Origin of the sequence: Clostridium sp. chh4-2 (assembly GCF_002899675.1) — a bacterium.
GTDB lineage: Bacteria > Bacillota > Clostridia > Lachnospirales > Lachnospiraceae > CHH4-2.
Genome location: NZ_PKUU01000002.1, coordinates 288358 through 346028, shown reverse-complemented (window position 1 = coordinate 346028; position 57671 = coordinate 288358). Strand labels below are relative to the sequence as shown.

The 57671-nt window shown below is 46.3% G+C and carries 46 protein-coding genes (2 of these 46 only partly in view); 10 read left to right on the top strand and 36 right to left on the bottom strand.

The window, feature by feature from the left end:
* The 8 genes from C0033_RS03425 to C0033_RS03390 all read right to left on the bottom strand — a co-directional run.
* Positions 1–712: the 5' portion of a pyridoxal phosphate-dependent aminotransferase gene (locus C0033_RS03425; protein ID WP_103226449.1), read on the bottom strand. 476 nt of this gene lie to the left of the window's left edge; 712 of the gene's 1188 nt are visible here — the first part of the coding sequence; the start codon lies at positions 710–712; its stop codon lies off the left edge, out of view.
* A 92-nt stretch (positions 713–804) separates the two neighbouring features.
* A complete protein-coding gene (locus C0033_RS03420) occupies positions 805–2088 on the bottom strand; it encodes an O-antigen polymerase (RefSeq protein WP_103226448.1) in 1284 nt (427 codons plus the stop codon).
* A gap of 20 nt (positions 2089–2108) precedes the next feature.
* Complete coding sequence (ptsP, locus tag C0033_RS03415) at positions 2109–3821, bottom strand: phosphoenolpyruvate--protein phosphotransferase (protein ID WP_103226447.1); 1713 nt, start codon at positions 3819–3821, stop codon at positions 2109–2111.
* A gap of 35 nt (positions 3822–3856) precedes the next feature.
* Positions 3857–4120 (bottom strand): HPr family phosphocarrier protein, encoded by a 264-nt coding sequence (locus tag C0033_RS03410; RefSeq protein WP_103226446.1) that lies wholly within the window; start codon positions 4118–4120, stop codon positions 3857–3859.
* A gap of 80 nt (positions 4121–4200) precedes the next feature.
* Positions 4201–5520 (bottom strand): CdaR family protein, encoded by a 1320-nt coding sequence (locus tag C0033_RS03405; protein ID WP_103226445.1) that lies wholly within the window; start codon positions 5518–5520, stop codon positions 4201–4203.
* Positions 5498–6370, bottom strand: coding sequence for a diadenylate cyclase CdaA (gene cdaA, locus C0033_RS03400; protein ID WP_103226444.1), 873 nt, complete (start codon positions 6368–6370; stop codon positions 5498–5500). The genes C0033_RS03405 and cdaA overlap by 23 nt, the downstream gene beginning before the upstream one ends.
* A 43-nt stretch (positions 6371–6413) precedes the next feature.
* Positions 6414–7361: an ABC transporter permease gene (locus C0033_RS03395; RefSeq protein ID WP_103226443.1), complete on the bottom strand. Its 948-nt coding sequence runs from the start codon at positions 7359–7361 to the stop codon at positions 6414–6416.
* Positions 7358–7786: a hypothetical protein gene (locus C0033_RS03390; RefSeq protein WP_103226442.1), complete on the bottom strand. Its 429-nt coding sequence runs from the start codon at positions 7784–7786 to the stop codon at positions 7358–7360. The genes C0033_RS03395 and C0033_RS03390 overlap by 4 nt, the downstream gene beginning before the upstream one ends.
* A gap of 551 nt (positions 7787–8337) precedes the next feature.
* On the opposite strand from C0033_RS03390, the gene C0033_RS03385 reads away from it, so the two are divergent.
* Positions 8338–8565 (top strand): hypothetical protein, encoded by a 228-nt coding sequence (locus tag C0033_RS03385; RefSeq protein ID WP_146043725.1) that lies wholly within the window; start codon positions 8338–8340, stop codon positions 8563–8565.
* Between the two features lie 257 nt (positions 8566–8822).
* Here C0033_RS03385 and C0033_RS03380 read toward each other — a convergent pair whose 3' ends face one another.
* Genes C0033_RS03380 through C0033_RS03355 form a run of 6 tightly spaced genes read right to left on the bottom strand, consistent with a single transcriptional unit; the run spans position 8823 to position 14650 of the window.
* Entirely contained in the window at positions 8823–10349 is a 1527-nt protein-coding gene (locus C0033_RS03380; RefSeq protein ID WP_103226440.1) for a sulfatase-like hydrolase/transferase, read from the bottom strand.
* Positions 10350–10384: 35 nt separating this feature from the next.
* Positions 10385–11128: an ABC transporter ATP-binding protein gene (locus tag C0033_RS03375; RefSeq protein ID WP_103226439.1), complete on the bottom strand. Its 744-nt coding sequence runs from the start codon at positions 11126–11128 to the stop codon at positions 10385–10387.
* 19 nt (positions 11129–11147) lie between these two features.
* Positions 11148–11921: an ABC transporter ATP-binding protein gene (locus C0033_RS03370; protein ID WP_103226438.1), complete on the bottom strand. Its 774-nt coding sequence runs from the start codon at positions 11919–11921 to the stop codon at positions 11148–11150.
* Positions 11900–12685 (bottom strand): ABC transporter permease, encoded by a 786-nt coding sequence (locus C0033_RS03365; protein ID WP_103226437.1) that lies wholly within the window; start codon positions 12683–12685, stop codon positions 11900–11902. Before C0033_RS03365 ends, C0033_RS03370 begins: the two co-directional genes overlap by 22 nt.
* On the bottom strand, positions 12685–13476 hold the full coding sequence (locus tag C0033_RS03360) for an ABC transporter permease (RefSeq protein ID WP_347501023.1): 792 nt from the start codon (positions 13474–13476) through the stop codon (positions 12685–12687). Before C0033_RS03360 ends, C0033_RS03365 begins: the two co-directional genes overlap by 1 nt.
* 25 nt (positions 13477–13501) lie before the next feature.
* Positions 13502–14650, bottom strand: a complete 1149-nt coding sequence (locus tag C0033_RS03355; RefSeq protein WP_103226436.1) for an ABC transporter substrate-binding protein — start codon at positions 14648–14650, stop codon at positions 13502–13504.
* A gap of 409 nt (positions 14651–15059) precedes the next feature.
* On the opposite strand from C0033_RS03355, the gene C0033_RS03350 reads away from it, so the two are divergent.
* Together C0033_RS03350 and C0033_RS03345 are read left to right on the top strand one after the other, a co-directional pair.
* Positions 15060–16835: a sensor histidine kinase gene (locus C0033_RS03350; RefSeq protein WP_103226435.1), complete on the top strand. Its 1776-nt coding sequence runs from the start codon at positions 15060–15062 to the stop codon at positions 16833–16835.
* A complete protein-coding gene (locus C0033_RS03345; protein WP_180994540.1) occupies positions 16813–18309 on the top strand; it encodes a helix-turn-helix domain-containing protein in 1497 nt (498 codons plus the stop codon). The genes C0033_RS03350 and C0033_RS03345 overlap by 23 nt, the downstream gene beginning before the upstream one ends.
* A gap of 899 nt (positions 18310–19208) precedes the next feature.
* Here C0033_RS03345 and C0033_RS03340 read toward each other — a convergent pair.
* The 7 genes from C0033_RS03340 to C0033_RS03310 form a co-directional block, all read right to left on the bottom strand.
* The gene (locus C0033_RS03340; RefSeq protein WP_103226433.1) at positions 19209–20381 is read right to left on the bottom strand and encodes an enolase C-terminal domain-like protein; all 1173 of its coding nucleotides are present in this window, start codon (positions 20379–20381) and stop codon (positions 19209–19211) included.
* Positions 20382–20485: 104 nt separating this feature from the next.
* Positions 20486–21853, bottom strand: coding sequence for an MATE family efflux transporter (locus C0033_RS03335; RefSeq protein ID WP_103226432.1), 1368 nt, complete (start codon positions 21851–21853; stop codon positions 20486–20488).
* Positions 21854–21871: 18 nt separating this feature from the next.
* The gene (locus C0033_RS03330; RefSeq protein WP_103226431.1) at positions 21872–22828 is read right to left on the bottom strand and encodes an oligopeptide/dipeptide ABC transporter ATP-binding protein; all 957 of its coding nucleotides are present in this window, start codon (positions 22826–22828) and stop codon (positions 21872–21874) included.
* Positions 22821–23819, bottom strand: a complete 999-nt coding sequence (locus C0033_RS03325) for an ABC transporter ATP-binding protein (RefSeq protein WP_103226430.1) — start codon at positions 23817–23819, stop codon at positions 22821–22823. The genes C0033_RS03330 and C0033_RS03325 overlap by 8 nt, the downstream gene beginning before the upstream one ends.
* A 13-nt stretch (positions 23820–23832) precedes the next feature.
* Positions 23833–24720 carry an ABC transporter permease gene (locus C0033_RS03320; RefSeq protein ID WP_103226429.1) on the bottom strand — a complete coding sequence of 296 codons (888 nt, stop codon included), beginning with the start codon at positions 24718–24720 and terminating at the stop codon, positions 23833–23835.
* On the bottom strand, positions 24720–25640 hold the full coding sequence (locus C0033_RS03315; RefSeq protein ID WP_347501022.1) for an ABC transporter permease: 921 nt from the start codon (positions 25638–25640) through the stop codon (positions 24720–24722). Before C0033_RS03315 ends, C0033_RS03320 begins: the two co-directional genes overlap by 1 nt.
* Before the next feature lie 63 nt (positions 25641–25703).
* Positions 25704–27395 (bottom strand): ABC transporter substrate-binding protein, encoded by a 1692-nt coding sequence (locus C0033_RS03310; protein WP_103226427.1) that lies wholly within the window; start codon positions 27393–27395, stop codon positions 25704–25706.
* 268 nt (positions 27396–27663) lie between these two features.
* Here C0033_RS03310 and C0033_RS03305 point away from each other — a divergent pair, with 268 nt between their 5' ends.
* Positions 27664–28575 carry a LysR family transcriptional regulator gene (locus C0033_RS03305; protein ID WP_103226426.1) on the top strand — a complete coding sequence of 304 codons (912 nt, stop codon included), beginning with the start codon at positions 27664–27666 and terminating at the stop codon, positions 28573–28575.
* Positions 28576–28742: 167 nt separating this feature from the next.
* Positions 28743–29588, top strand: a complete 846-nt coding sequence (locus tag C0033_RS03300) for an MBL fold metallo-hydrolase (protein WP_103226425.1) — start codon at positions 28743–28745, stop codon at positions 29586–29588.
* A 54-nt stretch (positions 29589–29642) separates the two neighbouring features.
* Here C0033_RS03300 and C0033_RS03295 read toward each other — a convergent pair whose 3' ends face one another.
* Complete coding sequence (locus tag C0033_RS03295) at positions 29643–30806, bottom strand: YgeY family selenium metabolism-linked hydrolase (RefSeq protein WP_103226424.1); 1164 nt, start codon at positions 30804–30806, stop codon at positions 29643–29645.
* A gap of 152 nt (positions 30807–30958) precedes the next feature.
* On the opposite strand from C0033_RS03295, the gene C0033_RS03290 reads away from it, so the two are divergent.
* Positions 30959–31852 carry an AraC family transcriptional regulator gene (locus tag C0033_RS03290; protein ID WP_103226423.1) on the top strand — a complete coding sequence of 298 codons (894 nt, stop codon included), beginning with the start codon at positions 30959–30961 and terminating at the stop codon, positions 31850–31852.
* A 10-nt stretch (positions 31853–31862) separates the two neighbouring features.
* Here the strand turns inward: C0033_RS03290 and C0033_RS03285 are convergent, their stop codons facing one another.
* Complete coding sequence (locus C0033_RS03285; RefSeq protein ID WP_103226422.1) at positions 31863–32885, bottom strand: Gfo/Idh/MocA family oxidoreductase; 1023 nt, start codon at positions 32883–32885, stop codon at positions 31863–31865.
* A gap of 328 nt (positions 32886–33213) precedes the next feature.
* On the opposite strand from C0033_RS03285, the gene C0033_RS03280 reads away from it, so the two are divergent.
* Positions 33214–33405: a hypothetical protein gene (locus tag C0033_RS03280; RefSeq protein ID WP_103226421.1), complete on the top strand. Its 192-nt coding sequence runs from the start codon at positions 33214–33216 to the stop codon at positions 33403–33405.
* A gap of 235 nt (positions 33406–33640) precedes the next feature.
* On the opposite strand, the gene C0033_RS03275 is transcribed toward C0033_RS03280, so the two are convergent.
* From C0033_RS03275 to C0033_RS03260, 4 genes are all read right to left on the bottom strand, one after another.
* Complete coding sequence (locus C0033_RS03275; protein ID WP_103226420.1) at positions 33641–38557, bottom strand: InlB B-repeat-containing protein; 4917 nt, start codon at positions 38555–38557, stop codon at positions 33641–33643.
* A gap of 232 nt (positions 38558–38789) precedes the next feature.
* Positions 38790–40067, bottom strand: a complete 1278-nt coding sequence (locus C0033_RS03270; RefSeq protein WP_103226419.1) for a hypothetical protein — start codon at positions 40065–40067, stop codon at positions 38790–38792.
* Position 40068: 1 nt separating this feature from the next.
* The gene (locus tag C0033_RS03265; protein WP_180994539.1) at positions 40069–43041 is read right to left on the bottom strand and encodes a hypothetical protein; all 2973 of its coding nucleotides are present in this window, start codon (positions 43039–43041) and stop codon (positions 40069–40071) included.
* 74 nt (positions 43042–43115) lie between these two features.
* Positions 43116–44384: a hypothetical protein gene (locus tag C0033_RS03260; RefSeq protein WP_103226417.1), complete on the bottom strand. Its 1269-nt coding sequence runs from the start codon at positions 44382–44384 to the stop codon at positions 43116–43118.
* A 326-nt stretch (positions 44385–44710) separates the two neighbouring features.
* Between C0033_RS03260 and C0033_RS03255 the strand changes: the two genes are divergently transcribed.
* Positions 44711–46615 (top strand): glucosyltransferase domain-containing protein, encoded by a 1905-nt coding sequence (locus C0033_RS03255; RefSeq protein ID WP_103226416.1) that lies wholly within the window; start codon positions 44711–44713, stop codon positions 46613–46615.
* Positions 46616–46740: 125 nt separating this feature from the next.
* Here the strand turns inward: C0033_RS03255 and C0033_RS03250 are convergent, their stop codons facing one another.
* From C0033_RS03250 to C0033_RS03235, 4 genes are read right to left on the bottom strand one after another with little or no spacing between them, the layout of a single operon-like run.
* Positions 46741–48237: a tripartite tricarboxylate transporter permease gene (locus C0033_RS03250; RefSeq protein WP_242984401.1), complete on the bottom strand. Its 1497-nt coding sequence runs from the start codon at positions 48235–48237 to the stop codon at positions 46741–46743.
* A gap of 12 nt (positions 48238–48249) precedes the next feature.
* On the bottom strand, positions 48250–48696 hold the full coding sequence (locus C0033_RS03245) for a tripartite tricarboxylate transporter TctB family protein (RefSeq protein WP_103226415.1): 447 nt from the start codon (positions 48694–48696) through the stop codon (positions 48250–48252).
* A gap of 11 nt (positions 48697–48707) precedes the next feature.
* Positions 48708–49841, bottom strand: a complete 1134-nt coding sequence (locus C0033_RS03240; RefSeq protein ID WP_103226414.1) for a tripartite tricarboxylate transporter substrate binding protein — start codon at positions 49839–49841, stop codon at positions 48708–48710.
* 39 nt (positions 49842–49880) lie between these two features.
* Complete coding sequence (locus C0033_RS03235) at positions 49881–51035, bottom strand: enolase C-terminal domain-like protein (RefSeq protein ID WP_103226413.1); 1155 nt, start codon at positions 51033–51035, stop codon at positions 49881–49883.
* A 137-nt stretch (positions 51036–51172) separates the two neighbouring features.
* On the opposite strand from C0033_RS03235, the gene C0033_RS03230 reads away from it, so the two are divergent.
* Complete coding sequence (locus C0033_RS03230) at positions 51173–52087, top strand: LysR family transcriptional regulator (RefSeq protein ID WP_103226412.1); 915 nt, start codon at positions 51173–51175, stop codon at positions 52085–52087.
* A 23-nt stretch (positions 52088–52110) separates the two neighbouring features.
* The gene (locus C0033_RS27590; RefSeq protein ID WP_278320737.1) at positions 52111–52233 is read left to right on the top strand and encodes a hypothetical protein; all 123 of its coding nucleotides are present in this window, start codon (positions 52111–52113) and stop codon (positions 52231–52233) included.
* 786 nt (positions 52234–53019) lie between these two features.
* Here the strand turns inward: C0033_RS27590 and C0033_RS03225 are convergent.
* The 5 genes in view from C0033_RS03225 to C0033_RS03205 are tightly spaced (at most 60 nt apart) and all read right to left on the bottom strand, a layout consistent with a single transcriptional unit that may run on beyond the window.
* Positions 53020–53970 carry a cupin domain-containing protein gene (locus C0033_RS03225; RefSeq protein WP_103226411.1) on the bottom strand — a complete coding sequence of 317 codons (951 nt, stop codon included), beginning with the start codon at positions 53968–53970 and terminating at the stop codon, positions 53020–53022.
* A gap of 60 nt (positions 53971–54030) precedes the next feature.
* Entirely contained in the window at positions 54031–55575 is a 1545-nt protein-coding gene (locus tag C0033_RS03220; RefSeq protein ID WP_103226410.1) for an ABC transporter substrate-binding protein, read from the bottom strand.
* A 23-nt stretch (positions 55576–55598) separates the two neighbouring features.
* Positions 55599–56546: an ABC transporter ATP-binding protein gene (locus tag C0033_RS03215; protein ID WP_103226409.1), complete on the bottom strand. Its 948-nt coding sequence runs from the start codon at positions 56544–56546 to the stop codon at positions 55599–55601.
* Positions 56534–57541, bottom strand: coding sequence for an ABC transporter ATP-binding protein (locus C0033_RS03210; RefSeq protein WP_103226408.1), 1008 nt, complete (start codon positions 57539–57541; stop codon positions 56534–56536). The genes C0033_RS03215 and C0033_RS03210 overlap by 13 nt, the downstream gene beginning before the upstream one ends.
* A gap of 10 nt (positions 57542–57551) precedes the next feature.
* Positions 57552–57671 carry the final stretch of an ABC transporter permease gene (locus tag C0033_RS03205; RefSeq protein ID WP_103226486.1) on the bottom strand. It continues 774 nt past the right edge of the window, so the window shows 120 of its 894 coding nt (coding positions 775–894); the start codon falls outside the window, past its right edge; it ends in the stop codon at positions 57552–57554.

Here is a 57671-nt window from a genome sequence, read left to right as displayed (position 1 = left end):
CCGTATTATGGTAGTATTTTGTAACGTAAGGCACTTCTACCCCGTCATATGCCAGCTCTCTGTACGGTTCGTCTGAGATCAGGAAAATGGGATGTCCCACCTCTTTTTCCTTACGGTCCAGAATCTCGCCGATCTTCGTTAACGTGGCGTCAGAGTATACAACTCCGGTCGGATTATTCGGCGTATTTATGATCACCGCTTTTGTCTTTTCATTGATCTTTTCTTCAAATTCCGTTAAATTAGGCTGAAATGTCTCGGTGTTCGGGGAGATTACAACCAATTCGCCGTCATAGTTTCTCGCATAACTGCCATATTCCACAAAATAAGGCGCAAATGCGATGACCTGATCGCCCGGATTTAAGACAGTCTTTAAGATAATATTGAGACCGCTTGCCGCTCCTACCGTCATGAGAATATTGTTCACATGAAAGCTGGTGCCAAACCTGCGGTTCAATGAGTCTGCAATCGTGGTACGCACGTCCTCAAATCCTGCATTGCTCATATATCCGTGGACAAATGTGGATTCTTCCTCATTTAAAATATCAATAATCGCCTGTTTTACACATTCCGGAGCCGGAACGTTGGGGTTGCCAAGGCTGAAATCGTATACATTCTCTGCGCCATAGATACCGGCCAGACGCTTTCCTTCTTCAAACATCGCTCTGATCGCAGAATTATTCTGCACCAGTGGTTTCATCTTTTCTGAAATCATGATTTCTCATCCTCCTCATAAAGTCTTTATTGTTCCTTATCATACCACGCAGTTTCCCGGCCGTCCACCCTTTCAATTCCATTATTTTCCGGTTAATGCCCTTTCCAGGAGCAGTACAGCGCAATTGCTGCGGTTGCCGCCAGATAGAACCAGGTGGCCGGATTGCTGAACCAGGTGGTAAAAAACGACAGCATCATGTATGCGGCGATCTGGGAATACAATAAGTATCCCGCCGGATTCTTCATCCTGGGCAGCGCCTTCATCAGCTGAAAAGCCACAAGGCCTAACAGGCAGGAAAACAGCAGGACTCCCAGGATTCCAAAATCATAATAGGAATCATAAAACAGGGTGACTGTAGTCAGCTCCACTTTATCCACATAGATCGGAAAGTTTACCAGGGAAGGTATGAGAAACTTGAGCCCGGTCAGCGCCCATACCGGGAACAGCATTTTAAGCCCCAAACTATGAGCCGGCAGCTGTTCTACCAGGCAGTTAAAATTCTCATAATTATTTGCTATATACATGTAGGGCTGGGTAATAAAGATCGGTGTGCTGCTGTTTTTCATCTCAAAAATCCCGTTGAGATAAGTCACATCATGACTTCTGGCTATGGTCAGCATCACATACAGAGGAACCATCATCAGTACCAGGATCACTCCATGGATCAGACGGAATCTTCCCTGAATGGAAATATACGTGAACACCGCCAGCAACACTGCCAGAATCAGCTGGAATCTGGATACACATAAAATCGGTATTATCAGGGAAACAGCCGTCATAATCCAGATGGCGGCGCATTTTTTTCTGTCCACTCTCCCCCGCTCACCCATAAAATAGATCACAGTCAGGGCCGGAACCAGAACACAGGAAACCGTAAAATAGTGAACTCCGGTAATATGAAATTCTGAATACGCATGCGGAACTCCGCGAAGGAAAAACGGCACATATCCCAGCACCACCGCTTCCACAACAAAAGCCGTCAAAGACAAAACCGTAATTCCCACCATGCAGTCAAAGGTGGCAGCCCTCGCTCTCATGGTATGGTTTCTATAGGTAATCCATTCCCGGTATCTCCGTTTTTTTCTGTCTAAAATCTCAAATGTAATCCAAAAGCCTGCAAATGCCACGAAAAAACATGCCCACGTTTCAAAAGCCCAGTCCGTCTGCAACGAACTGAGCTTTAAACAGGAAACTCCCTGTCCTCCAACCCAGAACAGGGAAAACAATGCCCTCAGATGTATCAGATTGCCCGTCCGCCTGTAATCCAAGGCATAGAGGAACAGCGCTGCTGCCATCAGCGCCGCCCCCGACATATAATAATGTCCGCTCCTTGACAAAATAAAGCTTGCAACGAAACAAATCAGATATACAATCATACTGCCTTTATCCTTTATATTTATTTGCTGACAAATTCTGTCATAAATTCTTCTACTTCTTTTGCGGTCACAAAGCTCATAGCCTTATCCGCCACTGCCTTTAATTCTTCCATGCTGTAACCGCTGATCATCTTTCTGGCTCTCAGCACAGATGATGCGCTCATACTGAACTCATTTAATCCAAATGCCAGCAGAAGCGGAATCATCATCGGGTCGCCTGCGGCTTCTCCGCACATGCCCACCATGATGCCGGCTTCTCTTGCGCAGCTGATCACGTGTTTGATGCTTCTAAGTACTGCCGGGTTAAAGGTGGAATAGAGATAAGATACTTTATCGTTGCCGCGGTCAACAGACATTGTATACTGGGTAAGATCATTGGTTCCGATACTGAAGAAATCCACCTCTTTTGCAAATACGTCTGCCATCAGAGAGGCTGCAGCCGTCTCCACCATAATACCAACCTGAATCTCTTTATTATAGGCAATATTTTTGCCGTCTAATTCCGCTTTAAGCTCTTCAATCAATCCTTTGGCTTCTCTGTATTCGTCGATGCAGGTAACCATAGGAATCATGATTTTAATGTTTCCAAATGCGCTGGCTCTCAGCAGGGCGCGCAGCTGAGGTTTATAGATATCTTCCTTTCTGTCCAGACAGAAACGGATTGCACGGTATCCCAAGAATGGGTTTTCATCTTTTTCAAGTCCCATGTAAGGAATCTCTTTATCTCCGCCGATATCCAGTGTACGGATAATAACCGGTTTGCCCTGGAGTGCAGCGGCCACTTTCTTATAAGCTTCAAACTGCTCTTCCTCTGTAGGCATTGCATTTCTGTCCATAAACAGGAATTCCGTACGGAACAGGCCCACGCCTTCCGCATCGTACTGAAGCACTTTATCCACATCCTCAGGACGTCCGATATTAGCCACTACCTCTACGGTAACGCCATCCTTAGTTACCGATGGTTTTCCAATATACTGTTCAAGCTCTTTTTTTTCTTTTCTGAATATCTCGCCTTTTGCAGCATATTCCTTAACTACCGCATCATCCGGGTTCACATAGACACATCCTTCTGAACCGTCCAGCACGATCTGGTCGCCGTCTTTAATCTGTTCCAGAATTCCATTCACAGCCACAACGGCAGGGATTTCCAGAGCGCGGGCTAAGATCGCGCTGTGGGATGTTTTTCCGCCCAGTTCCGTCACGATACCAACCACGTGATCAGGGTTGATTCCGGCGGTCATAGAAGGCGTTAAATCCTTTGCTACCAGAATGCTGCCTTCAGGAAGAGCAGATATATCAACTGCTTTTAATCCCTTCAGAATCATCTGCATTCTGGTTTTGATATCTCTCATATCGGTTGCTCTCTGCTGCATCAGTTCGTCATCCATCGATGCGAACATGTCCGCATACATATTACAAACCGTTTCAATCGCAAATTCACTGCAAACACTCTCCCCTGTGATCGCATTTTCAATCTCTCCGGTCAGCATTGGGTCAGACAGAAGCATCAGGTGACCGTTCATGATCTCCGCTTCCTGCTCTCCCACTCTGGTTGCCAAATCTGCAGCCAACTCGCTTGTCTCCTGCATAGTCTGGTCAAGCGCCCCCTTAAAACGCGCAACCTCCGCAGCTGTGTCGGCCACCTTATCCGGTGTGATTACCAGTTCCTGTTCCTTGATAATGGCTGCTTTTCCAATACCAATTCCTTCTGATGCATTAGTTCCCTTATACATAATGCGTCCTCCTTATTAATTATATTTATTGAAAACTACTCTCCAAGGCCGTCTTCCACTGCCTTAATCATAGCTGCCAATGCTGCCTCTTCATCCTCGCCGGTGCATTCGAACTCGATCTCATCGCCATTCTTCACACACGCTCCGAGGACGCTTAAAACGCTCTTCGCGTTGCTGGTACTGTTTCTGAACTTAAAGTTTACGGAACTCTTAAACTGCATAGCTTCTTTACAGAGAATACCTGCCGGTCTTAAATGAAGTCCTGTAGGATTTTTAATTGTAACTTTTGCACTTACCATAGATATATCCCCCAATCATCAATCTGATTCTGTTATTTTGTTATCCGCAGTTATTCGGCGGCTGCGCGAAATCGCTGCCCTTATTCTTCATTTTGAGCTGTTGATGTGGATTCAGACTCGGTACTTCCTTCCGACGTTTCATCTTCCGGTGTTTCATCGCCATCCTTGGACGAAACAGTAATATCAAATTCGCTGTAAGACATCACTTCATAGGCAGCTCCCGTCTGGAAGGTTATCATGCCCGCATGTGTTCCGTCCGTCAGGTTCTCTAAATCCAGCGATGCATTTAAGTCCGCCGCGGTCAGGCTGTCCAGATCCTCCGACAGTCCGCGCACCGTAACATCCACAAATGTTCTGCTGTACGTATAAGTCCTATCCTCTGATTCACCGGTCTTCGCCACTTCCGAAAGATCCAGACGGATATTCCGGTTCTGCAGCGCCTCCACTTTAAGAGTAATGGTCACTGTCTTATTGTCGCCGATCATAATAATGCCTTCCGGCAGATATTTGGTTAAATCTACCTCAACCGTCTTGTCCGCTGTCAGTCCTGTAATATCCAGTTCTTCTTTTGGAATTACAATTGTACTGTAGGATGCCAGCGCGGATTTGAGTCCCACAACCGACACGTTATTGAGCGAGGCTTCCGCCCCTGTATACCGGTACCCTTCTGCCACTTCACCCTGGATTTCAAAATCCAGATTCAGGTTTTTCACTTTCAATATCGGCACCTGGTAGGATATCTCATTCCGGCTCAGGGTCACTTTGTCTCCAAGTTCAAGTTCTTTTCCGTTTGCATCATAGAAGACAGGCTTGGCCGTTCCTTCTACATCTGCGTTTGCATTATCAATATCAATCGGAATTCCGATGGAACTAATCTGTCCAATCTGGGATTCCGGCCCATTTACATATACAAAATCCGGGGTCAGAACTTCGGTTCCGACTGCATACCCATATTCCTGGGTTCCGGTTATATTAGCTTTTAAATCAAATCGTTTTCTCTGGATTCCCTCTGTCTCAACCCTGATAACCACAGGATTCGTCGTGGGTGTTCCTTCCAGCAAGGATCTGGCGCTCTCATTGGTGACTTCAATTTTAAGCGGTATTGATCCAGTCACATCATAAAGCTCCGCCAAGTCCGCGTAAACGTGAAAATCCGATGTGGAAATCTTATACGCATCCCTCGTTCTCACTTCATAGGAAACCGTCACCTTACTTTTTCCCACAATCTCATAAGTGAGCTGTTTTGCTGAAAGCACATTTTCATTGATCACATCAACGGTGACTTCCTTGCTTCTCTGAACCACAGGGTTTGAAACATTTACCACAATCAGCCATACGAAGAAGGCCAGAAATATAGAGAGAACTTTTAAGCCCAGATTATTTGTCAGCCTTTCTTTCATTCTTCAGCCTTCCCTTCCAAATCTTAAATCTACTGCCGCTCTCTTCCTGCTGTTCGATTCCAGCCAGCGCTTTTTTCAAAGTCTCGGCATCATTAATCCTTCTCAGTTCGCCGCCTTCGGCCAGGCTCACTCTTCCCGTTTCTTCCGATACAACAATTGTAAGACTGTCGGTCACTTCACTGACTCCGACTGCCGCCCTGTGCCTGGTTCCCAGCGCCTTGCTGATGCTGGTATTATCCGATAATGGAAGATAACAGGTAGCAGCCACAATCCTGTTGCCGCGAATCACCACCGCTCCATCGTGGAGAGGCGTATTATGTTCGAAAATATTAATCAAAAGCTGGCTGGTGATCAGTCCGTTGATCTCAATTCCGGTTCGTTCAATCTCTTTTAAAGAAACGCCCCGTTCAATGACCATCAAAGCTCCCGTCTTAACCTTCGCAAGTTCAAATGTCGCTTTTACCAGTTCATTCACCGTCTTTTCCGTAAAGCCAAGATCCGCTTTCCCGTCATCGAAGGATAAGATTCCGGTAATCAGGTTTTTACTTCCCAGCTGTTCAAGCGCCTTACGAAGCTCCGGCTGAAATATAATAATCAGCGCTGTCGTCGCTATAGTCGCTGTCTTTTCCAATATCCACAAGATTGTATCCAGCCTCAACACGGCAGCAAACAAAGTAAAAGCCATAATAACCACAAGACCCTTTAACAGTGTCCACGCTCTTGTATTTTTTATCCAAAACAGCACTTCGTAAACCAGAAATGCAATAATTGCAATCTCCAGAAAATTCGTCTTAGTAATCCTTGGCAAAAAAGACAGCCAGGAATATAAGACGCTTACAAGATCCGCCATGTTTTCACCTCCCATTTAAACTGCTTTTAACGGCAATCCCGTTCTACCTGCCGCCTTTCATATTCTTTCTGGTGTTTATCTTCTGTACCTTAACATCCGGAGCGCTCACTGCGATCTTGGGTACAGCTTTCACATAATAGTAATAATCATCATCTTCAAATTGTATATATTCCGTCCTGCTGTAATCCACCGCAAATACAAAAAAGTCATAGATCCCCGCAATTATCACGGAAATCACAACTCCTGTCAGAAGCTGTCCCATCGGAACGGAAACATTAAATAAAAAATCCCCCACAAAAATAGCTGCCAGCTGCGCAACGGTTCCCGCTATGATTGCAATCATCCATGCATAATCCATGGAAAGATTTTTAATCAGGAAAACTACCAGGACGCCCACCGCACATGCACAGATCATCACTACCATGAGCTGATTGGAAACCAGGCTCTTTATGATCTGGATATACTTCTGTGTGATATCCATCGACGCGTCATTCGTTAAAACACCGGCATTCTGCTTTACATATAAAAATACGTAATAGATAAAAACGCCGCAGCTGATCGGTATAATCGAAATCAGGCTTCCGGAAAGTCCCACTAACAGAGGAATCACATAGGGTATCTTAAATAAAAACATAAGCGGCGTCAGAATCAGCAGATAGCTGTCTCCCGGCTGGAATCCATAATACAGGATGCCGATCACCACGAAAAACACCATGATAATCAGCGCAATTTCCATGGAAACGCTGTATACATGAGCCAGCATCAACAAAGCTGCCAGAAGCGAAATCGCTCCATATGGAAGAAACGCACACACAAGGCCTAAAAGGAATGGAACCATGGGTGTCTTCAGCTTGGCCATAAAACCAATATTCTGATTCATAACGTAAAAAGTTGTAAATGACAAGATAAACTTTATTACAGGATAAAAATACATATCATACTTTGCATAAAAAACTTTTAACCGCTCTTTCAATACGAGAAGACCCATCATAGCCGTCCGCCCTCCTTTGCAAGTTCCTTACTCTTATTCTGAAATTCATACCGCTTATTCAGGCGTTTCAGTTTAGCCACATAGACCTTTTGCCCCCGTACTGCATAACTATATTTCCTGGAATACACAATAAATGTAATAAACAGGTATAATACTAAACCGCCTGCATACAAAAACAGGACATTCTTTCCCATTGCGATCAGTTCGTCCAGATTCAGGGAATTAAGAATCTGTTCCAAACTGTAAAGCAGCCAGATAACCAGAATCAGCACGCTGCAAAACGTATAACCGAAAAATGAACGGATCATATGCCGCCCTACATAATCACTTTTAAAATACAGGTTCGCAGGCGCAATCTTCTTGCCTTCCCGCTTTTCAAACATGGCAATGCCCGTCATTAATTTGATTTTGTCTTCATTCAGCATAGGTTTACTCCTCGTTATCCCACAACATATCACTTTAGTATATCATATAATTTCCTGCTTGGCGAGACTCTGAATAAATTTTTATAATTTTGTAATTATCTTAAACAATTCTACCTACCGAAAGATACGCACGGAATGGGGAGGCGGAGCCGGAAGACGAAGGTCGGAGGGGCTGTCCGGGCCGGGGAAGGAGGATGCAGCCAAATGGGATTCGGGATTCGCCCCTAAGAACTACTAAGGCCCGTAAGGACAGAACGAGGCAGGCCAGCGCCATTCGCAGTGAACTCTTGATGACTTCGCTGCTCAGCGGCGCTTTAGAACCTGATTTGGAATTCAGTTTCTACCTGCCTCGTTCTGTCCTTACGGACCTAAGTAGTTCTAAAGGGGTTCCATACGATCCCATTTGGCTGCATCCTCCTTCCCCGGCCCGGACAGCCCCTCCGACCTTCGTCTTCCGGCTCCGCCTCCCCATTCCGTGCTGGTTTTCGCTGGCCTGGTTAAAAACAATGTTATTGCATTGGTATTTATGTAAAGTCAAATTTACGTAAATCATGAAGGGATTTTCAGAAATGCCTTCGGGTTTTACTTTAAACGTCAAGGCATTTTGCGAAAAGACCTCACCCTTTACATTAAATGGTGAAGGCATTTCTGAAAAAGCCTTAACGGTTGATGTAAAAATTTATCCTCTCATCTACCAAATCTTTTTTACCCTCAGCCAGCCAAGCAACAGCCGGAAAGAAGGGGAAACCTGGGCGGGCGGCGGAAATAATAAGGAATAGGGGATCGTTTGCAGACCCTTAGAGGTACTTGGCCGGCAGAAACGGAAAAAGGCAGACAAATACTGAATACCGAATCAGTATTTGAGGCGCCCCTTGAGCAGTGAAGTCATCAGGAGTTCACTGCGAATGGGCGCCGCTCTGCCTTTTTCCGTTTCTGGCGGCCTTAGTACCTCTTAGGGGCGAAACTCGAATCCCCTATTCCTTATTATTTCCGCCGCCCGCCCAGGTTTCCCCTTCTTTCCGGCGTACCTTAATGCTTACCATTTATCTGTCGCCACCGGAAAGGGATCGACGGTATCCGCCATCCGGTCTGCGAGAAGCTCCAGCATTCTTATTTTGATATCTGAATATGCCGAATCATCCCATAGGTTATGGAATTCATCGGGGTCATTTTTCAGGTCGTACAATTCGCCTTCCTTTGATGTGTGGAAGCGTGAAAGCTTGTAGCGACCATCGTATACCATGGTTCCGTAGGCCTCGGGAGCTGTATGCCAGGGCATTGCTTCGTAGTATTCACTGTATACACTGCTGCGGTGGGACTCCGGAGGTTCATCGCCGGTGAGAATTCCGGCCAGGGAACGTCCCTGTACCCCGTCTTCTATCCGGCCGATACAGAATTCCTCGATTGTGGGAACCAGGTCGGTCAGTTCTACAAGGGTGTTCAGCCGCGCGCCCTGCATAAAATGACCTTTCCAGGACATGATCAGCGGAACATGAACCATTCCTTCATAAAAATACGGGCCTTTTAAGTAGATGCCGTGATCTCCCAGCATTTCCCCGTGATCGGAGGTAAAAATGACTATGGTGTTCTCAATCTCTCCGGTCTCCTCCAAAGCCTGCATCAAGCGTCCAAACTGGATATCAATCAGCTCTACCATGGCGTAATAAGCGGCCTTTATCATTCGGTGATCGTCCCCGTTCATCTCATCGAAACTGAAATGATGAGGGGTGGAGGTATTGTTATATGCGCTGGCATGGTCCTGTTTTTGGAAGATTGTTTTTTCTGCCAGTTCTCCTTCCAGATACTTGGGAAGAGGGAGTTTTTCCGCCCGGGCAAGGTATTTTTCAAGAAGGCGTTTCGGCGGGTCAAATGCATGGTGAGGGTCAAAAATATTGATATTATAAAACCAGGGCGGACTGTTAAATTCCGGCATCTGGCGCTTTTCTTCGGCAAAGTAACGGATGGAATCGATGGCCCGGTCAATGCACCATTTGGTAAAATGGTCTTCTTCATCCATTCCGATTTTTACATACCCCATCTTATCGAAATCGGGATACTGGTATTTTTTTCCCCGTTTAAACAGCCAGTGGCTGTATTCATTTCCGCTCCAATAAGTGCCGCCGGATTCCGGCAGTCCGCAGTTGCCGATGCCGGAAGGGTTATGCGCCCAGTGAAATTCCGTGAACCCGTCGTCGATCCGTTTCTCGTGAATCGGACAGGCGCTCGGGCCGCAGGGAGCCAGGTGCAGCTTGCCCACCAGGGAACAATAATAGCCATAGTCTGCAAGAACCCGGGAAACCAGCCGCTCATCGGGAGGGATGGACTGGCCGTTTGCACGGCATCTGGTAGTTCTGGGATAACGTCCCGTCAGGAAAGAGGCACGGCTGGGAGTACAGACCGGAGCCTGACAGTAGCCGTTTTCAAACAGTACGCCTTCTGCGGCGAACCGGTCCAGGTTTGGTGTATCGATGTAGGGATTTCCATAACAGCCCAGCGTGTCAAATCTTTGCTGGTCTGTCACGACAAGCAGCACGTTTGGGCGTGTATTGCTGTATTTATTCATAATTTCCTCCTTTTTGGCTCAGGTTCCGATTGGAATTACCACCATTTTATCAGGCCGGTTATCCGGTCTCTCATTTCCACAAACTCAGGGGCTGCGATGTCCCGCGGGTGCGGCAGGGTGTCAGGCACAACCTCTTTAATAGAAGTCGGTTTATTGGTGAGCACCAGAATCCGGTCACCCAGATAGACGGCTTCTTCGATGTTATGGGTTATAAAGATAACGGTAGTCTTCGTCTGTTTGCAGAGGCGGACTACCTCATCCTCCAGCTTAAAGCGCAGGTTGATGTCCAATTGTCCGTAAGGCTCGTCCATTAAAAGCAGTTCCGGCTCGGTTGCAAATGCCCTGGCAATGACCACGCGCTGCAGCATACTGGCCGAAAGCTGTTTGGGGTAATAATCGGCAAACTTGGTCAAACCCACCAGTTTCAGCGCGTCGTCCACCTTTTTTTCAATATCCTTATATGCCTTTTTGAGTTCCAGGCCGAACCGCACGTTCTGCCGGACCGTAAGCCATTCCATAGCCGAGTATTCCTGAAATATGTATGCAATGTTGTGCCTGCGCAGATCGATCTGCTCTCCCTTGAACAGGATTTCACCAGCCGTAGGCTCATACAAATGAGTCAGGCTGTTGAGGAATGTGGTTTTACCGCAGCCCGTAGGCCCCACAATGCAGAGGAACTCTCCGTCATACACATCGAAAGATACATCATTTAAAACCAGCAGATCACCGAAACTTTTTGTCAGGTGGGTTACCTTAACTTTTATATTATTTTCCACCATACTCCTCCTGTCCCAGCCGTCACGTTTCAAGGCTGTTTTTATTCATGTATTCGGTTATTTCTTTGCGCAGCCGGAGAAATTCCGGGTCGATCAGGTTCCTTGGCCTTGGCAGGGTGATCTTATACTCTTTTGCCACCTGGCCGGGGCAGTCGGTGAGCAGGATGATCCGGTCGGCCAGGTAGAGGGCCTCTTCGATGTTGTTGGTGACGAATACGACGGTGCGTTTCTCATTTTCCCAGATGTTTTCCAGCGATTCCTGCATCATATATCGGGTCTGCGCGTCCAGATGGCCAAAGGGTTCGTCCATTAAAAGGACATCCGGGTCACAGCAATAGGCACGGGCAATTCCGACACGCTGCTTCATGCCGCCGGAAAGCTGTACGGGAAAGCTGTTTTCAAAACCGGTCAGGCCCACTAAATCGATAAATTTCTGAATGCTGGCCTCCCTCTCCTTTTTGTCCACATTTCTTACTTTCTGGCTGAATCCCACATTGCCTTTTACGGTCATCCAGGGAAACAGGGCCATGGTCTGATAGACCACCGCGCGGGAAGGGGCCGGAGAATCAACCGTTATGCCGTTGTGTTCAATTGATCCCTCCGTACACGGTTCCAGGCCGGCCAGCATATAGAGAAGGGTTGTCTTACCGCATTGGCCCGGACCGAAAATTACCAGGAATTCATTTTCGTGCACGTCAAAAGTCAGTTTTTTTAATACTTCAAAATCTCCTTTGGGTGACCGGAACGTTTTAGATACATTTTTACAGGACATTTTCAGCTTCCCTGATTGTTCCATCGCAGGCACCTCCCTTCTAAATATCTCATGCCGTTGGCAAGAAGAAATCCGACGATTCCGATTGCCAGCATTCCGGCAATCATCTGAGTCATGTCATTGACCCCCTGTCCGGCAATAATGATCCAGCCGACACCTTCTGTGGCGCAGACCATTTCTGCGGCCAGCATGGTCATCCAGGAATTCGAAAGGGCAACCTGGGCGCCGGAAAAAATGGATGGAACTGCGGAAGGAACCACAATTTCAAAGAATACCTGTGAGTTATTTGCGCCCAGCATTTTTGCGGCTCCGATCAACTGCTTATCCACATGCACCGCTCCGGCATAGGCGTTTAAGGTGAACGGTACGAACGCCGCAATGAAGATGAGAAAATATTTGTACTTCTCGCCAATGCCGAACCATAGGATCGCTAACGGTATCCAAGCCAGGGGGGCGATGGGACGAAGAAGATTGAAGACCGGCATTACGACGGCTCTGACATATGGAAACCATCCCATAGTCAGCCCGATAATCACTCCTGCCACGCAGGCCAGGCAGAATCCCACCAGCACGCGGCTTAAACTCCAGAGAACGTGACCGACAATTGTATAATAGTTCCCCACTTTATTAAACAACATGTGGCAAAAATCCAGGACGACAGCCGTCGGCGTGGGAAATGGGATCTGTGAGCTGCTGAAATAGACCGCCGTCTGCCAAAGGCACAGCAGAATGAGAAATGATGATGCGCCATAGGCCATTGATTTCAGCTTTATTTTAGATTTCTGCATTATACGTCTCCTTTCACAAGCCGGCTTTCCAGGAAATCAAGCAAAGCGGACAGTATCGTACCGATGATTCCGATAACCACCATGCCGACAATGATTAAATCGGCGCGGCAGAGCAGGCGGCCAAGCTGAATCATATAACCGAGACCGCTGTCAGACCCCAGCATCTCCGCTGCCACTAAAGAACCCCAGGAAGAGTTTAAAGAAACCTTTAAACCGGTGAAGATATACGGCAGGCCGGAAGGCAAGGCGACTTTAAACAACAGCCGCAGTTTTGAAGCTCCGAAGGTCCGGCCTACCCAGATATGTACCTTTTTCGTCGCCTTGATTCCGGTATAGGAATTGACCACACAGGGGATGAACGCCGACAGAAATACGATGGCCGCCTTAGCAACTACTCCGATTCCCAGCACAATAATCATGATCGGTATCCAGGCGATCGGAGGGATATTTCGGATAAAATCGAATACAGGCTTGAGGGCCATATCCATAGGCTCCCACCAGGCCATGATGATGCCTAAGGGAACGCCGATCATCGCTCCGAAGCAAAAGCCCAGTAAAGATACCTTCAAGCTGGCAATGATATGCCTCGGCAGTGTGGAACCATCGGGCCGCTTAACCGTCCATTTCTGAATTCCTGTCTCCAGCGCCTTTAAAGGAGAAGGCAAAAGTGTGGAGGGAGCCAGCTTCCATACTTCTGTGATGAGATACCAGATCAGGAAGAATGCCAAAAGGGAACAAACAGATATAATCTTCAGGCGGAATGAATAATTTCGTTTTTGCATTGCTGTCATAATCAGTCACATCTCCAATCAGAAATCATTTTTTGTATTCAGAAGCATAGGCTTCAAGCGCCTCTGTGATGATGGTGTTATCCATGTTGGCATAAACCTTTTCCATGTCTTCTTCAGAAATGTTGCCTACAGTAGCATAGAATTCAGCCAGCAGTTTGAAAGATGAAGTGTAGTCGATGGAAGTCAGATCGTCGTATGTGAAGAATGGACGTTCCAGCACCTGATGTTCGATGGTATCTGCATCCGCCGTCTGTCCGTTAATCTCATACCATTCCATCATAGTGTCCATTAAAACCTTATCATCCTGGAAGGCATCCGCTGCACGAAGCAGCTGCACGCAGAGGGCGACCAATGCGTCATGTTTGCTCTCGTCTTCAAATACTTCACGGGAACAGAGAATATTGTCGTAGTACGGACAGTTCAGATTATTCATACTGCATGCTACAAGATACTTTTCCGGATCATAACTGTCGGCCGTAGGATAGCTTGTCTTTGCAAAATCAGACTGGCCTGATACAAACGCCTGGTATGCGGCCGTGTCATCCATATTTACCAGGGTGACATCGTCTTCCGTCAAACCTAAGACATTTAAATACATATCCACTAAAATCTGAGCGGCCGTTCCCATAGGAAGAAGGAAGGATTTATCTTTTACCGTTTCAGGTGTGCCGTAGATATCAGGGTATTCCGGATTGAAGCCTTTCACTGCGGCCACATCGCTGTCCGCACGGATCATGAACTGCTGTCCGGCTCCGGAATCCGTATGGGAGAATAGATAAACCGCGTCATAGACGCTGCAGGAAGAGATACCGGCTGCTCCGATGGTAAATACATCTACAAGGCCGGACCCCAGGGCTTCGTTGATGCCACTGCCCTGCATAAAGGTAGAAATATCAAGTTTAAAGCCGTTTTCAACATCCCAGCCCATTTTCTGAATGTAGTACATCGGGATGGAAAGCTGCTGGGCAAGGGTGGATACACGGAGGGTGACCAGTTCTTCGGAAGCTTCGGTCTTCGCACCCGTATCCTTTCCGGTTTCTTTCGAGGTCCCGGCGGCCGCTTCACCGGCTTTCGTTTCATTGTTTGCGGCGGCAGGCTGGGGTTTCTTTGCACAGCCTGCTATTGAACAGATAAACATAGTTGCAATAAGAAGAGACGCTAGAATTTTTTTCATTGTAACCTCCATTTCTTTCCGGATTTATTCCGGTATCAATAAACATATAACGGATCAAAAGAATCGTTTTTGCTGCTGTGTAACGTTACATTTCAATCATATAGAGTTTCCACTGTTGTAACAATCACTAATTTGACTCTTATTTTATATATTTTGACAAAGAACAGAGGGGGATGACAGTTACCTATGCTAAAATTTGTATTTTCTTGATTTATTTGGAATTATTTGTAAATAATAGATAGAATCATTGAAATGCAATAGAATTATTTGTATATTATTACTTAACAAGTATTGATAGATAGAAATGTACTTACAGGAAGTGTTATTGCTGTCCGCAGCCCCGCAGTTCTCCGCCGACGGACCAGGTTCCGGCGCATGTACCGGGTTCAAACAGAAAAGGAAGTGAAACATGCAGATAAGTATTAAGAAGGTACTGAATATAACGCTTGCCCTCGTTCTGGCACTGTTAACTGCCATGCTGGCTTACATGGTCACCCAGTTTTATGTGAAGTCCACATTTGAAACGCTGGGCAGAGCCAACACGGAACGGCTGCAGCTTGTCTCACAGAAAGCGGACGCTTTGGTGACCGGTTCGGAGGCGGTTGCCAGACTGCTGTATCAGGATGAAACGATTCTCGGGACTATTTTAAGCAACACCATCACCCCGCAGAATACGGCCGCCGTATCGGCCAATATTGACCTTCTCTGTACAAAATATTACAGCGCATTCCAACAGTTTGATTTAACCTTTGATGTGGTGTGTTTCGGTGAAAACGGATTCCAATATTCCAGCTGCGGTTATTCTGACAATGAATTTAAACAGCTCAGTTCCTATTCATGGTTTACAAAGCAGAAGGCCATGGGAGCTGTCGATTACTCCGTCACGAATTTTGTGCCGTTTCCGAAAGACGAGGGAAAGACTTACTGCTATGCCATTGTTCGGAATATCTACCAGGTGAGAGGAAGTTACGCAGGATCTATCATCGTCTTTGTAAAAGAAGACGTTTTTAAATCCGTTTATCAAAATTTGATGCAGGAAAACTCCACCTTTTATCTGCTCAATGAATATTCCACGGTCATTTCCTCCAGCGATTCCAGCCAGACAGGCACGTCTCCGGAAGCAATCCGGGACTATCTGTTCGTCCGGGGAAAAGAATCCTATGTCACATATAAAAATGACGCCGGCATGGAATCTTTCTGCGCCAAATACACCTCGCCGGTTACCGGCTGGACCATGTTTGAGCAGATTCCTTTAGACGACGTTATGGCTCCGATTCGAAAATCCTGCTATATGATTGCCGCAATCGCAGTTATCCTTTATCTGCTGTCCATATTTGTGTTATCCATTGTTTCGGAATCCATATCGAAGCCGATCCGTATCATATGCGGCGAAATGGAATCCTCCATCAGCAGGCAGTTTACCCATCTGCAGATTCAGACGAAGATATCCGAAATCAAAAGCATCGGGATTTCCTATAACCATCTCTGTGATGAAATCAGTAAGCTTTTGAGCGATGTGCGGGATGCGGAAAAGCAGGTGAATGACGCAAAATTTAACTTTCTGAAGGCGCAGATTAACCCGCATTTTCTGTATAATACCCTGTTTTCAGTCAAATGTACCATCGCGATGAACGAACCGGATCACGCATGTGAGATGCTGACACTGCTGATTTCCATACTGCAGAATTCTGTCAGCTCCAATAAAAGCGATACTACTTTATTGGAAGAAACGATCATCATCGGCCAGTATGTGCGCCTCCAAAATCTCAGATATGACAACAAGGTGCATTTTAAAATGGATCTGCCGAAGGAGCTGATGGATTTAACAATTCCCAGATTTTTGATTCAGCCTCTGGTTGAAAATGTATTTCTCCATGCAATCCCTTTAACCGGGGATTCCATAGAGCTGCTGATCCGTTTCCGTGGGGATGAAAAGATTATCACCATAGAGGTCTGCGATACGGGAATCGGATTCACACAGGAAGATATGGAACGTGTTTTTGAACAGGCTTCAGGCGCCTCGTTCCATATCGGGCTGAAAAATATTCAGGACAGAATTAAGCTGCTCTACGGCGCCGATTTTGGTTTATATGCGGCCAGTGACGAGCATTATCACACGATTATGGTACTTCGTATGCCGAGGCAGAAAGGGGGAGACAGCATTGATTCGAATATTAGTAGTTGACGATGAACATCCAATCCGGGAATGGCTGGTGCACATCATCCGTTCCAACCGTCCGGACTTTTATGTAGACAGCGCGGTAAATGGTTTGGATGCGCTGGAAAAATGTAAAGAGACGCCCTTTGATCTTTTGATTATGGATATCCGCATGCCTCACATGGACGGTTTGGAAGTTCTTCAGGCCCTGTCCAAGGAATGCCCGGGGGCCGGGGCCATTATGCTGAGCAGCTATGACGATTACAATTACGTCCGGGACGCATTTAAACACCAGGCGGTTGATTATCTCCTGAAAACTGAGATTAATGACGAAAGGCTTCTGTCCGCAATCGACCACTACTGTTCTCAGAAAACTGCGTCCAGAAATTCCAATCATCTGGTATCCAAGCTGCGAAGCATGCTGCAGGAATCAGACGGTTCCGAGCAGAACTTTCTTGGCGAACTTTCCCAGTACGGGAACCTGAAACCTCAAGGCGCTTATTTCTGTTTCCTGGTAAAACCGCAGGCGGACGGCAGCCCGTTTAAGCCCAGCCTTACTCTGACTGAGAAAACAGTGCTGCGTTTCTGTCTGCCCGTGGATGAAAAAGTATTTATGGGATGTGTGGAACTGCTGTCGCACCCCAGCCTGCTGACGCTGATGCAGACGCAGAGTATGTATCTGAAGAAACTAAACAGCTATAACAGCCTCTCGCTTCTGCTGTACAGCGATATCCAGCATGATGTCTGTCATCTGCCAGATGCCTTGAAAAATCTCTATGCATCCCGGGATCTGGATTTCTATGGCGTACAGTTCTGCAGGCCTGAACCGTTTGAAAACGATATGGAACTGCGGCTGAATGAGCAGTATATTGAACTGTTTGAGCTGCTGCGGTCTCACAAACATGAAGAGGTTCTGCCAAAAGCGGAGAATCTTCTTAAATTTGCAGAACATGTTCAATATCCCAATGTGGACAGTTTGAAGATCTTATGCATCAAACTCTGTGAATCCGCATATTTAAACAGCTGCAGCATTGATTTGATGGAATACCATAACTATTTCAGACGTTTATCCGCAGCAGTTTTTTCTTCTGAAAATATCCGTCGTCTTTATGAAATTTTGATAAAAAGCCTCAGCTCATTGTATTCTCAGAAAGAGCAGGATAATTCCGTGCTGTCGTCCCGGATCGCCCATGCCGTTTCATTTGTAGAGGCTCATTATATGGATGATATCTCCTTAGTCAGCGTTGCAAGGGATCTGCACATTAATCCGGAGTATTTATCACGTACGTTTAAGCAGCAAGTAGGGATCAATTTCAGCACTTATCTGAACAATGTCAGGCTGCAGCATGCGCTGGACTTGTTAAAACAAACGGATTACCGGGTTGCTGAGATTGCCATGAGAACGGGGTTTCAAAGCCCGGCCTATTTTTCCAAATGTTTTAAGGCGGCTTTTGGGCTGTCGCCGCAGCAGTGGAAGGCTTCTAAGGTGGGGGACACTTAAAGTTTGGGGTGTTGCAAATCTTTATTTAGTGGACTAAGAAACGCCGGAAAGAAGGGGAAGCCCAGGTGGGCGGGGGAAGTATGAAGATCAATGGGATTCGGGATTCGCCCCTAAGATGTACTAAGACCCGCAAGGACAAAAAGAGACAGGACCGCGCCCATTCGCAGTGAACTCTTGATGACTTCACTGCTCAAGGGGCGCTTAGAACCTGATTCGGAATTCAGTTTCTACCTGTCTCTTTTTATCCTTGCGGATCTAAGTACATCTAAGGGGTTCCATACGATCCCATTTCGCCGATTACTTCCGCCGCCCGCCTGGGCTTCCCCTTCTTTCCAGCTGTTGCTTGGCTAGCTGAGGGTAGAAAAAGATTTGGTGGAGTAGTGAGTAAGTTTTTACATCAACCGTGAAGGCATTTCTGAAAATCCCTTGAAGATCTATGTAAATGCGGTTCTATACAACTACCTAAGCACATCTATTGTTTTTAACCAGGCCAGCGAAAACCAGCCCGGAATCGAGATGCGGGGAAGGGAGAGGCGGTCTTTACGGGAACCCGGGCGGGGGGAGAATGAAAAAAGGACAATTGGGATCGTATGGAACCCCTTTAGTGATTCTTAGGCACGCAAGTACAGAAAGAGACAGGTAGAAACTGAATTCCGAATCAGTTTCTAAGCGCCCCTTGAGCAGTGAAGTCATAAGGAGTTCACTGCGAATGGGCGCGATCCTGTCTCTTTCTGTACTTGCGGGTCTTAGTATCACTTAGAGGCGAATCCCGAATCCCAATTGGCCTTTTTTCATTCTTCCCCCGTCTGGGTTCCCGTAAAGACCGCCTCTCCCTTCCCCGCATCTCGATTCCGGGCGTACCCTTCCGCCACCCCCGTTAAATAACAATTTAGCATACTTTAATAAGCGGCTCTCACCGCAAAATTTCCTTTCCCATTTCCTGCATAATAGCAGGTTTTGCTCTCTAACGTTCCGTTTTTCTCTATCTTTTCCAAATCCAGCCGAATCGGCGTTCCCGGGATATCGGGCAGATATAATCTGCCGTTCTTCTCCTCCGACTTAATCAAAAGGCAGTCCCCGATAGGTTCTGTCATCGGCTCATGGTTTTCCAGAAGTTCATCTTCCCCATACAGCGCTCCGTAGGCAGCGTTCAGCCATACGGTTCCTCCCGATGAAAACCGTAACCCACGGTCTCTAGCCAGCTGGCGGATCTTTATCAGATCATACATTCTGCTCATTCTGCCTACCAGAGGCATCAGATGATCCACCCCTTTTTCCGCATAGGTTTCAAACGCATAGTAATTTCTCATGGACTCCCCAAATCCCACTTTCATGTCTATCTTCCTGTCCTTCAGCTCTTTAATCGCATTCATGTCATGGGAATGGACGGGTTCTTCGAACCAGGCGGGATTGTAGGGGCGGATCATTTTTGCAAATTCCAGCGCGTCTTCCACACTCCATACCTGATTGGCATCCACGGCAATCTCAATATCATCACCGACCGCTTTTCTCACCTTTTCCAGGCGGCAGACATCCCGTTTCATATTATGGCCCCAGTCGCTTCCTACCTTGAACTTAATTGTCCGGTATCCTTCCTCCACGTACCGCACCATGTCTTCCACCAGTTCTTCATCGGATGACAGAAGGGAACCTCCGCCCTTATAAGCGGCTGCCCAGTCTTTCTCTGCCCCCAGGAAACGATGCAGAGGCATTCCCTGGCGCCTGGCCATAATCTCCAGCATTATCATATCCAGCTGGCCAAGATCCACGATCTGACCGCTTTGAAATCCAAAATTGCGCATCTTCCAGTAGATGCTGTCATACCACTCCTGATATGTTTTTTCTTCCCCGGTCAGAATCAGAGGCAGGATATTTTCCACGATCCCCTTTGAGCAGAAGGTTTCACCGCAGAATCCTTCCGTATCATAAATCTGAATCCATGCCTGCAGCGGCGCAAAATTCCCAAATCCGCCGGTGGCATCTCTCCACGGTTTTTTCACCGGCACCGGATTGAAGTTGTAATAAACTGCCTTAGAAAACGCGATTTTTGTATTCTTATCGAAATCAAACATGTTACCTCTCCTTTTATATAATTTTTACCGAGACTCTGCTGTCACATTCCTTGGCTGCTCCCAGTTTCATTATAGTAAAGGCGCAATATCAAGTCAATTTCTTCTCACGTCACCAAGCTTTTTTTCTGCTTCCACCTTCCGCTGTAATAGTACGTGCAGTGAACGATAACAGGACCCAGCCGGGCCAGGGAATTTCCCAAGAAGAAGCCCACCACTTCCATGCCCATCGTCCATCCGAAAAAGAAGCTGAATGCGATCCGGAACACGACTCCGTCCAAAACGCCCGCAATGAAATTAAGCTTTGAATTGCCGGTTCCCAATGTCACCGTTTCATGGGAGCTGGAGGTGGAGGACAAGATCAATGTCAGCGCCGTAATATAGGCAAAACTTCTGCTGTAGACCAGCACATCCGGATCTTTTGTAAACATCAGGAAAATGGCATTGGGGAATATGCAGACCAGAATTCCTAAAACAACCGCAACGGATACCGTCATTTTAAGAGCAGAATGAACAGTTTCTGTCACCCGTTCCTTTTTTCCGGCTCCCAGATTCTGAGCTACCACGGTTCCGCCCGCCTGTTTAATGCTCATAACCGCCACATTGCAGAGCTGTATCACCTTATCACCAACACCGTATGCCGCTGCCTGTGCGATTCCGTACATATTGATAAAGCTCATCATGAACAGCTGGGTAATGCTGATAAAGCAGGACTGGGCCGCTAACGGCACGCCCACAGACAGGATGATATTCATCTTCTCCTTCACGATCCGAAAGCTCCTGAATTTGAAATCAAAACCGAAGGATTCCTTTTTGCGGATCAGAACGCCGATGGATGCAAAGAATGCAACTCCCTGCCCGATCACAGTGGCGAGGGCAGTTCCCGTGGCTCCCAAATGGAAGAATACGATAAAAATAATATCCAAAACCGTATTGACGGCCGTGGCGATCGCGATAAAATACAGCGGCCGCCTGGAATCTCCCATTCCCCGCAGCACAGCGCAGATCGCATTGTATCCGAATATCAGGGGCAGGCCGATACTGGTAATCACCAGATAAGACCAGGCAGAAAATTCCGCTTCTTTTGGTGTATTCATCCAGATGATAATATTCTTGGACAGAATGATGCTAACCACCATCAAAGCCGCAGACACCGCCGCAAGCAGAGTGAACAGCGTGCCGATGGTGCTGTTCAGTTCTTCTTTTTTCTTTGCGCCGATCTGCTGGGAGATCAGCACCTGGCCGCCGCCTGCCAGTCCCGTGCTCAGATGTGTAAACAATGTGAGCAGACGCCCTCCCATGGACACGGATACGGTTCCCACACTTCCCACATAATGCCCTATGATTATCATATCAACCATGTTGTATAAATTGTTCAGCAGGTTGGCTAATAAAAAGGGACCGGCAAATGTCACAAGAATCTTCATAACATTTCCTTCTGTAAAATCACTGCCTATTCTCTTAATCTGACTCATAGTTCCCTCTTTCTTTCCTTATAGACCATTTAATTCCCGCGCCCGGCAGCATGATACAAAATGTCCGGGACGAAGCTCTTCTAATTCCTGCTGTTCATGGCAGGCCGGACATGCATACGCACACCTGGATGCAAAGCGGCAGCCCGGTTTCGGATCGATCGGGGACACCAATTCCCCTTTCAGCACGATCCTCTCCGGCTGGGCGTCAATGTCCATGGTGGGGATTGCGGACAGAAGCGCTTTCGTATACGGATGCAGTGGATTATCAAACAAATCCTTCGTCTCCGAAGTTTCCACCAGCTGCCCCAGATACATCACACAGATATCGCTGGATATATGGCGCACGACGGAAAGGTTATGTGTGATGAACAGATAAGTCAGCCCATTCTGGTCCTGTAGATCCATCAAAAGATTTAAAATCTGCGCCTGAATTGAAACATCCAGGGCGGAAACAGGTTCGTCGCAGATGATGAACTTGGGATTCATAGCCAGCGCCCTTCCGATTCCTACGCGCTGCCTTCTGCCGCCGTCCAGCTCATGAGGATAAGCCAGTCTGAGGCGTTTATTGATCCCGACCATATCCATCAGCCGTTCCGTCTCGTATTCCAGTTCCTTTTTTGAAAACCGTTTGGACAAAATTAACGGCTCACTGATGGTCTGTTCCACCGTCATTCTCGGATTCACCGACGAATAGGGGTCCTGGAATATGATCTGCATGTTCTGTCTTAATTTTTTCATTTCCTTAACCGGCACGTGTGTCACATCCCGGCCTTCAAATAAGATCTGGCCGCCGTCGCTGTCCAAAAGATGAATCAGAGTCCGTCCCAACGTGGATTTTCCGCAGCCGGATTCTCCTACCACGCCCATGGTTTTGCCCTCTCTGATGGAAAATGTCACATCATCCACAGCGTGAAGCATGCCTTTTGGCGTATCGAAATATTTTTTTAAATGTTTTACCTCGATTAAGTTACCCATTTGGAACCTCCTCTTTCGAAGCACCCATATGGATGCAGCTGCAGAAATGTTTTCCCCCTATTTTCTGCATCGGAATTTTATCTTTTTTGCACGCTTCCGTCGCATAAGGGCAGCGGGGATGGAAGCGGCAGCCTGACGGCAGGTGGGTGGGATCCGGAGGCAGGCCTTCAATATTGGCCAGCCTTCTGGTATCCAGTTTCAGGTCCGGAATTGCGCCGAATAAGCCGATGGTATAGGGATGTACCGGATTTTCAAAGATCTCCCTTTTGCTTCCGTATTCGATGATTTCACCGGCATAGACGATGGCGACGTCATCGCTGACCCGCGCCACAACTCCTAAATCGTGGGTGATGATAATCATGGATGTGTTCTGTTTCTGCCTCAGTTCATTCATCATCTCTAAAACCTGGGCCTGAATTGTAACGTCCAAAGCGGTGGTTGGTTCATCCGCCAGCAGCAGTTCCGGGCTGCACGCCAGGGCGATGGCAATGATCACTCTTTGTTTCATGCCTCCGGAAAACTGATGGGGATACTCATTGTACCGCTCTTTGGTGATGCCCACCATTTCCAGCATCTGTCCGGCCCGTTCGGCCGCTTCTTTTTTTGAAATGCCATTATGTACTTTAATCACTTCTGCAATCTGGTTTCCAACCTTCATAACCGGGTTGAGGGCTGTCATCGGGTCCTGGAATACCATGGAAATATTGCCGCCCCGCACTTTTCTCATCTCATTTTCACTTAATTGGAGCAGATCCTTTCCATTCAGAAAAATACTTCCTCCGCGGACTTTTGCAGGCGGATCCGGCAATATCCTCATGATCGTTTTGGCGATCGTCGTCTTACCGGCGCCGGTTTCTCCCACCAGCGCAAGGGTTTTTCCCTTCTCCAGGGAAAATGACACCTGGTTTACCGCATGCACTACCTCGTCGCCGGATGTATATTCCACCGTTAAATCCTTTACCTCAAGAAATACATTATTATTCTCTTCCATTTTCCGACCTCCACTAATTCTTTAACCTTGGGTCCAGCGCGTCTCTGAGTCCGTCGCCTAACATATTCAGGCAGAGAACCGTCAGTGCGATGAAAAGTCCCGGGAATGTAAGCATATAGGAGTAATCCCGGATATATCCCTTGGCCCCTGACAGCATGGCGCCCCATTCAGGGGTGGGAGGCTGGACTCCCAATCCGATATAGCTCAGTGAAGCGGCCGTCAGCACGGTATTTGCAACGCCCATGGTTGCCTCAACGATAAGGGGAGCCAGACTGTTTGGAAGCACGTATCTCATTATCATCCGCATCCTGCTGCAGCCGATGGATTCCGCCGCTTCCAGATACTCCTGATCCCTCACTCTCATAATCGACGCCCGAAGCACCCTTGCAAACGAGGGCACGCGGCTGATGGAAAGCGCAAGAATCGTCTTGTCGAATCCCGAACCTAACGCAGCCGATATGGCAATCGTTAATAGCAGACCGGGTATGGACTGGAAAATATCTAAAAATCTCATAATCAGGTTATCCACCATTCCGCCAAAGTAACCGGCCACAGTTCCGATCAAAACTCCCAAAACAAGTGCAAATGCAATTGATATGATTCCGATTGTCAAAGAATAACGGCCGCCGTACAAAATTCTGGTCAGAATATCCCGCCCCAGATCATCGGTTCCAAACCAGTGGGCTGCGGAAGGTCCCTGAAATGCACATTTTAAATCCATTGTAGCATATTCATAAGGCGTAAGGATCGGAGCAAAGATGGCGGACAGGGCCAAAAGAATAAATACAATCATTCCGAACATTGCCGTTTTATTATTTTTAAGCCGTTTCAAAACAGCTGCTGCCGCGCTTTCTTTCTTTTTTACGGCTTGGTTTGCAGCCGCTGTAACTGTTCCCGTCATCATTTCGCCCCCTTCTTTTTGCCGTTAACATACTGTGCTTTAATACGCGGATCCACAAATGCGTAGATCACATCCACCAGCAGCATAACCAGACTGAATACCACAGCTAAAAAGATTACAGAACCGGTTACCACCGTATAATCCCGGTTATTGACTGCGGTTACCATATAGGAACCAATTCCCGGAATCGAAAATACATTTTCAATTACCACGGAGCCGCCGAATATATGGGCGAGATGGGAACCTGCCACCGTTATGATGGGAATCAGCGCATTGGGAAGCGCATGGCCGTAGATCACACTGCGCTCGGAAAGCCCTTTTGATCTGGCCGTGGTGACATAATCAGACCGGATTACCTCCAGCATGCTGGATCTGGACTGTCTCGCCAGCCCCGCAATGCCTCCAAAGGCGCTGGCTAAGCAGGGAAGCACATAGAACTGGAAGCCGCCGATTCCCGAGGCCGGCAGCCAGCCTAACTTCAGCGCGAACACGATTACCAGCAAAAGCCCCAGCCAGAAGGAGGGAACCGATACTCCCGCCAACGCTATGATCATGCAGATCCTGTCTCCAAACCCATTTTGATGAACTGCCGCCGTAATCCCAAGAGGGATTCCGATCAGCAGCATCAGAACCATGGAAACGAACCCTACCAAAGCGGTTCTCGGCAGACGGGCCAGCAGTTCATTGGTAATGCTGTTGTTGGTGATATAAGAGGTTCCAAAATCCATATGTAAAAAGACTCGTTTCATATAAGAAGCCAGCTGTACGAAAAACGGCTGTGTCAAGCCCAGCGCCTCTCTCTTGGACTGAAGCTCCGCTTCTGTTGCCTCTGAACCCAGTATAATAACCGCCGGATCTCCTGGCACAAAATGCATAATTGTGAAGATCGCAATTGTAACTCCCAGGATTACCGGAATCATCCATAATAACCTTTTTATAACGTATTTCTTCATTATTCAGCCCTCGCTTGCTATCGGTCTCAACTACTTCTCATTCCATACATAAGTACATCCTGCAGGCATCAGCCATGGGGTGCTGTTCATGGACACATCCGTTACCACATCGCGGCAGATGGTAAACGCCAGATTGTTGTACATGCCGTATACATAGGCCTGGTCTTTCATATACTGATGAAGGTCATTCACCGTTTCCGGGCTGTTGGTGTCCGTATTGATTGCTAAAAGCACCAGGCGCTGCAGTTCATCGTCGTGAGCGAAGTTGGCCGTACCGTTTACAAAGTTTGTGGAATCCATCTTTCCTCTCCACATGCCGATCAGTTCATCGGAGGTTCCGCAGTTATCCAGAAGGATATCCCATTGTGTCGAATCATTTTTATAGGTGTTGAACAAAGTATCGTCATAAGGCAGAATCTCTGATTTAATTCCCACCTGAAGCAGATAAGCCTGCAGAATCTGGGCGATTTTATTTCTCATGGAGCTGTTGTTTGTCACAATTCTCAGGGATAATTCACCCTCTCCGTAACCGGCTTCCTTTAACAGTTCCTTTGCTTTTTCCGGATTGTATTCATAGTAGTCTTCCTCTCTCCAGGCCTCCTGGAAATCGGGCAGTTCATCCCCTCCAAATGTCTTGCACACGACTCCGTAGCCGCCGGACGCTCCGTCCACCATGCCCTGAGAATCAAAACTATATAAAACGGCCTGCCTCAGCGGCAGATTCTCATAAAACGGGCTGTTGTTGTCCACATTGAGGAACATGGTCTGTGTCAGGTTATTGACAGTTGTAAACACGTTAAATCCGTCGGAAGATCCGCCGCCGTCCATAAACCGTTCCGCTTCTGTCGCATCCAGATTATAAACCATGTCGATCTTTCCTGTTTCCAGGGCAATTGCCATCTGGGACGCTTCTTTTATTACATAGAATTCAATCCTGTCCACATTAGCCGTCTGGTTGATATCCTTTTTGGCTTCTTCTTCGTTCTGCCAGTAATCATCCCATTTTTCAATGACAAGAGATGATCCGGAAACCCATTCCACCAGTTTGTATGGGCCTGTGAAGCAGGCGTCTGTGGACATATTGTCGGAGCTCTCTTCATACGCCTTTTTCGATACCACAACGGTTCCCTGCATAATTCGTTCGAATAATGTTTTGGCGCTGCTGTTCAGGGTCAATTTCACGGTGTAATCACCGGTGGCTTCGATGCTTTCCACATATTTCATGTTGGAATAGTTATTGGCCTTTGCCTGCTCATAGCTGAATACCACGTCCTCTGCTGTAATGTTGTTGCCGTTCCAGTCATGGATGTAATCAAACAGTTCAATGTCCCAAACCGTATCGCCTGTTTTCTCCCAGCTCTTTGCCAGTTCAGGAGCCAGTTCGCCGCCGACGCCCTGGATCATGCCTAAATACTGATAGAGGCTGGATTTAATCGTAGCATTTTTCCCGTTCTGGCTTCCCGATACGAACGGATCCATGGTTCCGGGGTCTGCATCAATTCCTACCCGGATAAATGTCTTTCCATCTGCTGTTTTATAACTGCTCCAGTCCTCGGCCGCCGTATTATTTACTGCCGCTCCTGTGGTCATGGCTATGGTCGTCTCCGCAGCGCCTGACTCCTGGGCCGCAGTACCGGAAACCGTGGTTTTTGCGCAGCCGGACGTCATCCCGGTCACCATCGATAATGCAAGACACAATGCAGCAATTCTTCCCTTTTTCATGATTCCCTCTCCTTTTTCAAATAGATTCAGTCTTATAAACCCAACGGAATAACATTATTCATACCATGGTAATTTTTCATATTTTTTCTTTCACATCCGCTTTGTTTATATGCATTTTAACCTGTTTTTTGTCCTGGTATCAATTCATTTTCATCAATCCATCAATTCCGTTTTCGAATCAATTTGTTTTTTAGCGCATTTTTACCAACCTTTACAAACGGCAATCCGCTGATATATAATAGCTGCATAAACATAGGGAGGTCACGTTATGGATACAATTGCTATGGGGTATTTTATGGAAATTGCTGCGGGAGAAACCTTTTGGGAAGTGTCGGAACGGAATCATATTTCTCAGTCTTCCGTATCCAAAGCCATACTTAAATTAGAAAATGAACTGGGTGTGGATTTATTTAACAGGGAGCGAAGAACGGTTACACTGACTCCGGCTGGCCGGCAGTTCTACAATTCCCTGCAAAACCTGGCGCCTGAATTTCAAAAGGCCATCGATGATTTAGCCAAATTTTCTTCTCAGAAAGTGATCACCTACTACATCACTCCAACCGATATCTTAGGCCTTGGCTTCCATCTCAGATCCCCAGAAATCAATACACGGTATCCGGAAATATCCCTTTCCCTCTATTCCACCAAACCGGCTGCGCCGGAATCGGTATTCGCCGATCTTCAGGAGGGAAAGCTGGACTTTGCGATCATGCACAAGATGCTTTCCACGGAAGAATACTGCGATTATACCATTTTAAGCCCGGACCCACTGATGGTGATCATGCAGAAAAATCACCGCCTGGCCGGCAACCCCTTTGTCACCTTCTCTGACCTGGAAAATGAAAAAATACTTATTAAGGCCATCCATATGATGAGCGTTTACCAGGATATCTGCAATGATTTAAACATCCCCCATCCGCCTAAGGCCTTCCACTTGGAAAGCGGCGATGAGCTGCGCAGGGATCAGGTGTTCCAGCGCGTTATCTTTGGGGAAGGAATCACATTTTACTTTGAAAGCGATATCGATATCTTTAACCTGGACAATGTATACGTCTGCCCTCTGCGGGGATGTCCTGAGTTTCCCATTGTCCTTGCACAAAAAAAGGGCAGAAAGCTTTCCATTTACCAGGAAACTTTCCGCCAATACCTATGCAGTCTTGTGACTGACAAAGAAAAATAAAAGAATAAACCTTCTCTTTCATTCTATTTTGGAATTAATTCGGCCACTAAATCAGAATTGTTGCTGTTCTCGAAATTTGCTACGATTTAGTCAGCCGGTTCGGGCAGTTACAATACCTGTTCCGACCGAAATGTATTCCACTATATAATTCAAGAGGAGGTTTTCATATGTTAACAAAGCTTTTTCCTATGGTACAATTCAGAAAAAACACTTGGGAAATCGATGAATTTGACTGCGCCAGCATCTTTCTTCTGATCGGTGAAGAAAAGGCCATGGTCATCGACTGCGGTATGGGAATCGGCGATCTGCGCGGCGCTATCGAGATGATTACCGATAAACCGCTCATCGTTGTGATCAGCCACGGCCATGTAGACCACACCGGCAACGCCAGGCAGTTTGACGAAATTTGGATCAACCCAAAAGACAACACGCAGCCAATTCCCCAGGATCTCAGCCGCCGCGTCGATGACACCAGATGCATTGCCCTGCGCCAGAACGGGATTTATCCCTATGATATCAATGTGGATCTCAGGGAGCCGGGCCCAGAGGAACCCATGCCCATCATACATGAACTTCACGACGGCATGCAGTTCGACCTGGGCGGCCGCATTGTGACCGCTTATGACTGTCCCGGACATTCCGTAGGAGAAATGATTTTCCTGGATGAAAGCACCAGATGCCTGTTCTGCGGGGACGCCCTGAATTACAATCTGGGAATGAGCGCAATTCCCATCGAAACTTCAGTAAAATACCTGGAGCGCATGAGGGACATGGGCGACCGCTATGACCATATCTATAACGGCCACCATGATTTCCGGCCATTAGGCGCACCTTTAGGCGAGGATTGCCTTCCCAATGCCATCGATCTGTGCCATCAGCTGTTAAACGGCACTTACAGCCCAGTTTCCGTTCCAAGCTTCTGGGGCCCCGCATCCGGCCGCCCTGACCGGATCATGGTTTTAAAAGGCAAAAATTATCTGGGATTTGATCCGAATAAGATCTATAATAACTGAGTTTGGCCTAAAAGGACTGGGGAATTGTAAAATAATTATTTACGCATTTTGCCTTTAAAGGCGGCGGATCAATTCCACATAAAATCTGCATGCCTCACAGACCTTCTCTGCCGCGCAGTGTTCATCCCGCATATGGGCCAGCTTGTATTCGCCAGGACCGAAACCGATGGTGGGGATTCCCAATGATACGGGAACCACTGCGTTGGTCCCGAAATCCCAGAAATCGTATTTAGAAGGCTTTTCTCCAAACACGGTTTCATATGCCTGAGTACAGCATACGGTCAGCGGAGCGTCCAGAGATATTTTCCAAGGTTCGTGTTCCGGATGATATACAAGCTCTGTCCCCATCCAACTGGTATGGTACAGAGTTCCCGGAACCCAGTCCGCTCTTTTTCCCTTGATGAGGCCTTCCAGTTCTTCCTCAACCTGCGCCACGCTCTCCCCTAAACGCAGGCGCCGGTCAAGATATATCTCACATTCACTGGGAACCGCATTCAGGGATGCGGAAACGCTGGAAATTCTGGACAGCACAATGCTTCCTCCGCCCTCTCTGGCCTGAAGCTCTTTGTTAAGCGCATCCACCCGTTCTATGATCCCCGCCATCTCGTAAACTGCATTGACGCCTTTTTCCGGTGCAGAACCATGGGCGGAAACTCCATGCGTCCTGATTCTGGCCTGCACCTTTCCCGTATGGCCTAATGTAATCACGTTGTCGGAAGGCTCGCATATGATGCAGAAATCCGGCTTCACACCGCTGTCCTTATAAAAATGCTCCAAACATACTCCGTCGCAGTATTCTTCACAAACTGATCCGGTAACATATACGGTCTTTCCCTCCAATAATCCGGCATTTTTAGCCAATGCCGCCGCAAAGACAGATGCGCTTAAACCACCTTTCATGTCCACTGACCCACGTCCGTATACCATACCGTTTATCATCCTGGCCTCAAATGGCGGCGCTGTCCATTCCTCCTCATCTTTTACCTCCACAGTATCCATATGTGAATCAAAATGAATCACTTTTTCTCCATTTCCAACACGCCCTACCACATTTCCGGCTCCATCCACATAGGCATCATCAAAATCCAGCTCTTTCATCTTTTTAATCAGCTTTTTGGCAAGCTCCCCTTCCTCGTCGGAATAGCTGGGTGTGCGCACGCTCTCGCGGTAAAAATCGATCAATTCCTCTCCATAACTATCTGTCCATCCGTTTTTCATATCCACTCACCTCATATATATAATAATATTGCGCAAGGAGGGTTCTGCCTGTCGGCACCCCTATCGCTTATCATTGAAAATAATAGTTGATTTCGGTGTAAAAGTATATCATAATAATAGGCAATAATATAACAGGATTGAGGAATATACATATGCAGGTCTTTAACATCCCCATCGATGAAGAGCAAAAAGAAACAACCATCCACGGGTCATTTGACTTTCCGCTGGCTGTCTATGATTCTGTTATGAGCCGGAACGTTTTAGGATATATCAACTGGCATTGGCACGAGGAACTCCAATTCTGTCTTGTGACTTTGGGAACCATTGATTTTTTTGTGGGTCACAGACAATTTCATCTGAATACTGGAGAAGGCATCTTCGTAAACAGCGGATGCCTTCACATGGCCCGCCCTGGCCGCCAGCCGGACAGCGCCTATATCTGTGTGGACGCAGGGCCCAGACTGCTCAGCAGCTTTCCGGGAAGTGTATTTGAAAAGAAATATGTGCTGCCCTATCTCAGGGAAGCCGGCTTTGAATGTGTTCTTTTTAAGAGAAATGTGGATTGGCAGGCCGAAGTTCTGGTTCATATACGCAAAATCTATGAACTCTGCGAGAACCGGGTCTTTGGATATGAAATAGAATGTGCCGCCCTATTAGGACAGATATGGCTGCATCTGCTGCGCAGCTGCCCTGGAGAACTAAGCGCAGACAGCGGTTCCCATCTCAGGAATAACGCCTATGTACAGACGATCCTGAATTTTGTCAATGACCACTATAATGAGCCGCTGACCATTTCCATGATCGCCAAAGAAGTGTCTCTCAGTTCCAGCGAATGCTGCCGCCTTTTTAAGCGAGTCACCGGAGATACCATATTCTCCTACCTTCAAAGTTACCGCCTGTCAAAAGCGGTAACCCTTTTAAAGGACAGCAGCCTCCCCATAAGCCAAATCGCCTATGAGACAGGCTTTTGCAGCACCAGTTATTTTATTGAGGTTTTCAAAAAGAAGCTTAATACAACTCCCCTGCGGTACCGAAAGACATTCTGAGTCCAGAGTCTTATTCTGTAAAACTGTCTGATCCCCCGGTTTTTGCCGAAAACAGCCGCTTATCTGCCGGAAATACCAATCCGGTCTGGGCTCTCACCTGATCCATAACTTCCAAAGCCATCACAGAATACCGGTTGTGTTCCCGGCCGGTCAGGCCGTTTTCGATCAGGCGCACCCATTCCGCTGTTTCATAGACCATATTTTGATCATTCTTTCCTACGAGGATCTTTTCTGTTTCGCCATTGTTGTAGGTGATAAAAAGCTCTTTCGGATTTTCAATTGCTCTTATAATCATGCATCCGTCTTCTCCCTGAATTTGGCTGGGAACCTGGCTGTTAGATATCTTGGAATAGATCATTTCCGCCTGCATCCCTTCGTATCCTGCCAGAATCGTCCCGGAACCGTCTATGCCGTTTCTCAGCATGAGCGCTTCTCCATGAACCGACTTTGGCCGTCCGAATAATTTCATCATGGGATGAACGCAGTATACCCCGATATCCATCAGAGCTCCGTTGGAAAGTTCCGGATTGAAGGCATTTTCCACGATTCCATTTTTAAAATTATCATATCTGGAAGAATACTTACAGAATTGGAAGCTGGCCCTACGGATCGTTCCCAGTTTATGAAGGTTTTCAGATATGGCGTAAAAGCCCGGATCAAATACAGACCTCATGGCTTCCAGCAGCACCACATGCTTTTTCTCAGCCAGTTCAAGCATAGATTTTAATTCCTGGGAATTGCTGGCTATGGTTTTTTCACACAGAATATGTTTTCCATGTTCCATCAAAAGCATGGCCTGTTCATAATGAAGGCTGTTGGGACTGGCGATGTAAACTCCATCAACCGATTCCATCCGGGCCAGTTCTTCAATATCCGTGACATAGGTCTTTGCGCCAAATTCCCGGGCAAATGCTTTGGCTGTATCCTCATTTCTGGAATAAACCGCCTGGTATTCCAGGATGGGACACTCTTTTGCGGCTTCTAAAAACCATTTGGTGATAAAATTTGTTCCTATTGTTGCAAAGTGAATCATAAGGGGTTCCTCCTATTATTGTGGCATGCGGATCTGTTTTATCTGGCGGCCTTTTTGCTGTTTTAATCATATCATAAATTGCTGGGGGAGCCAGTTGCTTGGAGAAAAGCTTTGATAATAGGATGGAAATCTTTTTTTACATCAAACGTTAAGGCATTTTGGAAAATGCTTTCACGTTCGATGTAAATACCGCCCTCTTTTAAAAATTTTAAGCATTGTTCTTTTATGGGTATATGGTATAATTTACCTTAATCAGAATTTTTTGTAAAACCAATTGTCTGTGAACATGGAAATTACAATTTGTACCGCCCTATAAGAGGAGGATTTTATGAAACAATACATACAGCTTGCATTTTTAAAGGCTTTTATCGTGTCAATCGGCTTTTACTTAATTTGTACTATTTATGGATTCGTAACCAATAATCCTTATAATTCATCCCTGGTAATAGAAATCGTCTTTTTCCTGATCTGCTTTTTTGCCAGTTTATGCGAATCTCTATGGAAAAACCGGAAAAAGTAATGTACTTGTATTTCTTTTATCATTTTTTAATTTAGTGGACTAAAAAATGCTGAAAAGGAGGGAACTCCCGGGCTGCCGGGTGTTCCCTCCTTTTTAGCTGCCAATCATCGGGCTTGGAAAAACAGAATTTACATATGAGAGCAACTTTTTACACTAACCGTGAAGGCATTTTCAGAAATGCCTTCACCCTTTATGTAAATTTCTTTCCCAGTCCGCTAAACGACCTTCCGATTCTTTATTGCGCCTTTGGCACCATAAACCGTACAATGCAGTTTACGCCTGGAATCGGATACTGCACAACTCCATTTTCGCCTACCACAACGGTAACTGCAGATACATTTCCAGCCGCATCGGTAATCAGAGCTTTTACTTCCTGTCCCGGTGCAAAACTGGTCTGTTCCACCTGTGTCTGAGAAACGGTTCCGTTTACTCCTGCGATTACTTCGTAAGCAACTGCCGCTCCAACCTGCTGGTACTGGTTCAGATCGATCTCAACCTTGTCATTATATGCAGCCGCTAACGTCTGGCTTCCTGTTTGGATGGCCTGCTCTGTCGCAATTACGGTTTGTGCAAATCCTTCCAATTCAACGGCTCCTGACTTCTGCGCTACCTTGGTTCCATCCGCATATACAACGGCATTCTGTGTCACCGTAACTCCCTGTACCGTGATGGTGGTCTGCTGCACTGTCGCCCCCTGTACCTGAGATGCCAGAAGCGATCTGGTAGAACCGTCTGCTCCCACTGCAATTGTGGCGATTTCCGCTTTTTGTCCTTCGGCTAAGGTAACCGCCGCAGTTTCTTTTACGGAAACGATCGTATTGTTATTTAAGCTTCCTGCGCTGGTCAGCGTTAAATCCGCTGATATAGTGGCTTCACCGTGCTGTACCGTCACGCTCTGATCCGCTCCAACCGATACTGATACAGGAGATGAGGTATTGGTTCCGGCAGCGTTAGCATTGGTGCCCGCATTTGTGGTGGTGTTGGTAGCGGTATTGGTATTTGTGGTGTTTGTATTGCTTCCGGTACTGCTGTAGCTGTCGTCGCCGTCATCGCTGTCGTCGCTGCCGCTGTCCGTGTAAATGGCTTCCCATTTGGCATACAGGGTTATGTCTCCAAAGCTCTTGCCCGGAATCTCTGTAATCCGATTGGTAAAGCTGCTGTCTGTGTACCAACCTTCAAACCTATATGCAGATCTTGTAGGCGTGCTTAAAACAATGGTGTCCATAGCTCCATTGTAAGAGGCTGGGTTGCCGCTGTTGGTTCCCCCATTCAGTACATAGGAAATCCGGTATGTAATTAAAGTGCCGTGTCCGTCTTTATCAAAATGATAGTATACGCCATCAACCGGCACGTCGCTGTTCTTCACCAGATAACCGTCGGCATTTACCCACATATCGCTGATCCATACATTCGCTGCCTGCACTCCATCAGCCGGAGTTTCATCACCTGTAATCAGATAGCAGTAGGTTCCATTGGCTCTTTCCTCAAAGCAGAAATACTTTCTTCCGTCGACTTTTTCACCAATTCCTGCAACCTTACCTTCTGCTCCTGAATATTTGGTCACAATCGTTCCGTCAGAGAGTTCATCTTTGAAAAATGTATTGGATATATCGGTCCAATAACCGTCCGCATCAAACCGTCCATAAAATCCGCCGGCCACTCTTGTAGTGTTGACAAGCATGTAGCCTTTTCCGTTCACATAACGGAATCCATTGGCATCATTGAGCCACCGATGAATCGCTATCGTGCCGTCTTCTGCCATATAGAAGGTGTGACGGCCGTCTGATACGAACTGGCTGGTTACTTTTCTTCCATCGGCTCCCACATAGTAGGTTCCCGTGGCATCCGATACAAACTGATTTGTCACTTTCTTCCCGTCTTCTCCAAAATAGAAGGTATCATTACCATATGTGGCGAATTGTTTTGTCACCATTTTGCCATCCGCACCTACATAGTAGGTATCTGCTCCCTCTGTCACAAACCGGCTGGTAACTCTCTTGCCATCTGTTCCAAAGTAGAACGTATCCTCTCCATAAGAGGCAAACTGATTGGTAACAACCCGGCCATTTTCATCAACACAGTACAAATCGGCTCCAACGGTCACAAACTGGCTGGTCACGATCCGGCCGTCTCCGCCCACATAGTAGGTTCCTGTTTCATCCGTCACGAGGCGGTTAGACGCTTTCTTTCCGTCCTCATCAAAATAAAACGTATCGTCTTCTACCTCCACAAACTGACTGGTTACTTTTTTGCCGTCCGCATCGATGTAATAGGTATCAGTTCCTACTATTATCATCTCATCGGCCAGTTTTGTTCCATCTTCTCCCACATAATAGGTTCCTGTCCCGTCTGTTACGAACTGATTTACCACTTTCTTACCATCTGTTCCAAAATAGAAGGTATCGGTTCCATAGGTAGCAAACTGATTGGTTACCATACGGCCGTCTGATCCCACATAATAGGTGTCGGTTCCATCTGTTACAAACTGGCTGACTGTCATGCGGCCGTCCGTTCCCAGATAATAGGTTCCGGTTCCATCTGTTACAAACTGGTTCATCACCTTTTTGCCGTCTGTTCCTACATAATAAGTTCCGGTTTCATCGGTAACAAACTGGCTGACTGCCTTCTTACCGTCTTCACCGAAATAGAACGTTTCTCCGCCGTAAGTGGCAAACTGGCCGGTCACTTTTTTACCGTCTGCGTCAACATAATAGGTATCGGTTCCAACATTTATAAACTGGTCGGTCAGTTTCTTTCCGTCCGCTCCTACATAGTAGGTTCCTGTCTCATCGGTCACGAACCGGTTCAGAACTTTCTTACCGTCCGCTCCAAAATAGAATGTGCCTTCTCCTGAAGTGGCAAACTGGTTGGTTACCATTTTTCCGTCTGTATCGACGTAATAGGTATCCCCTTCAGATTCAACTAATTGGCTGGTCAGTTTCTTTCCATCTGCGCCCACATAGTAGGTTCCTGTTTTATCGGTTACGAATTGATTAATTACTTTCAGACCATTTTCTCCGAAATAGAAGGTGTCATCTCCTGAGGTGGCAAATTGATTCGTCACCATACGGCCGTCGTCTCCTAAGCAATAAGTTCCGGTTTCGTTTGTGATAAACTGGTTCTTTACCATCTTGCCATCTGCACCGAAATAGAATGTGCTGCCTTCCGTTGTTACAAACTGACTCTTCACCTTCTTGCCTTCTGCATCCACATAATAGGTATCATTTCCGACTTTTACAATCTGATCGGTCAATTTTATGCCGTCTTCACCAACATAATACTCGCTTCCGTCCTCGTCGGTAACAAAAGCTCCTGTGATTAATTTGCTGTGGCCCTCTTCATCAAACGTATAATATTTGCCGTCTATCTGCTGACTTTCCACATTTGCCAGAACATGACCCTCTTCATTAATCCACAGATCGGCAATCCAGGTATTTTTTACCAGCACGTTTTCACTGTCATTGCCTGGAAGATAGCAGGAGGTAATATTGTCTTTTTTTTCAAAGATGTAGCGCTGGCGTATTCCGCCCTCATTGGTTTCTGCAATTTTACCGTCTTTCTCTGCATATCTTAATATAAATGTTCCATTTTCCTGTTCTTCGGAACAAAATTCAAAGGAAATAGGCGTCCAGTAACCGTTTTCATCAAATTCTCCATAGTAACCTTTTGCAACTCTTACAGACTTAACGACCATGTTTCCATCGCTGTTTACATAGCGGAATCCTCCATTATACTCGATCCAGTCATGGAATACCTGTTTTCCATTTTCATCAAAATAGATAAGTCTGCCATCATACTCAACGAACTCGCTTATCACTTGGTTCCCGTCATTATCTACATAAATTCTGTTTTCTCCCTCACCAATAAAGGTATTAGTAAGTAAAAGGCTGTGTCCTTCACTGTCAAAGTCATAGTATTTTCCATCCACCTCTAACTCGTGTGCTTCAGTCAGTAAATGGCCTTCGCCGTCCACACGCAGATCTCCGACCCATACATCTGTTACTGGTGTATCTATAATTGTCTCTCCATCGTCTTTAAGAAGGTAACAGGTTAACGTTCCTGCCTCCTCCTTAAAGCAGTACTGCTGAGTATGCTTTTTGCCGCCTGCTCCGCCTATTCCTGCAATTCTTCCGGCTTCTTCCACATATTTTGTTACAGTGATTCCGTTATCCAGTGTTTCTTCAAAAAATACATTTTCAGAAGGAGTCCAGTATCCATACTCATCAAAATCACCGTAAAAGCCGGCTGTGACCTTACCTTTTTCGCCCACAATTATTTTGCCTTTGCTGTTTGCATACCGAAATTCATCGCCGGACCCCAGCCACTTTCTTGTCACCATTTCGCCGTTTTCATCTACATAAATAATGAAACCCATTTCTTTCTCTATATATTGATCCGTTATTTTTTTGCTGTTCCCAGTTATTTCATCGGTTATATAATAATATCCATCTTTTATTTCATAGTTTTCAAGCGCTATATACCAAGAATCACCGGTTTCCGAAAACATCATTATCTGCTGTTTCGATTCTGTCTGCTGTACTCCTGCAGTTATTTCCTGTTGTTTTTCGGTATTAGCGGCTTCTTCATCAGTTTCTTTAATCTCTTCGGATTTATCAGCGTCATTATTTTCATCAGATTCTTCTATTTTATCATTGTTTTCTGTTTCTTCGGTTGCGTCATCCTCACCGCTGCCCTCTAATTCACCGGTTCCTTTATTTTCTTCTGTACTTCCAGTTTCTTCGCTCTCATCAGTTTCTTCCGACTCTCCGGTTACGCCGTCCTCTCCATTTTCCACAGAATTTCCGGTCTCTTCGCTTCCGCCGTTTTCTTCCGATTCTCCTGTTTCCTCGTTCTCACCAGTACCGTCTGTCTCTCCGGCATCTTCATTCCCGGCGTTTTCTCCCGATCCATCGGTCTCATCGTCCCCGGCGTTTTCCTCGCTTCCGCCATTTTCTCCGTTCTCATCATTTTCTTCTGTCGTCACGTTCTCTTCCTGTTCCGTATCTTCCGCATATCCGGTGATCTCTGATGTTTCAGCATATGAGGAAATTACAGATACATTTCCGGCAGCCGTACCGAACGTCATCATGAAAGCGGATGCCATAGCAATCGCCTTTTTGGTAGTCCCCTTTACAAGTCTCACTCTTCTCATTACAATCCTCCTGTCCAATCAATACATTTTGCGCATACATTCCGCCGCTGAGAATCTACTGTCCCATTCTCTCGACAAGCATAGGATATCAAATGATGGGGAAAATTTTTGAAACTCGTTTCCGCTTTCTGCTGCTCCGCTTCATAAACAAATCGTAGAAAATCGCGATAAAAAGGCGCGAAACCGGAACTTCCATTTTCGCACCTTTTTACATTCCTTCACTCCTCTGTTCTCAAATCCCCAGATACCATAGCGGGGCAAAAGTCACATCCTGTCCATTAAACATCAACGTGGCTGTTTCATTTTCCAGACTGATCATGACGCTGTAATCCTGCATTTTTATGTACCATTTCTCCCCTTCCCCCCTCCAGGCATCTCGTCCCCAATCCTTTACAAACGTAATATAGTCGCTGATTTCCTCGGAACTAAGCCCTTTGATCTGTATATATATTCCATAGGACGCATCTTCCAGCACATCTCCTGATTCCGGGTAATCGACGCTGCCGTCCTCATTTAAAATAAAACTTAAATATCCGGCGGTCTGCGGATCATACCAATCAGGCATAGGCAGTAATTCAGGAGGATTCTTCATGATAAAAGCAGATGACAATAGTTTTTCCATATCATTGGCTTCAAATATCTGATTCATGGTATACAGTTCCGCTTTCAGACTGGAAATCACCTCGGACTGTTTTAAGATTATATCCTCCAAATCGTTTAAATCCTCATCTCCGGCTTTCAGTGCCTCCGTTTCATCATCGATCCATTCTTCATACCCCATGCAGAGGGTGGGATACTTATCCGGCATGGCGTTCCAAAATTCGAAAGCCTGCGTTTCATCACCTAACGAAAGCAGCATATAATTGGTCGTCCTGCACTCATACTCGCTCATGTGCTGAATGTATTCTCTATTGACGGAAATCTGATCTTTCAAAATATCCACCCTGCCGGAGTTAAAAATACCGGCTTCCAAGGTTTCCAGCACGGAATCACGAACCAGCATGTGAGCTTCTTCCAGACTGGCCTGAATTGATTGAAACTGGTTTGACTGATACGCTGTATCAATTCCCGCATTAAACAACACAAGATATTCTTCTTCCGTTAAATCTGCTTCTGTCATGGCAAGTTCCGAAAGATAACGGGCCGATGCGATACAGGCGGTTCTGGCTTTTGTAAGATCGTTCCAATCCCCGCTGTTTACATATCGTTCTGCATAATCAAATGCCCACAATTCGCTGGCATACATCTTATCGAGAACTTGCAGATAATCAGACCAAACGGTTAACAGATGCCGGACCGCCGCATCCTTTTCCGGCGAATCTATGGAAACCGGTTCTGTCTCTGTCAGCGTTTTTCCGGGCTCAGTTGTTTCCATCTGGCTTTGGGAGGTACTGCTTTGGGAGATACTGCTTTCGGCGGCATTATTTCCGGCTCCGCAGCCGGTCAATCCGGCAAACACGCCTGCCATCAATAAAAACGCCGTCATTTTTATCATAAAGCCCTTTTTCATTTCAGTCGTCTCCTGTACTGTTAATTAATGTTATGGCGGCATTTTGAAGAAACGAACGCCACGCTGTTATTCGTTTTGCCTCGTATGACTCAAGATTATTTTCTAAGTCATCCGATTTTGATGCCTCTGTGATCTGATTTTGTTTGGGATACATGGCTGTATTCTTCATACAGAGGTGATAATAATTCATTTCGTCTTCTGATGCGCTGTTTTCCATCCGGGAAAGCTCCGGTTCCAGCACAAGCCAGTAATATTTTCCGGAAATAAAAGCGTCGCACTCTACGGCCTCCCTAAAGGAAGTCACATACTCTTCTCCAAACGCTTTCCATAAATCCTGATCCTGCATCAGCTGTTCCAGAATCTCAATATATTTTAAATAACCGCTTGCCCGCTCCTCAGGCAGCGATGTCAGAGCTTCATAGGCCTCAGCGTTCAAGGGATTTTCAGACCACGGCATAACCTGGCCTGTGCTGAGCAGTCTGTCTTCATAAGCAGATTCCCTCTCTTTTTGACCTGCAATATCCACACTCAGACCCGTTTTACAGCGGTACAGTTTTCTCTCAAACTCATTTCTGTCAACGGGATCTTCATCAAAGCAGTCCAAAAGATCCGCTGTCGTATCATACTGGCGGGCGGCATTTATGTATGCGGCAAACGCCGTATCAAATACATTTTTAGAAATATCTTTATCATAATATTTTACATCGGCCGTAACGGGAACCGATTGGTTTGGTACGTAAATTCCATGATAAAATGCGCCTGCCATAACCAGGATCAAAGCGGCTCCGATACTGCTTCGGATTCTTTTTCGCCGTAAAAATTTATGATTGAACTCCTGCTGGATTTCGACCAGATATTCTTCGATCAAACGGTGGACAATGCGGTAATTTCCATCTTCATCTCTGATAATCAGGCCCAGCCTTCTCCACAGAATCGTGTGAACCATCTGGCCGTACCACTCTTCCGCATTTTGGGCTTCGCCCCGTATATCCGCCAAATGCCCGATCCACTGTGGAAATACGGCCGTCATATCCTGATTTGACAGCCTGCGGTAGCATTTTTCTATTATAGGAAGGAGTTCCCGGTTAGACGCCGCCGCTTCCTTTGCATGAAGAAGGCAGGCCATCTCCGGAAGAACATAATACAAAGCCGCATCAACCCGCCACCGTTCGGAAGAATGCTCCGGATATTTTTTCATTTCTTTTTCCAAGAGAGAGGACAGATAGCTGGTAAGAAGCTGTTCCTGGGTATCGATAAATAACTGTTTTCTGCCCTCCAAAGCCGTCTTTACAAAGATGGACAGCATCATGGGCGTGCGCAGAAGCTGAAACAGCCCGCCATTGTCGGGAGGAAGAATGCCGTTTGCCGAGAGCACTGCGGCTACCTCTGATTCTTCCAGCTGTCTCAGCTTTATTTTGGGAAATGACAATTCAGCGATCTCACTACGGCTGGTCAGCAGAATCCGCACTCCAGCCATCGTGGAAAGCTCAGTAATTTCCTTCATAAGAAGGGTTAAATCCCCGGTAGCTTCATTTAATCCGTCTAAGAGGAGAAGAAGCTTGGGACGCTCTCCCCATTTGGTATGGGCAGGGGAACTCAGAAGGCGGATCAGCTCGTGCCTGGCGGTTTCTATGCTGTCAGTTTCCGGCTTAAACCTTAAATTCTCCAAAATTTTATTTTTGATGAACTCACTGCCGCTGTTGTTCCAACCGTACAGAGAGATATAAGCCACAGCCGGTTCGTCACCCGAATACATCGCCCTTTGCTGATATGCAATTCGAAGCAGGGCTGTTGTCTTTCCCATGCCGCCTCCGCCAAGCATCATCATAGACTGTCCGCCTGATGTGGTCAGTTTTTTAAACAGTTCAGCAACCGTGACACCAGTCCCATCCTCCTGTATGCCCGCCAATGGATATAATTTCTCATCATCTTTGACATATTCCAATGCTGGATTGGCTTTTATGGTATGGAGAATGTTAATCCGTCCGGTTTCCCAAAGGGCCCAATGGGTGATGCCCTTTCCATTGATCCGGTCCTGAAGCTCTTCTAAATCCAGCCGCATGGCAGCCACGTTTTTATACCTCCGGCTGCCCACAGAGGAAAGCCCCTGCCTCAAAATCTGACGGATCATGCTGAGAACCGTATCCGGCATTCCTTCCAGACATTTTGCTCCAAATATATCGGGAACGGATGCCTGTACAATCTGCGTCGCAGTCAGCTCCTGCCCGGTGATACAGCGGTAAAATACGGCCGTCATGGCATAGAGGTCGGAGGAAAATCCAATCGAAGCAATCCTCTTCATGCGGACCTCCGGGGCTATATAACCTTCTCTTCCACTGCTGCAGGGCGAATCTCCATTTCGTATTTCTTCTAATGTATGTACGCTGTTATAATCGATCAGGCTGACCCGCTCTTTTTTCCCTTCTCCGATCAGCAGAATATTCTCCGGGCTGAGGTCCAGATGCAAAAAGCCGGATTCATGAAACAGTTCCAGCGCATCAAGCGCTCCCAGCATTCGCCTGATATGGACGCAAAGCGGTATCCGGTCCGCACCAGGCATATTCAGTTCCTTATCCAAACTCCTTCCGCCGGAAAAACCCAAAACGGAATAAAGCGTTTTATACAGCGGGAAGGTATTAATATTCGAATCTATATCCCCCGGGTGAGCTCCCAGCAGACGGATATGCACTTCATTGGCCCTGATAAAGCTGGCGCGGTTCAGCCGCATAGTTTCTGCCGCATATGTATTAAAACAGATCTCATTCCTTTCATTCCTATATATCCCGCCTCTGGCATGATAGGGAAACAGTTCTTTAATCAGTACCCGGTGACGCAGATTCGGCTGATGATGATCCGGATAGGACCCCAGATAAACGACTGCATTCGATCCTTTCCCAATAAGCGATTCAACGGTACACATCATTCCTGGAAATGGAAGGATCGTTCCCTCTTTCAATACACATCTTCTGTCCATATAATTCTCCATTTAATTCATGGTTTCTCAATTCGCAGTTTTACTGTACCATATCCATGAATATGGACTTGAAATTATTTTCCTTCCTCATCCACCCTTTCACCAAACATTTCTTTAAAAATCCCGCGCATGCGGATATCGATATCAAAAATATCATCCACACAAATGCAATATAAAATCAGCCAGTCAAACGGAGAACGTGGGTCCAGCATAGCGAAACCGCATAAAGACAGCATGTCGTTAAGACGCGTGTAAATGTCTTCAAACACCTCATCCCGGGTCAGTTCATCGTCCCAATCATCATAGACATAATAGTCCCGGCCCACCTCGTCTTTATATGCCTTTTCCAGCTCTTCCCCTTCTCTGCCCCAGTCCTTCCCCTGGTCTGTGGCAATAAACAGAAGGATCAGCACTCTCCGGGTAACGTCAGTTTTCCTGGATTTCATCTTAGACAGCGTGCTTTCATCCGGCCAGCTCTTGCTGATATTTTCCTGAACCTTTGTAAAAACCAGTTTTCCTTCTGAAATTTTCTGTACCTGTTCTTTATCTTTGCCCTTCTTCTTTTCAGTCCTCTTACCGGCCCGTTCCATGGCATAGATCACGTTTTTCTCGAATAAATATTCTCTTAAAATGTCGCGCATAGTCAGACACTCGTCGTCAAACTCTCCCGCACTCACTTCTGCCTCATCCATACGTGGATTTTCCAGCATTTCCAGCCTGCTCATAAATTCCTGGTATGCATTGTTGTGATACCGCCCAAGGCGTTCCACAGAGTGCTCCAGATAATCCGCCAGCTCTTCTTTTGTCTGAAGTGCGGAAACCTCGGAACGGATGATCGGCGTAAAACTGTTTTCCGACAGCTCTTTTGCATCTTCCGTCTTGGATAAAATCTCCTGCATCTGTTCATTTAGCGCCACCGCTTCGGGATAGGTCATACCGTGCTGAAGCGCAAAAATATAGACAATTTCGTCCGGGTTCCTGTAATGAAGCGCTTCTTCCGAAACCATGGTCACAAATTGATCCGCTTCTTCTATGGAGAGTTTTAATATAAAGCACACCTCTATGGCAGCCTGCTTATCGATGGAACGGTCATTGCCGTTTTTCAGCCATCCTCTGACCCGCCTCTCAACCGAATCCTTTTTCCTGCCCGGATCATTATTGAGCAGACCTTCTACCAACACTTTCTGCAGGTCGCATCCGTGCCTGAATTTCTCCAGTTTTTCACGCAGAGAACGGGTTTTGATCTGATTTTCAAGATATTCAACGGCATCCTGAATTGTCAAAAGGCCGGCAGTTGAATTGTCATATAAACTTTTTGATATCGTGGTCTTTTCCGGCTGCATACCTGGTACCTCATCTGTAAAATATAGTTTTTCCAATGTCTGTCTTCTATTATTTTAACAGATAATTATCAAATATTCATTATAATTCCATAAACTTTGATAACTGTAACTAAAACAGTATAATTTAGTTTCATAGTTTATCAAATTATCAAACCCTTGGACTTTAGGATTATGGACTCTTTTGAAAATACATCCTGTAAAAGTCAGATTTTTAATAAATTTTTATATGGGCTTTTGTACAGAAATGAGAAATTTCATAATTTTTCTTTTCAAAGTGCAAGCATTTGATGTAGAATTAATCATAAGCAAAAAGAAGGGATTAAGACATGCAGATTTCTAAAGATAATATAAGGTTAAATGGTAAGACCGTCTTGTTTAATTTGATTTTTTTGATATCATCATTAAATTTTGGTGCGCTATCCTTTTTTTCTATACGAAATTACAGAGGTTTTTTTATATTCGCCATTATTATGTGCGTGATATCTATCTTTTTCAGGTTTGAATTTGAGACTATCAGAAAAAGCATATCGGTATATAAGGTCATTGCAACAATATTTATTGTCGTTTTGACAGCTGATACTTGTTATGGTACTTTGCTAATAAGTGATAAAGCACAATATCTGGCTTCCAGTATGAGTCTAAGCATAAGGACGGTGTTTTTATGGCCTACAATAATAAGCGGGATTATTTCCGCATATTTTATTCAGTATCTGGTCTGCATTATTTTTGACCACTTGGGAAACGAATTAAAACGCTTGCAAGACAGGCTGTCAGAATATCAGCATATTAAGAAAGCATTTTGGACACTTGTTGGAATATATTTGATTTCTATCAGTGCTATTATCCGGGCGGATGTTGAGTATATAGATGATATGCGCCGAAAAGCAGATGGTTATCCGGGATGGGAGGGATTCAGCAGGTATTTAGCCAACATACTTAGTAAAGTGATTAACACAAATGCATATCTAGCAGATATTTCACCAATGACACAGATTATAGCGGTTTTTTTATTGGCAGTAGCGAGCTTGATTGTGATTTTGACGTTTACAAATAATAAAAAGCTTTCGATGTGGAGCGTGATTGCTGTGCTGCCGCTTGGAATATCTCCGTTTTTTTTAGAGTGCCTGTCCTATAAATTCGATGCACCGTTTATGGCTCTGACAATCTTAGCAAGTGTGTTTCCACTATTGTTTTTAGGCACAGGAACCGCATTTTATGTAGCGACCGTAATTGTCAGTGTATTCATTACGTGTACAACATATCAAGCCGCCCTAGGGATTTTTCCGGTCAGCATTATTTTACTTACATTTATCAAATGGCTGCACAAAGATGAGAAAGATTATCTGAGATTGGCTGCACTGTCAGCGTTTGGATACCTTTTAGGATTGATTATATATAAAGTTTTAATTATGCGGTCATTTACGGCATATGTCAGTAGTGAAATATATTCTATTAGAGAAATGCCTGTGGGAATTCTTTCCAATTTGTGCAGATATTTGACTTTTATATATCATGATTTTGATAAAAAGTGGCTTGCTCTTATTTTAGTCATGGCGATTTCTTTTATTGTATTATCTGTCGTCAAATCAAAAAGAAGCAAATGGGTGACGGCTGTTGTTTCGATGCTTGCAGTGGTTATCACTATGTGTTTATCATTTGGCCTTTATATTGTATTTGTATTACCGCTGTTTCAGTGCCGCGCAATGTATGGTTTTGGTGTATGGTTGGCAATTCTTGCGGTTATATGTACAGATTATCAAAAAGACTGTTACAGACCAGTACAGGTGTCAAGAGCAAGCTGCCTAGCTTTGAGCTGGTGCTTTTTTGTGTTTTCTTTTGTTTATGGGAATGCTTTGGCTGAGCAACAACGGTATGTTGATTTTAGGACAGAGATGGTCCTGTCTGAGCTAAACAGACTTCCTGAATTTAATACAGATGAAGTTAAAAATATCCAGATAACGGGAACTGTTGGAGCATCTCCAATCATACAGAATATGCCTCAATACAATGATGGCGCATTGAAACACCTGATTCAGACAACCTTTGCCGGGGATTGGGAGTTTAATACATTCCGTTTTTATAATTATTATGGTTTGCAAAAAATCAATGTGGTTACAAATCTTGAAACGAAGAATCTGCCAGTTTTGTCCGACAGCTATTATGAGACTATTCGAGGAGATAACGGCAATATTCTTGTTGAGCTGAAGGAATGTTATAAATTAGTACATTAATTCCGAGGTAGTTACTGCACAATTAACATACATTAGCAGCAGCGCTGCTCATTTGTCCGCCGATGCATTTTCTGCACCAGGCGGACATTTTTATATCATATTTTTCTATGGATGATCTGTTTCTCTTAACTCACCTTTCTTCCACTGTTCTTCTGAAACAACGGCTGTATGTACGGCCTTAAAACCGAGAACACAACAATCAGCAGCAATATGCAGGAAACAGGCCGTTTAAAGAACATGAATACATCCCCTCTCGCAAAGCTGATGGCCTTCCTGAAATTAGTCTCCAGCGTGCCTCCCAGCACGTAACTTAATATAAACGGCGTCGTCGGTATCCCGGCATATCCCATCCACAGTCCCAGAGCGGTGAAGCCCATGGCCATGAATACGGAGAAAATATTGCCAGAATTGGTGTACACACCAGTCAGAGACAGCACCAGGATTGCCGGATACAGATAATGGTACGGAGCTTTTAAAAGCATGGGAAATGCCCGGATTCCCAGGATTTCCACAACCAATGCGATAACCGCTGCAAATACCGCTGCCATGAAAATCATGTAGACAAACACCGGATAATTTCTCTGCATCAGCGGACCAGCTTCAATCCCGTGGATCGTCAGCCCGCCAAGGAGCAGTGCTGTCGTTCCGTCTCCCGGAATACCCAGAGCAATCATTGGTATAATTGCTCCGCCCACAGACGCATTGTTGGCAACCTCAGGAGCGATTATGCCGTCCACACAGCCCTCGCCGAATTCCTCCGGATGCTTCGAGCTGTTTTTCGCCACAGAATAGGCCACCACATTAGAAAGGGCAGCACCCATGCCCGGTAGAAAGCCGATTCCCAGTCCAATCAGGAAAGAACGGACCGCATTTACCACATTATTCTTAATATCTTTAAACGGAAAATGGAATCTTCCGATATCGCCCTGAAACGTACCGCTGACCCCCGTCTCCCCTTTCGCATAATCGTGCATGATCATGCAGCCTGCGAAAAGCCCGGTCAGGACGCACACCATATTAAATCCGCCTGACAGATAATAAGATCCAAAGGTAAACCGGGGTGTGGAGGAAATCGGGGAGTATCCGATCTGTGTGATCAAAAGTCCGATTGCCGCTCCGATAAATCCCTTAAACATTTTTCCTCTTGATAAACTGACCACCAGAATGATCGCCAATAGTCCAAGGGCAAAATATTCCCATGGTCCCATCTTTACCGCCACGGAAGAGATCACCGGACATGCGATCATAGCAATCAGAATGGAGGGCACCGTTCCGGCGAAGTTCGCAACCGTACCCGCCGACAGCGCTCTGGTTACCTGTCCTTTCCTGGTCATGGCATATCCGTCATAGCAAGTAGCCAAAGAGCTTGGCGTACCCGGAATTCCTAACAGAATGGAGCCGATAAATCCGCCTGAACAGCTTCCAACCCAGATGGATATCAGCATGGCGATGGCTACATTGGAATCCATCGCAAAGGTCAGCGGCAGGATGATCGTAATGGCCATAGCTCCCGACAAACCCGGAATTGCCCCCAGGATCAGTCCTACCAGACCGCCAACCACCATCATCGCCAGACAATATGGCGTAAGCAGCACTCCCACTGCATTCATTAAATCCATCATTGCAGTTCCCCCTTATAATAATTGGCCTCCCGGCAGCGGTATCGCAAACATTTTCGTAAATACAAAATACAATACAGCTGTCAGGATTATGGAAAAAGCAAGCCGTTTCCACAGATGTATATCCTTTCCACGGCTGAACATCGTGCACAGGATATACAGAGCTGCCACAGTGGCAATCCTGTATCCCAGATAGTGCATGACAATCACATAACACAATACTACGCCGAAAATCATTGCCAAACGTCCAAGCTGTTCTTTTGTGTAATAAACCGGCGATTTTTTACCGCCTGTAATAAACAGCCCTCCTCCGCATAATATCAGGATTCCCGCCGATATATACGGAAATGCTTTCGGCCCTATGTCTCCCGCCATCGTGGACGGAGGGAGAACGGCGGCCGCCGCTGCGACCGCACACCCCAGAACCAGGGCAATCAAGCCTGTGACCCGGTCTTTTGTCATGTTCTCACCCCTTATTTATTCATCTCTGCCGCCGCATCGTTATACAGCTTCTGCATCTCGTCTATAATGGCCGCAGAATCCTCCGGCGTCATATATCCGGCGTCCATGGCAAGCTGGTTATACTGTTCCACCACGTTAGGGTTCTCCAGCACGGTCTTCATAGTCTGGTTGATTTTTGCCACATCATCCTCCGACATTCCCAAAGGTCCGGCCAGCATTGAGATTGACGGGATTTCAGCGCTCTCATAGCCGCATTCTTTCATGGTAGGGATATCCGGAACCATATCGCTCCGCTCATTACCGGTAACAGCCAGCCCTTTCAAATCGCCGACTTCAATATATTGGCTCGCATTCTTTACCGGCAAGATCGCCATATCTACCATTCCGCCGACTAAATTGGTGATCGTATCCGCCACACCGCCGCAGTCTACAATCGTAAACTCCGTGCCGGTATTCTTCTGAAGAAGCATCTGCATAAAGTGCCTGTTTCCATTCGCCTGTACTCCCACCAGGAATTTTCCCGGCTCTGCCTTGGCCGCCTCAATAAGCTCTTCTAAAGTCTGATAAGGAAGGCTGCTGTTTATGCATACGATATTGCTCTCTTTGCCCGGAACCGTAATGGTTCCCAAAATCTGAAATTCCTCAAATGTATGGTTATACTGGCCGATTGCAATGCTGCCGCACAGCCCGGTATGTCCAAGATACAGGTTTAATCCGTCTGCTTTTCCATTTCTTATAGTTTCTGCAGCCACGCTTCCTCCGCCGGTGGCATCATTGACTACCACAAAGTTGCCTCCGGTCTCCTCTGACATAGCCTGAGCAAATACTCTTGCGATCATATCGCTTCCGCCGCCTGCCGCCGCCGGAACATAGAGCTGAACCGTACCGCCAGGCCAGCTGCTGGCAGATGGATCGCCCGCCAGACTGCTGCTTCCTGCTTCTGAAGCATTTTTCTCCGCTACTGTATCCTGTGTCTCACTTTCTTTTACTGTTGTTTCCTTCACCTCAGCGTCTTTGCTGCTGTCTGCTGCCGCTGCTGACGGAGCAGATACCGCAGGTGCAGGTGCGGACCCCTGTGCGCTGCCGCATCCGGTTATCATTGCCAGAGACATTGCCATTGCTAATGCTGCAAACCTTTTTTTCATGTTTTCTTCCTCCACTTTTCATTATTTTCTTTTAGTTTTTTATATTTCTTTTTTCCTGCTTCTTATTATAATTTCTTCCAACAGCCCGTCCTTTTCCAGCTTTTCAAAATCCATCTGTACAGGCAGCCCCGGGACATCAGGAAGATAGAATTTTCCGTCCTTTATCTCCGATACCACGCTGAAGTACGGAACCAGAACCTCCATAATCGGCTGATGGTACTCGATCATTGCATCTTCTCCATAAAGAGTTCCCATCACCACATTCTGAAAGGTAAAACCACCGGAGGAAAGCACTGCCCCTTTCTCCTTCGCCAGCTCACATACCTTCATATTCTCGCCGATACAGTACATTCTTGTATTTCCCGGCTGCAGATGATCCACTCCATGATCCGCATAACCGGCAAAGGTGTGATAGCTTCGCACCGATTCTCCCATCGCTACAGACATAGGGATTCCGGCCTCATCCAATTTGTCTCTCAGCTGCCTCAGCCCCATCATGTCATAGGCATGGATCGGTTCTTCAAACCAGGACACATGATAAGCCGCAGCTTCTTTTGAAAATGCAAATGCAGTTTCCACATCCCACGCCTGATTTGCATCCACGGCAATTCCGAATTCATCTCCCAAAGCAATACGGGCTTTTTCCAGCCTTCGGATATCCTTCCCCCAGTCATTTCCGTATCCAATCTTAAACTTGGTCTGATGGTATCCCTCTGATTGGAAGCGGACCAAATCTGCAATCAGTTCCTCATCCGATAAAAGCACGGAACCGCCGCCTTTATAGACGTTACACCAATCCCGCTCCGCTCCCAAAAACCGGTGCAGCGGTTTTCCTGCACGGTTGGCAAGCAGATCCAGCAGGATCATATCCAGAGATCCCAGCTCGCTGACGTGTGCGCTCTGATATCCGAAATTCCGGATCTGCCAATAAAAATACTCTCTCCATTGGCTGACCGTCTTCGCATCTTCTTTCAGAAGCATCGGCACAAAGAAATTGAGCATCAGCGGCGTACACGGCCCTTGTCCGCTCACTCCATCTTCATCGTATATTTTCATCCAGGAGCCGAACAAACTGGCATTTCGAACATTTCCTGTCCCATCCTTAAACGGCACTTCCAGAGGAATGGGGGCTATCTTATAAAACACCGCCCTGTCAATCCGGATTTTATCCGGATAAGAAAAATATTCATTCATACTTTTACTCCATTTCCACAAAAATTATTTTTATTTCCTTGTGATTTTTAGTATAATATATTATGTAATATCATAGAAGTTCTTTTATTTTGGCTTTACTGTATTGTTAAATTCACACCTATAGAAAGGCATCACCCATGGATTTTAAACAATTAAATTATATCGTAACCATCGCAAAGGAACAGAATATCACCCATGCCGCAGAAAAACTGTATATCACCCGCTCCGCATTAAACTACAGTCTGCTTAATCTGGAAAAGGAACTGGGCGTCCAGCTCTTTACCAGGCTGCCCGGCAAGCTGATTCCCACCTATGCAGGGGAACTTTATCTGGAAAAAGCCCAGCAGATTTTAAATCAGTACCATGAACTGAACCATATCATGAGCGGCCTGGCCGACTCTTCCCATGGCCGCATCAATCTTGGCATAACCGTAGCCGGAGGACAGCAGAATCTGATGGACATTTTTCCTGCCTTCCACCAAAGATACCCCTTTTTCTCTCTGAAACTGGTGGAAGGAAATGTAAAATTTCTGGAAAAGAAACTTTTGGACGGCACCATAGACTTGGCCTGGTCCGGCTCTGCCAGCACTGATCCCATGCTTGACAACATCATTACACGCCCCAATTCCGCCCTTTGCCTTGCCGTATCCCGGGACAATCCTCTGGTCCGCCAATATCATCTGGAGGAAATGGAAGGGGAATACGTTGATCTTTCCTTATTTAAAGATGAAATGTTCATCACCATGAACAAGGATACTTTCGTGCGGGCAATCATTGACAGCTATTTTAATTATGCTGGCATCCACCCCAACATCCTGATGCAGTGCAGCCGCCTTGATATGGCCGCACATTTCATTGCCAACACAAGAGCTATCGGTTTCCTGCCTCCGGAACGCAGCGCTCCGCCCATCCTCTGCTTTAAATTAAAACCGGACCTGGAAATCTCCCAGACCATCTTTTTCAGAAAAGGTCAGATATTCACAGAAGCCGAGAAATATCTGATTCATCTGTTTCTGGAAAATCAGCGGCTGGCTGATTTTAAAAATCTGTAGCAGGAAATTGTTATTTAACGGGGTTGGCGAAAGGTACGCACAGAACCAGGAAGCGGAGCCGGAAGGAAACGATCAGAGAGGGAACCGGGCCGGGGAAGCAAGATACGGACAAATGGGATTCGGGATTCGCCCCTAAGAACTACTAAGGCCCGTAAGGACAGAACGAGGCAGGTCAGCGCCATTCGCAGTGAACTCTTGATGACTTCGCTGCTCAGCGGCGCTTTAAAAAATGAGACGGAAATCAGTTTTTACCTGCCTCGTTCTGTCCTTACGGGCCTAAGTAGTTCTAAAGGGGTTCCATACGATCCCATTTGTCCGTATCTTGCTTCCCCGGCCCGGTTCCCTCTCTGATCGTTTCCTTCCGGCTCCGCTTCCTGGTTCTGTGCTGGTTTTCGCTAGCCTGGTTAAAAACAATGTTATTGTATCGGTATTTATATAGAAGCCAATTTACATGGATCGCCACAGAATTCTCAGAAAAGCCTTCGGGTTTTTATTATAAACGTCAAGGCATTTCACGAAAAGACCTCACCCTTTACATTAAATCGTGAAGTCATTTCTGAAAAAGACTTAACGACTGATGTAAAATTTTACCCTCTCATCCGCCAAATCTTTTATCCTCAGCTAGCCAAGCAACAGCCGGAAAGAAGGGGAAACCTGGGCGGGCGGCGGAAATGGAAACAGATAGGGGATCGTGTGCAGACCCTTAGTGATACTTGGTCGGCAAGAGCGGAAAAAGGCAGACAAATACTGAATTCCGAATCAGTATTTGAGGCGCCACTGAACGATGAAGTCATAAAGAGTTCATCGTGAATGGCGCCGCGCTGCCTTTTTCCGCTCTTGGCGTCCTAGTATTACTTAGGGTCGTAACCCGAATCCCCTATCTGTTTCCATTTCCGCCGCCCGCCCAGGTTTCCCCTTCTTTTCGGCGTACCTTACTTAACTAAATAAAAGTTTGTAACAAAGCATTTATACTTACGAAGGAAGGAAGTCATAAATTCCTGATCGTCTAATTTTTCAGGGCTATATTTTTTGATGGACTCATAATCTTCCAAAAGCGCCATCAAATCCATCTCCCCGCCATAGTCAAACATCTCCGTATCCTCCAGCACCTTAATGCTGTGCTTATGAAATGGAGGGATATGTACCAGACAGTCCGGGCCGGCTGTAAAGGTCTCATCCAAAATTGTGAACTGAACTGCGCCCTTTGTAATGTAGTAGAGTTCCCAATTGCAGTGAGGATAATCGTACTCTATATTGATCCCCTTCTCTAATTTCGCCTGCCATACTTCTTTCACTCCATTGGTTTCCCATTTTCCTACCTTTAATTTCAGGTCATAGCCATCCCCTTTATAATGGGAAAACGCAAATTCCGGAGTACGGACTTCATGAACCTTTTCTTTTTCCACATCAACCGGAGCCGGTGTTTCTCTCTGAAGCGCCTTGCGGCCGTTCCGGTAAACTTCCATAAATTCCGGGCTGTCCATATATTCCGGGTAATTTCCTTTTACCGTATTCTTATTCATGATTCCCTGAGCCATATTAATTTCCTGGAATAACTCTCTCCAGATTGTTCCTTCCTCTAAAAAACGGAATCCGTGAGGCGTATATGGAGCGATATGAAGGATATCCCCCGCATTGGCTATAAAATGTTTTCCACGGATCACACATTCGACGCTTCCTTTGGCAATCATAAATGTCTCGAAGCCCTTTTCATGCTGATGATAAGGTACTTCCGCATCCTTATGATAGATGGTATCGCTCATCTCATCCTTCTCATAAGGCCCTCTCGGCAGAATAAAATCATTTACTACCTGGGTACCCTCGTCCCAATGTCTTAACCAGTCCTCTGAATTGTTCATACGAATTAAATAACGTTTCTCCATCTTTTACTCCTTCTCTATTTTCATTCATTATCCCGTTACAGGATAAAATTACTGCATATCTTAATTTCCCCATGACCATTGGTCAATCTTATAGCTGTAATAAGGGTTCGGCTTAATTCCTTCCAAACCTTCTTTGTATGCAATGCCTCTCATGTTGGCAAACAGAGGCAGGATCAAACAGTGCTCATCCATAATGCGAATCATATCATGACACGCCTGGATTCGTTCCTCCGGGTCAGTGCTGCTTCTGTTTGTTTCAAATGCCGCGTCCAGTTCCGGATCGGCAATGTGATAGAAGTTTTGAGGCTGTCCGCTGACAACCAACGCGTAACGCTCGTCAAAATCCGGGAATCCTAAGGTTGTGGCGATCAGGTTAAATTCAAAATCAGAACGTCTCAGCACGTCATTTGACCATGCATTCGATTCCATCCGTTCGATATTCATTGTCACGCCAACCTGAGCCAGCTGGGCCTGCATAATCTCCATAGGTCTGTAATAATTGGCGGATTCTCTCGTTTTGACTGTGATTTCCAGTCCATCCCCATATCCGGCCTCAGCCAGAAGCTCCTTGGCTTTTTCCGGATTGTATGGATGGCTGATCTGGTAATCCGGATCGCTTCCCGGAAGGAAATTAGGGAACATGGAATTAGCCACTTTGCCGACGCCTTCCGCAGCTCCCTGAAGCACTGCCTCCCTGTCAATCGCATAGTGGAACGCTTCTCTCAGCTTTTGGTCGCCAAATCTTCCTTCGCAGTTAAAGAATGCCCATGTAACCATAGCGGATTCCGTCTCTTCATAAACCAGCCCTTCATGGTTCATCAGATTGGAACGGTCTGTCTGAGTCGGATTTGTCAGCACATCGATTTCCCCGTTCTCCAATGCGATGGCAGCCACACTGGAATCCAGATAAACCTTATAGGTTACGTCTTTAATTGGAGCAGCACCGTCAAAATAATCCTCATTTCTGGTCAGGACAATGCGGTCCCCGCTCACCCACTCCACAAACTGATAAGCGCCGGTTCCTATTGGATTTCTTAAAAATGCATCAGGGTCCTGTTCATAGTAAGCCTGCGGAAACACACACATATAGGAAGTAGCGGCCGCTTCCAATGCCGGCCCGTATACCAGTTTAAATACCAGCTTTACGTGAGTATCATCCACCTTTTCCATATGATCCATAGGCGAGGTAGCCGTGGTGGCATAGGCATCATTAATAACGGTGTTATAAGAAAATACCACATCATCGGCAGTCATTGTCTCTCCATTATGGAATTTTACGCCTTCACGCAGGGTAAAAATGATGTCCTTGCCGTTGTCGTCATACTTCCACTCTGTCGCCAGTTTCGGCGTAAAGGTTCCGTCCCCATTGCTCTCCAGCAGCCGGTCAAATACCTGGTCTGATACCAGATTTACCGTTGAGTTGGCCGCAAATCCACCACATAACACGGATGGGTCGGAACTGATTTCTATATTAATGGAATCTTTTCCTCCGCCGCCTCCCTCTGTCTGGGCGGCGCTTCCACCTGATGTTTGACTGCCGCCGCAGGCCGACAAAATCACCGCCGCTGCCAAAGCCAATACTGCTGCTTTCTTTGTTTTTTTCATCCTCTTATCCTCCTTCAAAGTGGTTAATATAAAATGCAGGCAACCTGATGTCCTTTGGACTGTTCCTTCAGACGGATGCTGCTGTTTATACACTGTTCACTGGCATACCGGCATCTCGGTGCAAAACGGCAGCCGATTCCCGGGTTGATGGGGTTTGTCACCTCACCTGTCAAAACCTCTCTTGCCTTTCCCCTGTTCTTCAAATTCGGCACAGGGATTGCCTCCAAAAGGGCCTTTGTATATGGATGTAGCGGATTGATAAACAATTCCTCCGCCGAAGCCTTTTCCACGCACTGCCCCAGATACATAACCGCAATTTCATTAGAAATATGCTTTACCACCGACAGATCATGGGTAATAAACAGATAGGTCAGATTCCTCTTTTCCTGCAGGTCCATCAGCAGATTCAAAATCTGGGCCTGAATGGAAACGTCCAGCGCCGAAACCGGCTCATCACAGACAATAAATTTAGGATTTACGGCCAGAGCATGAGCCACTCCGATTCTCTGTCGTCTTCCGCCATCTAATTCATGAGGATAGGCAGATGCGAGTCTGGGCGCTAAGCCCACAGTCTCCATCAGCTCCAGAACCCGGTCCCGCAGCTCGCTCTTGGACTTTCCGATATGATTAACGATCATCGGCTCCGCAATCAGATCAAACACACTCATTCTGGGATTCAAACTTGCATATGGGTCCTGGAAAATAATCTGTGCATCCTTTCTGAATTCCTTGAGCTGCCGGTTTTTCATTCCGGCTATGTCGGTTCCTTCAAAGAGAATGCTTCCCTCCGTCGGCTCCAAAAGCTTTATAATTACCCGGCCCAAAGTGGATTTTCCGCATCCGCTTTCCCCTACGATCCCAAGAGTCTCTCCTTTTGCGATGGAAAGGTTCACATCGTCCACCGCATGAAGAAGTCCGGCCGGAGTCTTAAAATATTTTTTCAGTCCCTTAATCTCTATCAATGGCTCCATTGCGCTTCCTCCTGTCGATATAAATGGCACCGGATGGTCTGGGTATTCAAATGTACCTCCTGTGGTTCATGCTCCCTGCACACGTCCATACACTGCGGACATCTGGGATGGAATGGGCACCCTTTCGGCAGATTGGTCGGATCTGGTATCAATCCCTGAATGGGCGTCAGCCTTTTCTGCGCTTTTTCCAAGTCCGGCAGGGAATGGAACAGCCCATCCGTATATGGGTGATGGTGCTCGCCTTCAAAAATATCTTCCACGGTGCCGCTTTCCACAACCGTTCCGGCATAGACAACATTTACATAGTCACAGGTTTCCGCCACAATCCCAAGATCATGGGTGATCATAATCATGGACGTCCCCAGTTCTTCCTTCAGCTTGGTCATCATATTTAATACCTGGGCCTGTATTGTCACATCTAAGGCGGTTGTAGGCTCATCTGCAATCAGAAGTTCCGGGCTACAGGCCAAAGCCATGGCGATTACCACCCTCTGTTTCATTCCGCCGGAAAACTGATGGGGATATTCCTGTTTTCTCTCTTTTGAGATTCCCACCAGCTCGAACATCTCGTCCACTCTGGCTTCCATTTCTTCCTTTGTACGGTTGGCCTCGTTATGTAATTCCAGAGCTTCTCTCACCTGCTCTCCCACCGTGAGGACCGGATTTAAGCTGGTCATAGGGTCCTGAAAGATCATGGATATCTTCTCTCCGCGGATGCCCATCAGCTCCTTTTGATCCATGTCAAGAAGATTTTTACCCTCAAATGTGATGGTTCCTGAATTGCATTTACCGATTTTCTTAGGGAGAAGACCCATGATGCTCAATGCCGTGGTGGTTTTTCCTGCCCCTGTTTCACCTACAAGTCCCAACGTTTCCTTCCTGCCCAGGGTCAGGCTTAAACCGTTTACCGCATGTACGGTTTCGGTATCATTTTCATACACTACATTTAAATCGTCTATTTTCAGTAATATTTCTCTCTGCTTCTCTTCTTTCATAAGCCCCTCCCTAATTCTTCAGTCTTGGGTCCAGAGCGTCACGCAGGCCATCGCCGATCAGGTTAAAACTCATTGCGGCAATCATAATTGCAACTCCTGGTACGACAACCAGATATGGATATTCCCGAAT

Bases quoted from the DNA above. Each gene is read 5' to 3' on its own strand.
- C0033_RS03420 (WP_103226448.1), bottom strand. From the start codon at position 2,088: ATGATTGTATATCTGATTTGTTTCGTTGCAAGCTTTATTTTGTCAAGG.
- ptsP (WP_103226447.1), bottom strand. From the start codon at position 3,821: ATGTATAAGGGAACTAATGCATCAGAAGGAATTGGTATTGGAAAAGCA.
- C0033_RS03410 (WP_103226446.1), bottom strand. From the start codon at position 4,120: ATGGTAAGTGCAAAAGTTACAATTAAAAATCCTACAGGACTTCATTTA.
- C0033_RS03405 (WP_103226445.1), bottom strand. From the start codon at position 5,520: ATGAAAGAAAGGCTGACAAATAATCTGGGCTTAAAAGTTCTCTCTATA.
- cdaA (WP_103226444.1), bottom strand. From the start codon at position 6,370: ATGGCGGATCTTGTAAGCGTCTTATATTCCTGGCTGTCTTTTTTGCCA.
- C0033_RS03395 (WP_103226443.1), bottom strand. From the start codon at position 7,361: ATGATGGGTCTTCTCGTATTGAAAGAGCGGTTAAAAGTTTTTTATGCA.
- C0033_RS03390 (WP_103226442.1), bottom strand. From the start codon at position 7,786: ATGCTGAATGAAGACAAAATCAAATTAATGACGGGCATTGCCATGTTT.
- C0033_RS03385 (WP_146043725.1), top strand. From the start codon at position 8,338: ATGAAGGGATTTTCAGAAATGCCTTCGGGTTTTACTTTAAACGTCAAG.
- C0033_RS03380 (WP_103226440.1), bottom strand. From the start codon at position 10,349: ATGAATAAATACAGCAATACACGCCCAAACGTGCTGCTTGTCGTGACA.
- C0033_RS03375 (WP_103226439.1), bottom strand. From the start codon at position 11,128: ATGGTGGAAAATAATATAAAAGTTAAGGTAACCCACCTGACAAAAAGT.
- C0033_RS03370 (WP_103226438.1), bottom strand. From the start codon at position 11,921: ATGGAACAATCAGGGAAGCTGAAAATGTCCTGTAAAAATGTATCTAAA.
- C0033_RS03365 (WP_103226437.1), bottom strand. From the start codon at position 12,685: ATGCAGAAATCTAAAATAAAGCTGAAATCAATGGCCTATGGCGCATCA.
- C0033_RS03360 (WP_347501023.1), bottom strand. From the start codon at position 13,476: ATGACAGCAATGCAAAAACGAAATTATTCATTCCGCCTGAAGATTATA.
- C0033_RS03355 (WP_103226436.1), bottom strand. From the start codon at position 14,650: ATGAAAAAAATTCTAGCGTCTCTTCTTATTGCAACTATGTTTATCTGT.
- C0033_RS03350 (WP_103226435.1), top strand. From the start codon at position 15,060: ATGCAGATAAGTATTAAGAAGGTACTGAATATAACGCTTGCCCTCGTT.
- C0033_RS03340 (WP_103226433.1), bottom strand. From the start codon at position 20,381: ATGTTTGATTTCGATAAGAATACAAAAATCGCGTTTTCTAAGGCAGTT.
- C0033_RS03335 (WP_103226432.1), bottom strand. From the start codon at position 21,853: ATGAGTCAGATTAAGAGAATAGGCAGTGATTTTACAGAAGGAAATGTT.
- C0033_RS03330 (WP_103226431.1), bottom strand. From the start codon at position 22,828: ATGGGTAACTTAATCGAGGTAAAACATTTAAAAAAATATTTCGATACG.
- C0033_RS03325 (WP_103226430.1), bottom strand. From the start codon at position 23,819: ATGGAAGAGAATAATAATGTATTTCTTGAGGTAAAGGATTTAACGGTG.
- C0033_RS03320 (WP_103226429.1), bottom strand. From the start codon at position 24,720: ATGACGGGAACAGTTACAGCGGCTGCAAACCAAGCCGTAAAAAAGAAA.
- C0033_RS03315 (WP_347501022.1), bottom strand. From the start codon at position 25,640: ATGATTCCGGTAATCCTGGGAGTTACAATTGCGATCTTCACAATTATG.
- C0033_RS03310 (WP_103226427.1), bottom strand. From the start codon at position 27,395: ATGAAAAAGGGAAGAATTGCTGCATTGTGTCTTGCATTATCGATGGTG.
- C0033_RS03305 (WP_103226426.1), top strand. From the start codon at position 27,664: ATGGATACAATTGCTATGGGGTATTTTATGGAAATTGCTGCGGGAGAA.
- C0033_RS03300 (WP_103226425.1), top strand. From the start codon at position 28,743: ATGTTAACAAAGCTTTTTCCTATGGTACAATTCAGAAAAAACACTTGG.
- C0033_RS03295 (WP_103226424.1), bottom strand. From the start codon at position 30,806: ATGAAAAACGGATGGACAGATAGTTATGGAGAGGAATTGATCGATTTT.
- C0033_RS03290 (WP_103226423.1), top strand. From the start codon at position 30,959: ATGCAGGTCTTTAACATCCCCATCGATGAAGAGCAAAAAGAAACAACC.
- C0033_RS03285 (WP_103226422.1), bottom strand. From the start codon at position 32,885: ATGATTCACTTTGCAACAATAGGAACAAATTTTATCACCAAATGGTTT.
- C0033_RS03280 (WP_103226421.1), top strand. From the start codon at position 33,214: ATGAAACAATACATACAGCTTGCATTTTTAAAGGCTTTTATCGTGTCA.
- C0033_RS03275 (WP_103226420.1), bottom strand. From the start codon at position 38,557: ATGAGAAGAGTGAGACTTGTAAAGGGGACTACCAAAAAGGCGATTGCT.
- C0033_RS03270 (WP_103226419.1), bottom strand. From the start codon at position 40,067: ATGAAAAAGGGCTTTATGATAAAAATGACGGCGTTTTTATTGATGGCA.
- C0033_RS03265 (WP_180994539.1), bottom strand. From the start codon at position 43,041: ATGGACAGAAGATGTGTATTGAAAGAGGGAACGATCCTTCCATTTCCA.
- C0033_RS03260 (WP_103226417.1), bottom strand. From the start codon at position 44,384: ATGCAGCCGGAAAAGACCACGATATCAAAAAGTTTATATGACAATTCA.
- C0033_RS03255 (WP_103226416.1), top strand. From the start codon at position 44,711: ATGCAGATTTCTAAAGATAATATAAGGTTAAATGGTAAGACCGTCTTG.
- C0033_RS03250 (WP_242984401.1), bottom strand. From the start codon at position 48,237: ATGATGGATTTAATGAATGCAGTGGGAGTGCTGCTTACGCCATATTGT.
- C0033_RS03245 (WP_103226415.1), bottom strand. From the start codon at position 48,696: ATGACAAAAGACCGGGTCACAGGCTTGATTGCCCTGGTTCTGGGGTGT.
- C0033_RS03240 (WP_103226414.1), bottom strand. From the start codon at position 49,841: ATGAAAAAAAGGTTTGCAGCATTAGCAATGGCAATGTCTCTGGCAATG.
- C0033_RS03235 (WP_103226413.1), bottom strand. From the start codon at position 51,035: ATGAATGAATATTTTTCTTATCCGGATAAAATCCGGATTGACAGGGCG.
- C0033_RS03230 (WP_103226412.1), top strand. From the start codon at position 51,173: ATGGATTTTAAACAATTAAATTATATCGTAACCATCGCAAAGGAACAG.
- C0033_RS03225 (WP_103226411.1), bottom strand. From the start codon at position 53,970: ATGGAGAAACGTTATTTAATTCGTATGAACAATTCAGAGGACTGGTTA.
- C0033_RS03220 (WP_103226410.1), bottom strand. From the start codon at position 55,575: ATGAAAAAAACAAAGAAAGCAGCAGTATTGGCTTTGGCAGCGGCGGTG.
- C0033_RS03215 (WP_103226409.1), bottom strand. From the start codon at position 56,546: ATGGAGCCATTGATAGAGATTAAGGGACTGAAAAAATATTTTAAGACT.
- C0033_RS03210 (WP_103226408.1), bottom strand. From the start codon at position 57,541: ATGAAAGAAGAGAAGCAGAGAGAAATATTACTGAAAATAGACGATTTA.